51 protein-coding genes (2 of these 51 only partly in view) are annotated in these 57,671 nt (G+C 57.9%); 26 read left to right on the top strand and 25 right to left on the bottom strand.

Features of this window, described 5'->3' with window-relative positions; all coding sequences use genetic code 11:
* Both DW58_RS04960 and DW58_RS04955 read left to right on the top strand, forming a co-directional pair.
* Positions 1 to 5,406, top strand: partial view of a DUF3320 domain-containing protein gene (locus tag DW58_RS04960; RefSeq protein ID WP_024550354.1) — the 3' portion only. It extends 486 nt beyond the left edge of the window; only the last 5,406 of its 5,892 coding nucleotides appear in the window; its start codon lies off the left edge, out of view; its stop codon occupies positions 5,404 to 5,406.
* A 754-nt stretch (positions 5,407 to 6,160) separates the two neighbouring features.
* Entirely contained in the window at positions 6,161 to 6,634 is a 474-nt protein-coding gene (locus DW58_RS04955; RefSeq protein WP_024549681.1) for a hypothetical protein, read from the top strand.
* A gap of 125 nt (positions 6,635 to 6,759) precedes the next feature.
* Here DW58_RS04955 and DW58_RS04950 read toward each other — a convergent pair whose 3' ends face one another.
* Positions 6,760 to 7,668 carry a LysR substrate-binding domain-containing protein gene (locus DW58_RS04950; protein ID WP_024549680.1) on the bottom strand — a complete coding sequence of 303 codons (909 nt, stop codon included), beginning with the start codon at positions 7,666 to 7,668 and terminating at the stop codon, positions 6,760 to 6,762.
* 165 nt (positions 7,669 to 7,833) lie between these two features.
* Here DW58_RS04950 and DW58_RS19945 point away from each other — a divergent pair, with 165 nt between their 5' ends.
* The 3 genes from DW58_RS19945 to DW58_RS04940 are packed head-to-tail and all read left to right on the top strand — an operon-like array spanning position 7,834 to position 9,551.
* Entirely contained in the window at positions 7,834 to 8,367 is a 534-nt protein-coding gene (locus DW58_RS19945; RefSeq protein WP_071789280.1) for a sugar ABC transporter, read from the top strand.
* Positions 8,368 to 8,371: 4 nt separating this feature from the next.
* Positions 8,372 to 8,698 carry a hypothetical protein gene (locus DW58_RS19940; protein ID WP_071789279.1) on the top strand — a complete coding sequence of 109 codons (327 nt, stop codon included), beginning with the start codon at positions 8,372 to 8,374 and terminating at the stop codon, positions 8,696 to 8,698.
* Between the two features lie 13 nt (positions 8,699 to 8,711).
* Entirely contained in the window at positions 8,712 to 9,551 is an 840-nt protein-coding gene (locus DW58_RS04940; RefSeq protein ID WP_024549678.1) for an MBL fold metallo-hydrolase, read from the top strand.
* Positions 9,552 to 9,780: 229 nt separating this feature from the next.
* Here the strand turns inward: DW58_RS04940 and DW58_RS04935 are convergent, their stop codons facing one another.
* The 4 genes from DW58_RS04935 to DW58_RS04920 all read right to left on the bottom strand — a co-directional run bounded on the left by DW58_RS04935 (position 9,781) and on the right by DW58_RS04920 (position 13,097).
* The gene (locus DW58_RS04935; RefSeq protein WP_024549677.1) at positions 9,781 to 10,623 is read right to left on the bottom strand and encodes a hypothetical protein; all 843 of its coding nucleotides are present in this window, start codon (positions 10,621 to 10,623) and stop codon (positions 9,781 to 9,783) included.
* Positions 10,624 to 10,997: 374 nt separating this feature from the next.
* Positions 10,998 to 11,288, bottom strand: a complete 291-nt coding sequence (locus tag DW58_RS04930) for a DUF1330 domain-containing protein (protein ID WP_024549676.1) — start codon at positions 11,286 to 11,288, stop codon at positions 10,998 to 11,000.
* Between the two features lie 104 nt (positions 11,289 to 11,392).
* Complete coding sequence (locus tag DW58_RS04925; RefSeq protein WP_024549675.1) at positions 11,393 to 12,442, bottom strand: aldo/keto reductase; 1,050 nt, start codon at positions 12,440 to 12,442, stop codon at positions 11,393 to 11,395.
* A 73-nt stretch (positions 12,443 to 12,515) separates the two neighbouring features.
* Positions 12,516 to 13,097 carry a flavodoxin family protein gene (locus DW58_RS04920; protein WP_024549674.1) on the bottom strand — a complete coding sequence of 194 codons (582 nt, stop codon included), beginning with the start codon at positions 13,095 to 13,097 and terminating at the stop codon, positions 12,516 to 12,518.
* 119 nt (positions 13,098 to 13,216) lie between these two features.
* On the opposite strand from DW58_RS04920, the gene DW58_RS04915 reads away from it, so the two are divergent.
* On the top strand, positions 13,217 to 14,122 hold the full coding sequence (locus tag DW58_RS04915) for a LysR family transcriptional regulator (protein ID WP_024549673.1): 906 nt from the start codon (positions 13,217 to 13,219) through the stop codon (positions 14,120 to 14,122).
* Positions 14,123 to 14,555: 433 nt separating this feature from the next.
* On the opposite strand, the gene DW58_RS04905 is transcribed toward DW58_RS04915, so the two are convergent.
* Positions 14,556 to 14,765 (bottom strand): hypothetical protein, encoded by a 210-nt coding sequence (locus DW58_RS04905; protein ID WP_024549671.1) that lies wholly within the window; start codon positions 14,763 to 14,765, stop codon positions 14,556 to 14,558.
* A gap of 330 nt (positions 14,766 to 15,095) precedes the next feature.
* Positions 15,096 to 15,479 carry a SecDF P1 head subdomain-containing protein gene (locus DW58_RS04900; RefSeq protein ID WP_024549670.1) on the bottom strand — a complete coding sequence of 128 codons (384 nt, stop codon included), beginning with the start codon at positions 15,477 to 15,479 and terminating at the stop codon, positions 15,096 to 15,098.
* Positions 15,480 to 15,911: 432 nt separating this feature from the next.
* Between DW58_RS04900 and tssD the strand changes: the two genes are divergently transcribed.
* The 3 genes from tssD to DW58_RS04885 are packed head-to-tail and all read left to right on the top strand — an operon-like array spanning position 15,912 to position 17,204.
* A complete protein-coding gene (tssD, locus tag DW58_RS04895; RefSeq protein WP_024549669.1) occupies positions 15,912 to 16,403 on the top strand; it encodes a type VI secretion system tube protein TssD in 492 nt (163 codons plus the stop codon).
* Between the two features lie 10 nt (positions 16,404 to 16,413).
* On the top strand, positions 16,414 to 16,782 hold the full coding sequence (locus DW58_RS04890; protein WP_024549668.1) for a tlde1 domain-containing protein: 369 nt from the start codon (positions 16,414 to 16,416) through the stop codon (positions 16,780 to 16,782).
* Positions 16,779 to 17,204 (top strand): hypothetical protein, encoded by a 426-nt coding sequence (locus DW58_RS04885; RefSeq protein WP_024549667.1) that lies wholly within the window; start codon positions 16,779 to 16,781, stop codon positions 17,202 to 17,204. Before DW58_RS04890 ends, DW58_RS04885 begins: the two co-directional genes overlap by 4 nt.
* Positions 17,205 to 17,454: 250 nt before the next feature.
* On the opposite strand, the gene DW58_RS04880 is transcribed toward DW58_RS04885, so the two are convergent.
* A complete protein-coding gene (locus DW58_RS04880) occupies positions 17,455 to 18,204 on the bottom strand; it encodes an SDR family NAD(P)-dependent oxidoreductase (RefSeq protein ID WP_024549666.1) in 750 nt (249 codons plus the stop codon).
* A gap of 92 nt (positions 18,205 to 18,296) precedes the next feature.
* Here DW58_RS04880 and DW58_RS04875 point away from each other — a divergent pair, with 92 nt between their 5' ends.
* The 5 genes from DW58_RS04875 to glgX all read left to right on the top strand — a co-directional run bounded on the left by DW58_RS04875 (position 18,297) and on the right by glgX (position 26,367).
* Positions 18,297 to 18,620, top strand: coding sequence for a winged helix-turn-helix transcriptional regulator (locus tag DW58_RS04875; RefSeq protein WP_029696640.1), 324 nt, complete (start codon positions 18,297 to 18,299; stop codon positions 18,618 to 18,620).
* Positions 18,621 to 18,703: 83 nt separating this feature from the next.
* Positions 18,704 to 19,600, top strand: a complete 897-nt coding sequence (locus tag DW58_RS04870) for a dihydrodipicolinate synthase family protein (RefSeq protein WP_024549664.1) — start codon at positions 18,704 to 18,706, stop codon at positions 19,598 to 19,600.
* A gap of 307 nt (positions 19,601 to 19,907) precedes the next feature.
* Positions 19,908 to 21,695: a malto-oligosyltrehalose trehalohydrolase gene (gene treZ, locus DW58_RS04865; protein ID WP_024551032.1), complete on the top strand. Its 1,788-nt coding sequence runs from the start codon at positions 19,908 to 19,910 to the stop codon at positions 21,693 to 21,695.
* A 41-nt stretch (positions 21,696 to 21,736) separates the two neighbouring features.
* Positions 21,737 to 24,226, top strand: coding sequence for a malto-oligosyltrehalose synthase (gene treY, locus DW58_RS04860; RefSeq protein ID WP_051195566.1), 2,490 nt, complete (start codon positions 21,737 to 21,739; stop codon positions 24,224 to 24,226).
* Between the two features lie 65 nt (positions 24,227 to 24,291).
* Positions 24,292 to 26,367, top strand: coding sequence for a glycogen debranching protein GlgX (gene glgX / locus DW58_RS04855; protein ID WP_024551030.1), 2,076 nt, complete (start codon positions 24,292 to 24,294; stop codon positions 26,365 to 26,367).
* A 52-nt stretch (positions 26,368 to 26,419) separates the two neighbouring features.
* On the opposite strand, the gene DW58_RS04850 is transcribed toward glgX, so the two are convergent.
* Positions 26,420 to 27,661 carry an MFS transporter gene (locus DW58_RS04850; RefSeq protein WP_412778447.1) on the bottom strand — a complete coding sequence of 414 codons (1,242 nt, stop codon included), beginning with the start codon at positions 27,659 to 27,661 and terminating at the stop codon, positions 26,420 to 26,422.
* A gap of 119 nt (positions 27,662 to 27,780) precedes the next feature.
* On the opposite strand from DW58_RS04850, the gene DW58_RS04845 reads away from it, so the two are divergent.
* The 3 genes from DW58_RS04845 (at position 27,781) to bioD (ending at position 30,829) form a co-directional block, all read left to right on the top strand.
* A complete protein-coding gene (locus tag DW58_RS04845; protein WP_081713013.1) occupies positions 27,781 to 28,731 on the top strand; it encodes a LysR family transcriptional regulator in 951 nt (316 codons plus the stop codon).
* A gap of 76 nt (positions 28,732 to 28,807) precedes the next feature.
* The gene (mlc, locus tag DW58_RS04840; protein ID WP_029592572.1) at positions 28,808 to 30,025 is read left to right on the top strand and encodes a sugar metabolism global transcriptional regulator Mlc; all 1,218 of its coding nucleotides are present in this window, start codon (positions 28,808 to 28,810) and stop codon (positions 30,023 to 30,025) included.
* A 126-nt stretch (positions 30,026 to 30,151) separates the two neighbouring features.
* Positions 30,152 to 30,829, top strand: coding sequence for a dethiobiotin synthase (gene bioD, locus DW58_RS04835; RefSeq protein WP_024562537.1), 678 nt, complete (start codon positions 30,152 to 30,154; stop codon positions 30,827 to 30,829).
* Positions 30,830 to 30,967: 138 nt separating this feature from the next.
* On the opposite strand, the gene osmV is transcribed toward bioD, so the two are convergent.
* The 4 genes from osmV to DW58_RS04815 are packed head-to-tail and all read right to left on the bottom strand — an operon-like array spanning position 30,968 to position 34,400.
* Complete coding sequence (gene osmV, locus DW58_RS04830; protein ID WP_024548774.1) at positions 30,968 to 32,116, bottom strand: osmoprotectant ABC transporter ATP-binding protein OsmV; 1,149 nt, start codon at positions 32,114 to 32,116, stop codon at positions 30,968 to 30,970.
* Positions 32,116 to 32,763 carry an osmoprotectant ABC transporter permease OsmW gene (osmW, locus tag DW58_RS04825; RefSeq protein ID WP_024548773.1) on the bottom strand — a complete coding sequence of 216 codons (648 nt, stop codon included), beginning with the start codon at positions 32,761 to 32,763 and terminating at the stop codon, positions 32,116 to 32,118. The genes osmV and osmW overlap by 1 nt, the downstream gene beginning before the upstream one ends.
* Before the next feature lie 9 nt (positions 32,764 to 32,772).
* Positions 32,773 to 33,675, bottom strand: a complete 903-nt coding sequence (locus DW58_RS04820) for a glycine betaine ABC transporter substrate-binding protein (protein WP_024548772.1) — start codon at positions 33,673 to 33,675, stop codon at positions 32,773 to 32,775.
* Between the two features lie 14 nt (positions 33,676 to 33,689).
* Positions 33,690 to 34,400 (bottom strand): ABC transporter permease, encoded by a 711-nt coding sequence (locus DW58_RS04815; protein WP_024548771.1) that lies wholly within the window; start codon positions 34,398 to 34,400, stop codon positions 33,690 to 33,692.
* A gap of 322 nt (positions 34,401 to 34,722) precedes the next feature.
* Between DW58_RS04815 and DW58_RS04810 the strand changes: the two genes are divergently transcribed.
* On the top strand, positions 34,723 to 35,058 hold the full coding sequence (locus DW58_RS04810) for a GlpM family protein (protein ID WP_024548770.1): 336 nt from the start codon (positions 34,723 to 34,725) through the stop codon (positions 35,056 to 35,058).
* A gap of 29 nt (positions 35,059 to 35,087) precedes the next feature.
* Here DW58_RS04810 and dmsD read toward each other — a convergent pair whose 3' ends face one another.
* From dmsD to DW58_RS04780, 6 genes are all read right to left on the bottom strand, one after another.
* On the bottom strand, positions 35,088 to 35,726 hold the full coding sequence (gene dmsD, locus DW58_RS04805) for a Tat proofreading chaperone DmsD (protein ID WP_051195565.1): 639 nt from the start codon (positions 35,724 to 35,726) through the stop codon (positions 35,088 to 35,090).
* A gap of 4 nt (positions 35,727 to 35,730) precedes the next feature.
* The gene (locus DW58_RS04800; protein ID WP_024548768.1) at positions 35,731 to 36,588 is read right to left on the bottom strand and encodes a dimethyl sulfoxide reductase anchor subunit family protein; all 858 of its coding nucleotides are present in this window, start codon (positions 36,586 to 36,588) and stop codon (positions 35,731 to 35,733) included.
* Position 36,589: 1 nt separating this feature from the next.
* Positions 36,590 to 37,207, bottom strand: coding sequence for a DMSO/selenate family reductase complex B subunit (locus DW58_RS04795; protein WP_024548767.1), 618 nt, complete (start codon positions 37,205 to 37,207; stop codon positions 36,590 to 36,592).
* 10 nt (positions 37,208 to 37,217) lie between these two features.
* Positions 37,218 to 39,653 carry a dimethylsulfoxide reductase subunit A gene (gene dmsA / locus DW58_RS04790; RefSeq protein ID WP_024548766.1) on the bottom strand — a complete coding sequence of 812 codons (2,436 nt, stop codon included), beginning with the start codon at positions 39,651 to 39,653 and terminating at the stop codon, positions 37,218 to 37,220.
* Positions 39,654 to 39,819: 166 nt separating this feature from the next.
* The gene (gene ynfE / locus DW58_RS04785; RefSeq protein WP_024548765.1) at positions 39,820 to 42,252 is read right to left on the bottom strand and encodes a selenate/tellurate reductase subunit YnfE; all 2,433 of its coding nucleotides are present in this window, start codon (positions 42,250 to 42,252) and stop codon (positions 39,820 to 39,822) included.
* 196 nt (positions 42,253 to 42,448) lie between these two features.
* Positions 42,449 to 42,751, bottom strand: coding sequence for a DUF1161 domain-containing protein (locus tag DW58_RS04780; RefSeq protein WP_024548764.1), 303 nt, complete (start codon positions 42,749 to 42,751; stop codon positions 42,449 to 42,451).
* A gap of 107 nt (positions 42,752 to 42,858) precedes the next feature.
* Here DW58_RS04780 and DW58_RS04775 point away from each other — a divergent pair, with 107 nt between their 5' ends.
* Entirely contained in the window at positions 42,859 to 43,569 is a 711-nt protein-coding gene (locus DW58_RS04775; protein WP_024548763.1) for a YnfC family lipoprotein, read from the top strand.
* 16 nt (positions 43,570 to 43,585) lie between these two features.
* Here DW58_RS04775 and speG read toward each other — a convergent pair whose 3' ends face one another.
* Together speG and DW58_RS04765 are read right to left on the bottom strand one after the other, a co-directional pair.
* The gene (speG, locus tag DW58_RS04770) at positions 43,586 to 44,143 is read right to left on the bottom strand and encodes a spermidine N1-acetyltransferase (RefSeq protein WP_024548762.1); all 558 of its coding nucleotides are present in this window, start codon (positions 44,141 to 44,143) and stop codon (positions 43,586 to 43,588) included.
* A 46-nt stretch (positions 44,144 to 44,189) separates the two neighbouring features.
* Positions 44,190 to 44,540, bottom strand: coding sequence for a DUF1283 family protein (locus DW58_RS04765; protein ID WP_024548761.1), 351 nt, complete (start codon positions 44,538 to 44,540; stop codon positions 44,190 to 44,192).
* Positions 44,541 to 44,659: 119 nt separating this feature from the next.
* On the opposite strand from DW58_RS04765, the gene DW58_RS04760 reads away from it, so the two are divergent.
* The 6 genes from DW58_RS04760 (at position 44,660) to DW58_RS04735 (ending at position 51,988) form a co-directional block, all read left to right on the top strand.
* Positions 44,660 to 44,986 carry a YnfA family protein gene (locus DW58_RS04760; protein ID WP_024548760.1) on the top strand — a complete coding sequence of 109 codons (327 nt, stop codon included), beginning with the start codon at positions 44,660 to 44,662 and terminating at the stop codon, positions 44,984 to 44,986.
* 110 nt (positions 44,987 to 45,096) lie between these two features.
* The gene (manD, locus tag DW58_RS04755) at positions 45,097 to 46,311 is read left to right on the top strand and encodes a D-mannonate dehydratase ManD (RefSeq protein WP_024548759.1); all 1,215 of its coding nucleotides are present in this window, start codon (positions 45,097 to 45,099) and stop codon (positions 46,309 to 46,311) included.
* 123 nt (positions 46,312 to 46,434) lie between these two features.
* A complete protein-coding gene (locus DW58_RS04750) occupies positions 46,435 to 47,718 on the top strand; it encodes an MFS transporter (RefSeq protein WP_024548758.1) in 1,284 nt (427 codons plus the stop codon).
* A 102-nt stretch (positions 47,719 to 47,820) separates the two neighbouring features.
* Positions 47,821 to 48,840, top strand: a complete 1,020-nt coding sequence (locus DW58_RS04745; protein WP_024548757.1) for a Zn-dependent oxidoreductase — start codon at positions 47,821 to 47,823, stop codon at positions 48,838 to 48,840.
* A 129-nt stretch (positions 48,841 to 48,969) separates the two neighbouring features.
* The gene (locus DW58_RS04740) at positions 48,970 to 50,343 is read left to right on the top strand and encodes an MFS transporter (protein ID WP_024548756.1); all 1,374 of its coding nucleotides are present in this window, start codon (positions 48,970 to 48,972) and stop codon (positions 50,341 to 50,343) included.
* 175 nt (positions 50,344 to 50,518) lie between these two features.
* Positions 50,519 to 51,988, top strand: coding sequence for a mannitol dehydrogenase family protein (locus DW58_RS04735; protein WP_024548755.1), 1,470 nt, complete (start codon positions 50,519 to 50,521; stop codon positions 51,986 to 51,988).
* A gap of 36 nt (positions 51,989 to 52,024) precedes the next feature.
* Here the strand turns inward: DW58_RS04735 and ydfZ are convergent, their stop codons facing one another.
* The 3 genes from ydfZ to ydfG form a co-directional block, all read right to left on the bottom strand.
* Positions 52,025 to 52,228, bottom strand: coding sequence for a putative selenium delivery protein YdfZ (gene ydfZ, locus DW58_RS04730; RefSeq protein WP_024548754.1), 204 nt, complete (start codon positions 52,226 to 52,228; stop codon positions 52,025 to 52,027).
* Positions 52,229 to 52,355: 127 nt separating this feature from the next.
* Complete coding sequence (locus DW58_RS04725; RefSeq protein ID WP_024548753.1) at positions 52,356 to 53,042, bottom strand: GntR family transcriptional regulator; 687 nt, start codon at positions 53,040 to 53,042, stop codon at positions 52,356 to 52,358.
* An 87-nt stretch (positions 53,043 to 53,129) separates the two neighbouring features.
* Positions 53,130 to 53,879 carry a bifunctional NADP-dependent 3-hydroxy acid dehydrogenase/3-hydroxypropionate dehydrogenase YdfG gene (gene ydfG, locus DW58_RS04720; protein WP_024548752.1) on the bottom strand — a complete coding sequence of 250 codons (750 nt, stop codon included), beginning with the start codon at positions 53,877 to 53,879 and terminating at the stop codon, positions 53,130 to 53,132.
* 163 nt (positions 53,880 to 54,042) lie between these two features.
* Here ydfG and dcp point away from each other — a divergent pair, with 163 nt between their 5' ends.
* Entirely contained in the window at positions 54,043 to 56,088 is a 2,046-nt protein-coding gene (dcp, locus tag DW58_RS04715) for a peptidyl-dipeptidase Dcp (RefSeq protein WP_024548751.1), read from the top strand.
* Positions 56,089 to 56,498: 410 nt separating this feature from the next.
* Here dcp and DW58_RS04710 read toward each other — a convergent pair whose 3' ends face one another.
* Positions 56,499 to 57,671: the 3' portion of an EAL domain-containing protein gene (locus DW58_RS04710; protein ID WP_024548750.1), read on the bottom strand. Its footprint extends 615 nt past the window's final position; the window shows 1,173 of its 1,788 coding nt (coding positions 616-1,788); the start codon falls outside the window, past its right edge; its stop codon occupies positions 56,499 to 56,501.

Raw genomic sequence — 57,671 nt, 5'->3', positions numbered from 1 at the left:
GAAAATAAGTCGAGAACTCGTGTCTGGGAAGTTACCTCAGCTCTCTGGACTGCGGTCTGCAACCTTAATATCAGTTATGCCCTTCCCCCAGCCAGTTTTGAACGCAATGGACAGAAAATTCGCACGCCAGGTGCCATCCTGGAAGGAAGAGTCGCAACCTGTCTGGATACAACCTTATTGTTTGCTTCTGCACTGGAACAACTTGGTTTGAATTCACTGCTAATGCTTAGCGAAGGTCATGCATTTGCCGGTGTCTGGTTACAACCTCAGGAATTTTCGCAGCTAGTGACAGAAGACGTCACAGCTGTGCGCAAACGTGTTGACCTGAAAGAAATGGTTGTATTTGAGACAACACTCGCGACCAGAGCTCACCCGCCTTCATTTACACAGGCATCTGATGAGGCGTTAAAGCATCTTAACGAGGATGTTTTTCACGCAGCCATTGATTCCCGTCGCGCGCGGATGCAGAGAATCCGGCCACTGGCTCTGGGTGTTACCCGCCTGGAAGACCAACCGGATTCCGGTGAGGTTACTTTGCATGGGTTTGAGGACGCTCCTTCTCTCCCTGATTTTGACATCGATATAGAGACTACTGGCGAAAAAGAAGCCGGGGGGCGGCTGGTACAGTGGCAACGAAAACTTCTGGATTTAACAACCCGTAACCGCCTATTGCATTTGCCTGAAAGCGCTAAGGGTATTCGTTTGATTTGTGCGAATCCGGGCTATCTTGAAGATAAACTGGCTGAAGGGAAACGCATTCGCATTGTCCCGCTCCCTGATCTCGAAAGTGGCGGTCGCGATGCCGAGCTTTATCAGCAGCTTACAAACGAGAACTTGCGCGAAGAATATGCACAGGTTGCGCTGGAACGTGGAGAAGTGGTCTCCTCAATGGAAAAATACCGCCTGGAGTCATCCCTTATAGATCTCTATCGAAAATCGAAAAGTGATCTTGAGGAAGGTGGGGCCAATACCCTTTTCCTCGCTATTGGCTTCCTAAAATGGAAAAAATCCTCTGATGACTCCAAAAGTTACTCCGCCCCACTAATACTGCTACCGATTCAGCTTGACCGAAAAAGTGCGCTTTCGGGCGTTACTATGCGTTTACTTGAAGAAGAGCCTCGCTTCAACCTTACACTGCTTGAGCTGCTACATAATGACTTTGCTCTGACAATCAATGGCCTTGATGGCGATCTGCCGACGGATGAAAGTGGTGTTGATGTGGATGGCATCTGGAATATAGTACGGCGCGCTGTGCGCGATATTCCCGGTTTCGAAGTCACCCGTGAAGTCGTGATTGGTACCTTCTCATTTGCCAAATATCTGATGTGGAAAGATCTCATCGATCGTGCGCCGCAGCTTATGCAAAGTGCGCTGGTAAAGTATCTGATCGAACGCGGCCAAGAAAATGCCGTTCTGGATCAGAGCGGCGAAGTCATCAACGTTGAGCAACTCGATGATAACGTTAATACCCAAGACCTTTTCCTGCCGTTGCCAGCCGATTCCTCTCAAGTTGCTGCCGTTGTTGCATCTGCAAAAGGCAGGGATTTTGTTCTGGATGGACCACCCGGAACTGGTAAGTCGCAAACCATAGCCAACATGATTGCACATAACCTTGCCCTAGGCAGGCGCGTACTTTTTGTAGCCGAGAAGAAAGCGGCACTTGAAGTGGTCTACCGCAGGCTTGAGGCCCAGGGCCTCGGTGAATTTTGTCTGGAACTGCACTCGAGCAAAACGTCCAAGATGGATTTTCTCAAACAGCTTGAGCGGGCATGGGATGCGCGTGATCTATTGACCACCACAGAGTGGGAGGAAGAAGCGGCCAAGGTGCAGCACCTGCGTGACAAACTCAATGAGGTTGTCCGTTTGCTACATCTGCGCTGGCCAAATGGCTTAACGCTACATCAGGCAATGGGCAGGGTTATCAGGGATGCCAGTAGCGCCACACCGCACTTTACTTGGCCTGCATCGACTTTGCATTCTTCTGCAGAGATGACGCAGTTCAGAGAGATAGTAAAACGGCTTGAACTGAACCGTGATGCCTGGAAACAGTACGGCGACCATTTTGACCTCATCACTCAGTCTGATTGGACCAATGGATGGCAATCCTCTCTAATTGTTGAAGCAAACGCATTGCCAATAGCCATTGATCGTCTTGAAAACGCTACCGAGGAATTAGTTAAGGCGACGGGAGTCACTGTGGACTCTACCGAACCTGAGAGGCTGTCGCAATTAACCTCATTTTGTGAGTTATTGTCAAAAGCTTATGGCATTGATCTAAGCTTCATGTTCGCACCGGATGCCACGAACCGTATAGAATCAGCGTATAAAGCCGTTCACCTCTTGATGGAGATCGAAACGACTAAGGCTCATCTGTCCGTTACTTATCCCGGTAACAGCTGGCAGCACATCAATGTCCCACACATCAGAAATGCACTTGAAGTCGCCGACAAAAAATTCTGGTTCTTTGCTACCAGTGCCCGCAAGAGAATAATTAGTGAAGTTATCCGGCAACAATCGCTGACGTCTGCCCCCGATTTATCCGTTGATCTCCCCATCGCAGAAACTTTGCAGACATTGCTGCAACGCCTGACTGAGCTTAATTCTGTCACTACATCCCTGCCGGGATGGATTGGATTGGATACCAACGCTGCGCAGTTGCAGGCCACTCTGCAACTCGCCGAATCTATCCGCACTGCGCTGGGTGGTTTTGCTTCTTCGCCACAGCAACTGGCTGGGATCCGCACTGCGGTAAAAACCCTTATTATTGATGCCAACGATCTTCTCGGTCCTCAGGGTGTCATCTCCACCCTGACCCGGAGATTGCACATAGCAGTTGCCGATTTCAATGAATCGCAGGTTCGTTTCTGCAATCTGATAAAACCATCTGATGACAAACCATCGCTCACGGCTCTGCGTGACTGCGCACTCAATATCCTGAAACATCAGTCCGCTCTTAAAGCCTGGAGTGACTGGAGTCGTGTGCGTGAAGAAGCAATTTCTCATGGCCTGCAGCCCGTGATAAACGCGCTGGTCCATCTTGACTCAGGAGACGTAAGCGCTGCAGAGATTTTTGAAACTGCCTATTGCCGCTGGTTTGCATCTTGGATGATCGATTCAGAACCGCTGCTGCACAATTTTGTGCCGGCTGAGCATATGAGTGATATTCAGGCATACCGTACTCAAACCGATCGTTTGGCCAAATTGACGGTGCGTTACATCCGTGCCCGCTTATGTGGCGCCATTCCTGCAAAAAATGAGGTCAGTAAGCAGGGAGGGTTTGCCCTACTCAAACATGAATTACAGAAGTCCCGTCGTCATAAGCCGGTACGCCTGATGGCAGCGGAAATGGGGGATGCCATGGCCAAACTTGCTCCCTGCATGCTGATGAGTCCGCTTTCAGTTGCCCAGTTCCTGCCCTCGGATCAAGCTTTGTTTGACTTGGTAATTTTCGATGAAGCATCGCAAATTACCCCGTGGGATGCTATCGGCACTATGGCGCGTGGCAAACAGGTGGTAATCGCCGGCGATCCCCGCCAGATGCCGCCTACCAGCTTCTTTAATCGTGCAGCTAATGACACAGACGATGATACAGAAGAAGATATGGAAAGCATTCTGGATGAGTGTCTTGCTGCCGGCCTTTATAACCACAGCCTGAGCTGGCATTACCGGAGCCGTCATGAAAGCCTAATTACCTTCTCTAACCATCGTTACTATGACAGTAATCTGATTACTTTCCCTGCTTCGGAAACAAAGCAAAGCGCGGTTCAGTGGTGCAAGGTCGCAGGCGTCTACTCTAAAGGCAAAGGACGTCATAATCAGGCCGAGGCAGAAGCAATAGTTGCTGAAACGGTGAAGAGATTGACTGATAAAGACTTCATTGCGTCAGGCAAATCGATAGGCATTATCACGCTGAATACCGAACAGCAGAAACTGGTCAGCGACCTTCTTGACCGTGCCAGACAACAATATCCGGAAATTGAGCCCTTCTTCCAGTCTGAAATGGAAGAACCTGTTGTGGTTAAAAACCTCGAAACGGTTCAGGGAGATGAGCGCGATTTGATCATGCTCTGTATTGGGTACGGACCGACTGAGCCAGGCGCAAATACGATGTCGATGAATTTTGGGCCTCTTAATCGTGAGGGAGGCTGGCGCCGGCTGAATGTTGCCGTCACGCGCGCACGACAGGAAATGATGGTCTTCAGCTCGTTCGACCCTTCCTTTATCGATCTTAATCGTACCAGCGCACGCGCGGTTGCTGACCTCAAACATTTCATTGAATTCGCACAGCGCGGTCCAGTGGCTCTTGCGCAGGCAGTACGGGGATCTGTAGGCGGGTATGATTCACCATTTGAAGAAGCGGTGGCAAATGGCCTAAGAAGAAAGGGGTGGCATGTTGTCCCACAAATTGGAGTATCTCGTTTCCGTATTGATTTGGGGATCGTTCATCCGGATAAGCCTGGAGACTATCTTGTCGGTGTTGAATGTGACGGTGCAACTTACCATAGTGCAGCAACAGCACGCGATCGCGATAAAGTCCGCAGCGCTATCCTGCAGGGCTTGGGCTGGAAATTACTGCGCCTTTGGTCAACAGAATGGTGGATTGATAAAGAAGGTGCACTTGACCGGCTGGATATAGCAATACGTCGCCTGCATGAAGAATCAAGAATAACGGAAGCTACACTGCTTGCTGAAGCAGAAAAACAAAAGCAGATTGTGCCAGTCATCGCAACCTCAACTAATGATGCCAATGAAGACATACTGGTTTCTGACAATACATCTGTCGCTAATGATGAGGAAATATCTGCGTCAGTAACCACTATCAGCCCGCTTCATGCCAAAGTAAGTGAAGATGATGATGTCACTGAGCTCAAGTATGCATCTTCAGCTTCACAGGACAACGGCAAGCCTGCACACGCTGGTAAGTATATCGTCAACGATCTTCAGGAATGGCACGGCAGGGCAGATGCAGGACAATTCTATATAGCTGAATATGATGCGACACTTAAAACGCTCATTGAAGCGGTGGTGACAAATGAATCACCCATTCTGGAAACTACGCTTGTGCAACGCATAGCACGTATACATGGCTTCACTCGCGCCGGCAGATTGATACGTGAACGCGTAATGGAAATTGTTGATCAACACTATCACCTTGCAACAGATCTCTCGGGTGAGGACTTCGTCTGGCTGTCTGCAGCGCAACGTGCTGACTGGAATACGTTTCGTTTGCCTGCCACTGATAACGATATCCGCCAGGTTGACGCGATCCCCTGCGAGGAGCTACGCGCACTGGCCCTGAGTATTGATAGTGATAACAAGATACAAGAAATGACCCGTTCGCTTTGCATTAGACGCCTGTCCAGTCAAGCAAAACTAAGGCTTGAATCAATCCTTGATGTTGTTTGATGGTCAACCGTGCGGAAATCATTTTTGGTTGTTAACTATCTGAAATATATTATTATTATACTGTTTCGGGGAAAAAGTAGTTTATAATAATGTTTTTGGCATTTTGCGGCCGGATAGTATTTAAGTCGATTTCTGATACCTCCAGATGTGGTTTTCTGTATCACCAACATCGACCATTAGAACGTCCTCAAGGAGGACGCTTGGAAAACGGAAAATATCTACACTAAACGTGTTTCTTAGGCAGCATAGTAGGCAGTTCTGAGTGAGAAAGGGGAGGCGCGCGGGTGGCCTGGCGTTACATCGTGTGGTGTTGACGGTGTGGGGGGGCGCCTGGAGTGAGGGCGGACGTTCGGCATGCGTGCTGTCTGATGAAGCGTCATGCCAGTCAAGGGCGTAAGCCTGTAGCCGCTCGTCCTGATGATTATCGCTGCGGTGTGGCGCGGCAATGAAGTACGGTCCCGCTTTATAGTGCTTCCCACTTCCCTCATTTCTGCTGTCTCAACCCGTTCATCTATACTGACTGCTGCAGTGGTCATTTGCATACGACGCCACGCGACGTTACCCGGCGCCGGTGTGCCGCATGACTGTCAGGAAATAGCGTGCAAAAGCGTAAGGCCCGAAATCGGCGGTAGCCGCTATGTACGTTTAACGGACCAGCCCGTGTAGATGCGTTAGTTAATCAGAGTATTAGTGGTCTACACCCGGATAAACCGTTAACTGATTGAAAAATGGTTATTTACAAAAGAGATAGCGAATGAACAAAAACAACTTTTTCTATTCTGCCCTGATTGGTCTTGTCGCCAGCTGCCGCTCCATGACGCCGATGGCGGCCCTCGCTATAGCACGCATTAAAAGGCGCGACACAACGGGCCGTCTTTTACTGCTGGACCGTCCGCTATTCAAATACGGCGCGTTAGCGATGGGTGCAGGTGAACTATTTGGCGACAAGATGAAGTCAGCGCCAGACCGCACCGTGTTTTTGGGCATGTCAGCACGCGTGGCCAGTGCAGGCATTGCGGGCGCCGCGCTGGCACCCCGTGGAAAAGAAAAAGCCGGGGCCGCGATCGCTATCTCTACCGCGGTCCCACTTGCCTATGTAACGCTTGCGGCACGTAAAAAGGCCGTGGCAAAAATGGGGCAGACCCGGAGTGGCCTGATTGAAGATTCGCTCATCGTCGCCGTCGGTGCAGCAGTGGTCTTCTTCGCAACGCGCTCACATCGCCGTTAAACGCACTCCGCCGTCAAAGAACGATCTCAGCACGCCATCATGAAGGCGTCAGTGACGGCTTCTGGCGCGAAGCGAACGAGTTAACAGAGCTGAAGGTCCGCTTTGAGTGAGGAGCAGACGTAATGTCATCGTTCGGCATTAAAGCTGGTGGGCATATTCATTTCAGCAAGCAACCAGCGTTCAAAACTTTCCAGCGCAGCCTCATTGATTCCCGTTTCCGTCGGTTTTACTAAACAGAATTTTTTACTCAGGCAGTCTGAGGCGGGCCATGGCGAAACAAGCATGCCGCAACTTAATTCGTTCTCGACATACATGCGCGGAACCAATGCTACACCGTGTCCTGCGATGACGGCAGCGATAGCCATTTCATGAAGATCATACCGCACACCCTGAGCCGGATTATCGAGGTGTATTCCACTTTCCCGGGCATAGTGATGCCATGCGTCAGGATTCTGTCGACGGTGAATGCGCGGAAGTTCGTTTAACTGTCTATTGACATCAATATTTGTTAACAGTGCGGGATTGCAAACAGGAAGCAGACTTTCCTGAAACAGAAACTGCATACGCATGCCTGCCCATGCGGAATGTTCAAAATGAATGACTGCGTCAAAGCCACTTCCTGGCAATATGAACGGATCCGTTCTCGCCGCAATATTTAACGTTATGTCCGGGAACAAAGAGTTAAGCCCGCTCAGGCGGGGAATGAGCCAACGGCAGGAAAAAGTGGGCAGGACGGCAATATCCAGACTTTTACTGCCCTCAGACATTCCCATTATGTACCGCGTATCTCTTTCGAGCCGATCGAGCGTTTCACGCACGTGATGTGCATAACGCGCGCCGACAGGGTTAAGCTTTACCCGGCTTCCCATACGGTCAAACAGTTTACAGTTCAGCAACGTTTCAAGACGCGCAATCTGGCGGCTAATCGCCCCTTCCGTTAAGGATAACTCCTCTGCGGCACGGGCAAAATTGCCGTGCCTTGCGGCGGCATCAAAAGCCTGCAGGGATGCACTACTGGGTATTTTTCTGCGCATAAAACCTGTTCCTTGCTCAGTGCCTGCAATGTGCATTCATTGATTTAATGTCACTAACCAGTGACATATTATCGTTTTTAAGCGGCACATACAGTCTGTAGCATGACGTAAAATCATTGAGCAAATCTGTTTGCTTGCGTTTATGACTCATATAGAGATGGGCTTATGTTCTATACCGTGGAATGCTCGTATAACGATCCTGAAAGCGAGGCAGAATGGAATGCCTTTTACAGTCAGCAAAAACTGCCCGCATTGATATCTGTTGCTGGTTTCACGACTTCTCAACGCTTTCGCGCCTTAACATCCGGCTGCCCTGTTTACCTGGCCATTCATACGATTAATGATGCGGAGATTCTCAGCAGTGAGGATTACCGTTTAAAAGGGGGCGGTAATTTCTCTCGTTGGCAGGGCTGCATTACGGACTGGCATCGTAACCTCTATGAAGGCCAGAGCCTTGCTACAGCCATCTCTTCCGATAAAATTCTGCTATTAAGCGCAAAGCCAATAGACTTTTTAGAGACAGAACTGGGATACCGGGGTCTGGAAATGCATGCAGTGGGGCTGGATAAATTCCCTGACTATCGCGTTACATATGTCTTGCCTGTTGAGACGGTCTCGCTGTTTACAGAGATGTCTGGAGTGTATCTCTACGAACCTCTGACACCTCAGTTGCAGAGTCCTGATAAAGGGAATCCATAACATCATGCCTAATCTGACTTTTTATATTTCTGAAAATCACTCTGACAAGTTTAAAAATCCTGGTGATTTTACCCATAAATGCAGCGCTATCTGCTGTGACATCCTTGATGCAGAGCCCAGAAACGTTCATATCGTTTTTGTCGATGTTAAGCCGGGATGCGGGCACCCGGTCTATGCCGAGCTCTTTTATCGTCTGACAACATTGCGAACCCATGAAGTCATGGAAAACTTTATGCGTGAACTGGATTTTGTCACTCATCAGGCCTCTGGTCTGATGATCCGTATTCGCTGTTTTGGCTCCCCAGCAGAACACCTGTTCGCCCGCAACTAACCTCGAGGAAATGATGAGCCATCCCTTTCCGTTCTGCCAGATTGGCGATTTTCAAATAATTGCGCTGAGTGACGGCAATATGACAGCGAGTCTGGATTTGCTGTCAGGCATTGAAAAAGCTGATGCGGACGTTATTCAATGCCGTGCCGGAGTCGATGAGCCCGGCGATATCCATATCAACTGTTACCTTATCCGCGGTCTGGGTCGGATCATTTTGGTTGACGCTGGCACAGGCCCGTTGAACAACATGGCAGGACAACTCAACGCAAACCTTGCTGCTGCGGGTGTAAGCCCTGACGACGTCGATACTGTTGTATTGACGCACTGCCATCCGGATCATATTGGAGGCCTGCTGGATTCTGAGAAACAGCCGGTTTTCAAACACGCTGAAATTTTTCTTCACCCTCTCGAAGCGAGACACTGGCAGGATGATGAAAAACTTAAAATCGCGAATGAGCGCGGGCAACGTAATTTTTGGCTGGTCCGCCAAACCTTAGACGCTTATGCCCGTAAGGTGCGTTTTTTTAACGGCGACAAAATAGCAGAAGGTATTATGCCAGTATGGCTACCGGGTCATACGCCTGGGCATACCGGTTTTCGCATCGATGCGGATGATAAATGCTTATTAATATGGGGAGACATTGTCCATTATCCGCATATTCAGTCAGCGCAACCGGCTGTTTCTATTTTATTCGACACTGATGCCGCTCAGGCTGAAGAAACACGAAAGAAAATTATGGGAAAAGCCGCCAGCGAAAAAATGATCATTGCCGGTATGCATTTAAGTAAGGCTGGGTTTGCCAGTGTTCTCAGGGAAGGCAGTGGCTACCGCATTTCCTACTCTGAAAAATGATTGGGTAGGCCCGGCCGGGTTGTTATTCATTTGCACTGTTCAAAGTCAATAGTGTCCGCTTCTGGCACGCAGCGGACAAGCTAACCGGGTTGAGGGAAGGCGAGCGTTATTATTTCCAGAGAGTTAAGTGGTTTTATCTGCTTAAGCTTGCCTCGTTCCTTTCCTGGTAAATTATTTCATCACATCGTTCAACATGTCCCGGAAGCCGTGGTCAGTTTTACCTGACCACTCAAGACCAGCTAAAGTAGCGTAAGGAACTGCTGCCGTTAAGCATGTGATGTTGCATATAGTCCATGTCGTCCTTACTGAAATCGTTCTCTGTATCTTGCCCGAGCCTGATTTCCTGTGTAGCGGCATCTACCGACAGTGATGAATGGGATGTGGAGACGTGTATGTTTTCGTCATCAAGATCAAGAAAGTCATACTGGGATTTGAGACTATTTTGAAGTTTTTCCAGCCTGAGCTGCTGGTCAGTCGCGACGCCTTTATCTTGATCAAGCGTAGTGGCAAGCGTGAGTTTCATTTCAGATTCAAAGTGGTCATCAAATGCATGCCGCACATTAGCGACAAAATCGTTGATGTCTGCCTCGGGCTGAAGATGGGCGAGCAATCCACTGACTTCTCCGGTGTTTGAACGGTAGGTAATGCCCACGCCAATACAGGGCCCACATCCTCCGGTTTCCATCTTCATATTGTTGCCTTTCAGAAGAGCAACCTGGCCCATCCCCAGTAATCCTTTTTTGAGGTTTTCAGGGGCTTCAAAACCTTGCACCGCTGAAGCGCCACGGTCAAAACCGTTTAAAGGCCCTTTCAGGGACGCAGCCTCTGAAGATGACGGCTGGCCGGCTTCGGTGAGCGCGTGGTGCGTTAATGCACCTGAGCGATTGACTTGCATTATGTCCTCCTTTTTTCCTGGAACCGCATTAACTGCCCCTGTGTGGTTTTTCCCCAGGAAAAGTTCCGCAACAAGTTGATGCGGGCGCGGCTTCAACGCGGCCCTGCTCGCGGTGGAATAACACAGGCTGATATTTTCCATGTCCGCGGCTGGCATCTGGCAGACGTCCATACCCATCATTGCGCCTGCTTTACTGGCGGAAGCAATTTTTTCGCCTGGAGAATAAGGTATTCAATCTCTTTCAGCGCGATGCTCTCTTCGAAGCATGAAAATAAGAACGCGTGTGTTACATCGGAACAGAAGACCTCAGCTATTTGCCGGAGTGGGGATGTGTCAGCCTAAGTCAGGTAATATTCAGTCTTAGCGATAATGTTAATTCTCCTTTTATTATATTAACGATGCTTCCGTTCAAACGCCGTTAACGCACACCTATCCCAGAAAGTAGTTTGCTCAAACCCGTAAGCATCAAGGCGCGGTTATAGTGAACCCGGTAAACGAAATAGCACTAAGGACAATCCCTTAGTGCTGTTGCGATTAGCTATTCTTTAGCATTACGCTGCGCCTTCGACCAGCACAAAGGTTCCGGTCGCAGCGCCTGCACGAATTGCTCTGGCTGCCTGATATTGAGGGCTTTCATAAAAACGTTTGGCCTCGGCAAAAGAAGCAAACTCAAAAACGACGTGCCGCTCATGGGACTCTCCCTCAAGATTTTCATACTGCCCAGACCAGGCAATTACCTTAGGACTAAACGCCTGCATAGCTTCTCCGGCAGCCCTGGCGTATTCGGCGTAGGCAACAGCGTCCGATACAGTGACATGTGCGATCAAATAACCTTTATTCATTTCATTATCTCTTTTGTTAGACGTCGTGTATTCCAGTGCAATGCCGTTCAGCAGGTAAACATGCAAGCAGCCGGGAAGGGGGTTTTTAGAATGTGTAATCTCGTTCAATGATTAAAGCTGGCGAATCCCTTGCGGCGAGCGGCGTCCTGCTGCTCAATCATCCAGCCTGGATAAGAGGGGGGCAGAGCGCTTACCTTATCCAGCCGCTCCTGTTCCTCCGCTGTCAGCGTGATATCTGCTGCGCCGAGGTTATCGTCGAGCTGCTTGATACCCTTAACGCCGATAATCACGCTGGTGACATAAGGTCTGGCCAGTAGCCACGCAAGCGCTATCTGACTGACCGATACGCCATGTTCCGCTGCAATAGCGCGCATTTCGGCAACGCATTGCCATGCGCGATCGCGATCGACGGGTGGGAAATCGAATTTACTGCGGCGTGTATCAGCCTGTGCTGATGAACCGGGGCCGAATTTTCCGGAAAGTAAGCCTCCGGCAAGCGGCGACCAGACAAGCAGGCCCATGTTTTCCTCCTGGATAAGGGGCACCAGCTCCCGCTCCACATCACGCCCGGCAATAGAGTAATAAGCCTGTAGTGTCTCAAAACGTGTTGTATTAAGCGCCTTGCTCAGGCCAAGCGATTTACCGAGCTTACCTGCGGCCCAGTTCGACACGCCAACATACCGAACAAGTCCCTGCCGTATGAGATCGTCAAGCGCGCGTAGCGTTTCTTCAACGGGCGTGACAGGGTCGCTCGCATGAATCTGGTACAAATCAATATGATCGACCTGAAGTCTTTCCAGGCTCCTCTGCACCGAATCCATAATATGCCCACGTGATGCACCCTGCGCGTTGGGTCCGGAACCCATAACCCCACCGGTTTTTGTGGCAAGAATGATGTCGTCGCGTGCAACCCCGAGCGCTTTTAGCGCGATCCCGGTAATACGTTCAGACTGGCCGAAGGAATAAATGTCAGCGGTATCAATAAAGTTAACCCCGCCAGCGATGGCTCGCGCGAAAAGCTGAATGGCGTCGTCCTGTTCTACCGCGCCTATGGACGACCACATACCCGCATCCTTGTTGCCGCCCAACGTCATTGTGCCGAGGCACAACTCTGAAACAAACAGCCCTGTATGCCCAAGTTGCTTATATTTCATTTGGTTTACCTTTCATCTTCGACCATGACACCCTGCGCTAATGCGGGGCCGCACATGAGGGAGTTGAGTGACGCTATGGATTCATTGGGCAAAACTGTGCGGCAATACTGGCAACACGTGCGCCATAAAGCCGTGCCGTTTCAAGATCGCCAGACGACATTTCCTCAGGTGAAGCATCGGCAGGAGTTTGTGCCATAGGGCCGATATTTGAACCCATGCGATTCAGGTCATCACGCAATGAGGCTTTGGTGTTTGAAGACTTAATATCCATATTGACCCAGATACCGCCGTGCTGACCGGCCAGCAAAAAGAAATAAGCCAGCGTATTCAGCTTGTCACCGTTGATGCTCGCGCTATTCGTAAAGCCACCAAAAATTTTGTTAACCCATTTGCCCTCAAACCAGGGCTTGGACGACGCGTCTGCAAACTTTTTGAATTGCCAGCTCGGGCCACCCATGTAGGTTGGTGAACCGAACAGAATCACGTCTGCCGCGTTGAGCTTTGCCCATGCGTCTTCAGTAATGTTTCCGTCTGAGTCGATAGCCACGAGCGTGGCGTTGGCGCCTCCTGCGACGGCTGCCGCCATCCGTTCTGTATGCCCATAACCGGAGTGATAGACGACGACAGACTTAATCGTTGAAAGGGGTTGATTCATGATGATGACCTTCAGCAAGTGTGTTGCGCTGTATAACGCGGTGTGAAGGCAGTCTATTAAGTATTACAGTAGGCATAAATAAGCTGAAAATTAACGCACTGTTACCTTAAAGAGGAACAATGAAAAACCTTGAGCCACTGATCGTTTTCGCACGCGTTGCAGAAATGAAGAGCTTTACCCAGGCAGCTGAAAGTCTCGGTATTCAGAAAGGACGCGCCTCGATAGTAGTGCGGGAACTCGAACATGAGGTAGGCGCAACGCTTCTGCATCGCACCACGCGGACTGTCCAGTTGACCGAAGATGGCCGCATGTTCTATTCGCGTGCACGCGATTTGCTGGCGGAGGCAGACGAGCTGAAGTTGATGTTTTCATCAGGCGGAATGTCACTGCGAGGGCGTTTACGCGTTGATATGCCGGCGGTTCTGGCACAAAGCGTGGTTATTCCGGCGCTACCACAGCTACTCAATGCTCATCCGGAATTCGAACTTGAACTGTCAAGTACTGACCGCCGTGTTGATCTGGTTCAGGAGGGATTTGACTGCGTCGTTCGTCTGGGACCCATTGTTGATGAAACTCTGATTGCCCGGCCGCTGGGACAATTACGAATGATCAACGCGGCAAGTTCAGACTACCTGAAACGCTTTGGTGTGCCCCGGACGATTGATGATCTTCTGCATCAAGGGCACAGGATGGTTCATTACATACGAAATTTTGGCGCGAAACCTGACGGATGGGAATATCCCTCAGGGGATGGCTACCGTTCGCTGATATTGCCCGGCACGATGACTGTCAACAGTGTCCCGGCCTACCACGAAGCGGGACTGGCGGGTTTGGGGTTAATTCAGGGAGGTTATTTAACACTTCTTCCCCATATCAAACGTGGCACGCTGGTTGAAGTCCTTCCCGATCTGCGGCCCAGGCCGCTGGATGCCTCTTTCGTCGTCGCGCACCGGCGCAATCTGTCGCAACGAGTGAGGTCATTCATGACCTGGACTGAAGGCGTGTTGAAACCTTATTTTGACTGACGTGTACGTGCATCCGAAGGATGGAAGCCTGACCAGGTGTTTGCTCCCTGATGATTAACACAATGTAGTCGTGCCAATGTTTGCTCTGCCACGAAGGGGATCAACGCCCTGCAACAACACCGACCACTGACTTATATTAATCAGCAGGGATCAGGTTAGAGATACTGGGGAATAAATTGTAGGTTTCCACATCTTGAGCAGTCCCGGAAAACCCGGGGCTGTTAATTATTCATCAGGCTAATGCTACTTAGAGTATTTAATGAAGAAAAAATAGACAATTATTGCTAAGGCCGCTGTAAGTTGTAGCGCATAATCAGGAACAACAAATGCGAACAGAGCAGCAAATGGAAGGATGATACATACTGGACCAAAATAGAAAAACAGATCCCCAACTATTTGCTTACATAATTTAGTAATCCAGGAACTCATTTTCTCACCAGTTCATTGACGAGAAATATAATTCCTTTGCATCCCCTGGAACAAGACAAGATACATACCACGCGGCCTTATCCGCGCCAGCCATGGCGTCGGTCGTCATATCGTACTGGCCTTGGCCTGGCGACTTAACTGAACGCGTAAGCAGAGTATTTAATTTTTTATCGGAAGCGAATTTGAATTTGAGATAAGCGCTATAATTGGTCATTCGTCGTCCTGACAAGATGAGTGCTGATCGATTATAACCTCAAAACGGTGACAATCAATCAACCCGTAGTCGTCGCTATCAATTATAAGACGCATACCGTCTGTACGTTGTGTGCCATCGCCCTGATAACTGCTGTCTGCGCGAAAGGGCTTTGTGTATGAGTAAAATAAGGGCCTGGATGATCACCAGGCACATTATAAGGTTTTATGTTGCCGACTTTGATTCCTGAGACGGGAGGGTATAGTGGTCAGGAAAGGACAGGAATGCACATTAGCGTAATGAGAAACGATTTACTTTGCCGCACTAATCTGCATTATTTTCCACTATATTTCATTCATCCTGTGCAGTATCGTAATCGGTAAGTATTTGCATCAACACTACCTTTGGTATGTCCTGGGCAGGTATCCTGAAATTGGAACCGAGCCGAGATGTAATCATAGCTGAAATAAGTTGGTGACCCTTGTAAGCCATGGTCATCTTTTTCCCAAGGTTCTGACGGGTGAAAACCGAAAATCGCTTCCCACATTCATCGGTCAATATGAAGTCAATATGGCCCTCGTTATACTCATCTACGGCATATTTGATGGACTTTATACACCCAGGCTCGAAGGAAGCATTTACATCAGCAGCTGAGAAATGGAAATCGCTTTTTTCTGCAACGGATGATAATGGCATGAGTAATGTGAGTAATAATGTCCAAGATTTGATATGCACTTTTGTCTCCTTTTTTAAGGCGAGGATTATACCTTAATTTTCGTTAGTGAAGAGCTTCCGTTTAGCGCGCCAACGTTCAACGCTTTGCCCCGTGGGGCTTAATTCCGTCGCGGAGAACCCCGAGGTGAGGCGGAGAACCCCAAGGCGAGGCGGAGTGCCTGGAGATAACGAATAAGCGCAAGCTGGATGCCGGGAAGCAGGCAACGCGGGTCAAGCCGTATCACGCGACGTCAATGGACAGCGCTCGTCTCCGGGTAGTGTTCAAAAGCGGCGTATTCTGATCATCCTATGAGGTTCCATACCGAACAAAACCTCATCCGTGACGATAGCCTGATATTCTCACTTTGTGGCCCTGTTCACTGATGAAACATCGTTGAGTAATTAGCCTGCTCACTCACGTTAATTTGTCCTGAGGGAAAAGGAGTGAAGGCAATGGCTATAGCCGTTTATTTGTGGCTGTATGAGGAAGAAGGAAAGTTATTAAAGGGTTCTGTTGAGATTACTGGCCACGAAGGAAGTATCGAATGCGTGGGGATGCAGCATGATCTCTTTATCCCGACAGACGACACGATGGGCGTAGTAAAGGGTACTCGTAAGCATGAAGCCTGGACCTTCGAAAAGCTGATCGATAGCTCGTCACCGTTGCTGTACAAGGCGCTTACAACCGGACAAACGTTGATTAAGGCAGAGTTTAAATTCTATCGCATCAACTACAACGGTCAGGAAGAAAACTATTTCACCACGACACTGGAAAACGTGAAGGTTTGCCATGTCGTGCCTGTCATGTACGACACAAAAGATCCTGATTATGAGTGGCAGGCTCACATCGAGCATGTCGGCCTTCGCTATGAAAAAATCGAATGGCACTATCTGGATGGCAATATCAAACACGCTGACAGCTGGAACGCGCGAAAAACAGCATAAGGAGATCAATATGGCTTCATGGACATACAAGCAAAGCACCGGGGAACTCTTCCGCGATGGCAAACTGATTGAGAGGGGATATTCCGGGGTACTCACCAACAAAAATAATCCTGATCGTGAGCAGGTTCGTGGGATGGGGCCCATTCCTCGTGGCAGGTGGAAGATCGGGAGCACGGGAACCAGCAAAGGTCCGTTAACGATTACCCTCGACCATATCGACGGTAATGCTTACTCCCGGGATATGGGAACGTTCAGAATGCACGGTGACAAGCGCCTCGGTATCAAAGGCTTCGCGTCCGAAGGGTGCATTATCATGGGGCCAGCGACGCGGTTATTAGTTAGCAAAGATCACGGTGCGATCCTGGAGGTGATTCGATGATTCGCCACTATGCACTCGCTCTGGCATTCCTGCCGTTCGCTGGCTACGCCGCTGATGCTCCCGGAAGCGAGTGTGCCAGGCCGGGTCACTACAACGAAGAGATGCTTTTATCTGCCCTGAGCAGAGACGGCGTAAAAGATATTGATCGCGCTAAAACCAGGGTGGAGATAGTGAGCATAGCGCCCGTTTCCGACGTCTTTGCACACCAGCTTGCGGAAGCTGATGCAAAAGCGGGGAGTGGCCTTTCGGTCAACGAGTACTACAAAATATACCGGGATGACGATGTGCTCAATCTGACTGCAAAATACAGTTACACCAATAGCGAAGGTAGGCACGGCGTTTTTATAGCGTCCAGCCTGCTAAATAATGATGAATGCTCAGTCAGGTTCAACGGTTATTTAATCTTGTCTCGTGAATTCTAAAAAAGAATAAGCCCGCGTAAAAAACGGGCTTGCTGATTAATCGCTTACCGGGAACGGGTGACTATTTTCTTTCCGCTGTGAGCATATCCTTCACCACTGTTTGATACCCGTATTTCTGCCCTGATGGGATATTTGCATCCAGTCGTAGTGATTTATATCCAGTTGTCAGAAGATCGGGCATCATCATATCCCTGCATAAACGCACCTGAACAGCCCCGAATCCCCGACCCAGGGCTTTTTAACTACACGCTTAAATCTGCGCCGCGCCACCATCAACGAACAGTTCGCTGCCGTTCACGTAGCTGCTGTCATCCGATGCCAGGAACAACGCCGCGGCGGCGACCTCGTCGGGGTCGGCCAGTCGGCCGAGCGGGGTGGTGGCTTCCACCGCGCGGATCATCTCCTGATTGAACTCCTTATCTGAGGAAAGGCCATGCCAGCCGGGCGTAGAGGTTGCACCGGGCACCAGCACGTTGACCCTGATTTTTCGCGGGGTCAGTTCCAGGATCCAGCCGCGGGCAAAATTGCGCACGGCGGCCTTGCTGGCGCTGTAAACGCTAAAGTCGGGGATGCCGGTGGTGGCGCTGGTCGAGCCGGTCAGAATGATCGATGCGCCATCCTTTAACAGCGGCAGCGCCTTTTGCACGGTAAACAGCGTGCCTTTGACGTTGGTGTCAAAAATACGGTCGTAATGCGCCTCGGTGATATCCGCTAACGCGGCGAAATCACCGCCGCCCGCATTGGCGAACAGCACGTCGATCTGCCCCGCGTCGCGCTGAACCTGTGAGAACACGGCATCCAGATCCTCCATGCGGGAGATATCGCCGGGAATGCCCACGGCGCCATGTCCCACCGCGTTTACCGCGTCTTCAAGTTCACGCGCCCGGCGTCCGGTCATAAATACCTTCGCCCCTTCGGCGGCGAAGCGTTTTGCCGATGCCAGACCAATGCCACTGTTGGCGCCGGTTATTACCACGACTTTACCTGCTAACTTACCCATGATGTTTACCCTGGTTGTGAAGCGGAAAATCAGTGTAATGGGCTACTTTCCTGTATACTAGTACCTACCAAAAGGTATGTATGGAGAAAATCATGGAACCCGTTTGCGGGCTGGACGTGGCCCTGCGTTACATTGGTGGAAAATGGAAATCCATCCTGCTGTTTCATTTACAGTTTGGTCCGCGTCGTTTCGGAGAACTCAAACGGCTGGCGGAAGGGATCAGCGAGAAGGTATTGATCCAGCAGCTCAAAGACCTGACGGAAGACGGCATTGTGGTCAGGCACGATTTTAAAGAGGTGCCGCCCCGGGTGGAGTACACCATTACGGATTTCGGCCGCACGCTCGCGCACGCCCTGCAGCCGCTATGCGAGTGGGGAAACGCCAACCGGGCGCGCGATAGCGTGAAAGAGGCCTGACGCGCGCCGGGTTTTTGTGTGGTAACAGCAGGCGCCACCCTTGATCGGCCAGCGGTAAGCAGGTCGCAACGCAGGAGAATCTTATGTTTAACGGACTCAGTGCCTTTCCGCTCACGCCGCTGGTCAACGGCACCGTGGATGAAAAGGCGTTTACGGCCCTGATTGAACGACTGGCTGCCAGCCAGGTGGACGCCATCGGAGCGCTGGGATCGACCGGGAGCTACGCGTATCTGTCCGTCGTCGAGCGGGCGCGGGTGGCGCGTCTGGCGACCCGCGCGGCGGGCGAGGTGCCGGTGGTGGTCAGCATCGGGGCGGTCAATATCGACGAGGTGCTACGCCTGGCCGACGATGCCCAGCAGGCGGGCGTGAGCGGGCTGCTGATGGCGCCAGTATCCTATCAGCCCCTGAGCCGGGACGAGGTGTATCGCCTCTATGAGCGCGTGAGTCAGGCCGTAACGGTACCGCTGTGCGTGTATGACAATCCGGCCACCACGCGCTTTGCCTTCGATGATGAGCTGCTGATCGCGGTGTGTCAGCTGCCGCATATCGGTTCCCTGAAGCTCGGCCCGCTCTCCGGGACGCGCGCGGAAGCCTCGGCGCGGCTCACCGCGCTGCGACAGGCGATCCCGGCGCACATCACGCTGGGTATCAGCGGCGATGCCGCCGCCGCCGCCGGGCTGCTCGCCGGATGCGACGTCTGGTATTCGGTGTTGGCCGGGCTATTTCCCCATACGGCGCGCGCGCTGGCCGACGCGGCGCTGCAGGGCAGGGAAGAGGAGGTGAACCGCCTCAACGCGGCGCTGGCCCCGCTGTGGGCGCTGTTCCAGCGTTACGGCAGCCTGCGCCCCATCGCCACGCTGGCGGAACTGTCGGGCGCGGTGCAGCCGCCCTGTCTGCCGTTTCCGCTGCGTACCCTGCAGGGTGAGGATCGCGCGCAGCTCGCGGCGCTGCTGGCTGGCCCGGCGTTAGCGCCTCACTAAAACCTTCCACTCCTGGCTGACGCCGCCTGAACCACGCCTGCCTCGCGCAGGCGCTTTCACCCCCGCCACACCGCAGTTCTTCCGCAATGGTCTATGATTGATTCTCATGTGCTGCCCTGGCGAAACGCGTGGACGACGTTTGCCATGCACCCTCCACGACGCCGTCTTATCAGGCACACCGTGAAGTGCCACTCCGCAAGGGCATTCAACGCACGATTACACGTTTACGTTAACTGAGCTCGCCTTGTCGGGGGATAGCCCGTGCGAGTGCGTGCCTTGCTCACTACCGGAAAAACGAGGGAACAGAATGGGGTCAACATCATTTCCTGCAGGTTGGGGTGCCGAATTCGTCGCCGAAGACGTGGTCCGTTTCCGTCTGTGGGCCACCGGCCAACAGACCGTTACGCTGCGGGTGTCCGGCGAGGATCTGGCGATGAACCCGATCGGCGAGGGCTGGTTCGAGCGTGAGGTCACCGGCGTCTGCGCCGGGGACGAATACAGTTTTGTGCTGGCCGACGGCATGACGGTGCCGGACCCGGCGTCCCGGGCGCAGAAAGAGGACGTGAACGGTCCGTCGCGGGTGGTGGATCACCGCGGCTACCGTTGGCAGCACAGCGACTGGAAGGGCCGCCCCTGGGAAGAGAGCGTGGTCTATGAGATGCATATCGGCACCTTCACGCCGGAAGGCACCTTCCGGGCGGCTATCGAAAAGCTGCCGTACCTGGCGGAGCTGGGCGTGACCATGCTGGAAGTGCTGCCGGTCTCCCAGTTCGGCGGCAACCGCGGCTGGGGCTACGACGGCGTGCTGCTCTATGCGCCGCACGCCGCCTACGGCACACCGGATGATTTTAAAGCCTTTGTTGACGCCGCTCACGGGCATGGCCTGTCGGTGGTGCTGGATATCGTGCTCAACCACTTCGGGCCGGAGGGTAACTACCTGCCGCTGCTGGCCCCGGACTTCTTCCACAAGGAGCGGCACACCCCCTGGGGTGCGGGCATCGCCTATGACGTGGACGCCGCGCGCCGCTACATTGCCGATGCGCCGCTCTACTGGCTGAAAGAGTACCATCTCGACGGGCTGCGCTTTGACGCCATCGATCAGATTGAAGACACCTCTGACAAACACGTCCTGATTGAGATTGCTGAGCGTATCCGGGCGGAGATCGTCGACCGGCCCGCGCATCTCACCACCGAAGACAGCCGCAACGTCATCTTCCTGCATCCGCGCAACGAGGATGGCTCAGCCCCGCTGTTTACCGGCGAGTGGAACGATGATTTCCATAACGCCGTTCACGTGTTCGCCACCGGCGAAACCCAGGCCTACTATCAGGACTTCGCCCAGCAGCCGGAAAAAATGGTGGCCCGCACCCTGGCGGAGGGCTTCGCTTACCAGGGCGAAACCTCGGTGCAGAGCGGCGAAGCGCGCGGCGTGAAGAGCACCGGCCAGCCGCCGACCGCGTTTGTCGATTTTATTCAGAACCATGACCAGGTGGGCAACCGTGCCCAGGGTGAGCGACTGATCTCCCTCGCGGGGGCCGAACGTACCCGGGTGCTGCTTGCCGCGCTGCTGCTCTCTCCGCACATCCCGCTGCTGTTTATGGGCGAGGAGTATGGCGAAACCAACCCGTTCCTGTTCTTCACCGACTTCCACGGCGATCTGGCGAAAGCGGTGCGTGAGGGGCGGGCGAAGGAGTTTGAAGGGCATGGCGATTTTGAAGGCGAAAGCGTCCCCGATCCCAACGATGTACAGACCTTTACCCGCTCGAAGCTCAACTGGCACACGCCGGAGAGCGACGAGGGGGCAGAATGGCTGGCGTTTACCCGTCATCTGCTGACCCAGCGCGCCCGGCACATTGTGCCGCTGCTGGCCACGGCGGGCGGAAACAGCGGGCGCATCGTCGCCACCGCGCCGGGCTTTGTGGCCGTCAGCTGGCGCTTCCCGCGGGGCACGCTGTCGATGGCGTTTAATATCGGCGCTGAGTCACACCCGCTGCCCGCGCTGCCGGGTGAGACCCTCTTCGCCTCGTCCGATATCGACGATACGCTGCCGCAGAACGCCATTATTGTCCGCCTCGCACAGGGAGATGCCGCGTGAGTATTCCAACCGCTACCTACCGCATACAGTTTCGCAACGGCATGACCTTTGACCGCGCCGCCGGGCTGGTGCCGTACATGAAAAAACTGGGGATCAGCCACCTCTACGCCTCGCCGGTCTTCACCGCGACGGCGGACTCCACCCACGGTTACGACGTAACCGACGCCAATGAGATCGACCCGTCCATCGGCGGGCGCGCCGGGTTTGACCGTATGGTCGCCGCGCTGAAGCAGGCCGGGCTGGGGCTGATTCTGGATATTGTTCCCAACCACATGGCCGCCTCGCTGGAGAATGCCTGGTGGCGCGATGTGATTGAGCACGGCGAGCAGAGCCGCTACGCCCGGCACTTTGACATCGACTGGTCGCGTCCGCTGACCCTGCCGTTCCTCGGGGACACCTTCGAGGCGGTGCTGGAGAGCGGCGAAATCAGCGTGAAGCGCGATCCTGCCAGCGGGAAACCGGCCTTTGCCTATTACGACAACTACTACCCGTTGACCCCGGCGAGCTGGCAGGGGCGTGAAGCCGAGGTGCTGGCGCTGAGCGATAACGCCGCGCTTGCCGAGCTGCACCAGCGTCAGCCGTACCGTCTGATGTCGTGGCGTGACGCGCCGCGCGATCTCTCCTATCGACGCTTCTTCGAGATTACCGGGCTGGCCGGGATGCGCGTCGAGGACGAGGCGGTATTCGATGATACCCACCGCCTGATCCTTGAGCTGGTGCGCAGCGGGGCGGTCGACGGCCTGCGGGTCGATCACGTAGACGGCCTGGCCGATCCGAAAGGCTATCTGGAGCGGCTGCGCCAGCAGGCGGGGCCGGACTGCTACATCACCGTGGAGAAGATCCTCGGTAAGGGTGAGCATATTCCCGACGACTGGCCCATCTCCGGCACCACCGGCTACGAGTTCATTGCCGCGCTTTCGGATGTGCTGGTGGATGACGACAATATCGATCGCCTGCGTCACGCCTATGAAGAGGTAGTGGGAGAGGCGGTGGACATGCGCGCCGAGCTGCGCAAAGCCAAGCTGCTGATGGTGGATCGCAACTTTGAAGGGGAGTTCACCACGCTGCTGCGGCTCGCCGGTGAGATTGCCCGCGCCGATGGCGTCGCGCCGGAGGAGGACACCCTGCGTGCGGCGCTGCGCGAACTGCTGGTGGCCTTCCCGGTGTACCGCACCTACGGCACCGCCGAGGGGCTGACGCAGGCGGATGCCACTCTGTTGCAGAAGGTGGTATTGAAGCTGAACGCCAGCGATCACGCCCCGGACGCACAGGCGCTCGACGTGGTGACGCGTATTCTGTCCGGCGAGGTCGCCGAGGCGGCGCGCCATGACGCGGCCACCTTCCGCACCCGCTTCCAGCAGCTTACCGGCCCGCTGATGGCGAAATCGGTAGAGGACACGCTGTTCTTCCGCCAGCACATGGAGCTGGCGCTTAACGAGGTGGGTGCCGAGCCGATGCGGCGCACCTTCTCCCTTACACGCTTCCATGACGAGATGAAAACCCGCCGCGAGCGCCAGCCGGACGCGCTCTCCGGCACCTCGACCCACGACACCAAGCGTGGCGAGGATGCCAGGGCGCGGCTCTATACCCTGACCGAAGCCCCTGAGCGGTGGGCCGAGTGCGTGGCGCGCTGGCGGCAGATGAACCAGACCAAAGTGGTGTTCCTGAACGACGGCACGGCGCCGAAGGGGGTTGATACCTGGATGCTCTATCAGGCGCTGGCGGGCGTATGGCCCACCACCCTGGCCCCGGACGATACCGCGGGCCTGGCGGAGCTGGAAACGCGCTTCCTCGATTTTGTCGAAAAAGCGCTGCGCGAAGCGAAGCTGCGCACCGACTGGGTGGATACCAACGACGCCTATGAAAAGGCGGTGCTGGATTACGCCCGTCATCTGCTCTCCCCGGACAATCAGGACTTTTTGCAGGATTTCGTCGCCTCTCTGGCGCCCTTTATGCGCGCCGGACTGGTCAACAGCCTGACCCAGACGGTGATCAAACTCACCGCGCCGGGGGTGCCGGACATCTATCAGGGCAGCGAGGCGCTGAACTTCAGCCTGGTGGACCCGGACAACCGTCGGGACCCCGATTTCCCGGCGCTGGAGCAGATGCTGGATCACGAGAACCCCGGCGGGCTGTACGCGGTGGAGAGCTGGCTGAGCGGTGAACTGAAGCAGCACGTCATCCATAACGTGCTTACGCTGCGCCAGCAGAACCCGGAACTGTTCCGGCACGGTGACTATCTGCCGCTCGCCGCCCAGGGGGAGCACGCCGACAACGTGATCGCCTATGCCCGCACCGACAGTCGCGACGCGCTGATCGTTATCGCCCCGCGGCTGGTGTTCAGCGCCTTAGACGGGAGCGTCGCCGGGCCGCATGCCGAGCGCTGGGCGGGAACCGCAATTGCCCTGCCGCCTGCGCTGGCCAACCGCCGCTACCGCGACCTGCTTACCGGTGAGGCGCTGGAGCCCGGCGACCATATCGACCCCGGCAGCGTGGCGCGCAACGGTGCTGTAATACTAATAAGTGTATGATTTACAACAAAACATCATCAATTGCTGTGGTACGTTAAAACTGTACTTTCGATGGAGAGGAATGCATGTCAAACGGTAAGGCTTATGAAATTACGGCAGGGTATAGCCATCAGTTGGGGGCCAACTTTGATGGCGAAGGGGTTAACTTCGCCATCTTCTCGGCCCACGCCGAACGCGTAGAGCTTTGCCTCTACGATCCGACCGGCAAAAACGAAATCGCTCGCCTCGATCTGCCGGAGTACACCCATGAGATCTGGCACGGGTATGTGCCCGGCCTGCAACCCGGTGCGCTTTACGGGTTTCGGGTTCACGGCCCCTACGACCCGGAAAACGGTCATCGCTTTAACCCCAACAAACTGCTGATCGACCCCTATGCCCGCGAGCTGGTGGGGGATATCGAGTGGAACGAGGCGCACTTTGCCTACGAACTGCTGCACGAAGATAAAGACCTGACCTTTGATAGCCGCGACAGCGCGCCCTTCACGCCGAAGTGCCGGGTCATTGACCCGAACGCCTTCGCCCTGGAGAGCAGCCATCGTCCGGTCGTGCCCTGGCCGCACACCGTGGTGTATGAAACCCACGTCAAAGGGTTCACTCAGCTCAACTCCGCTATCCCGCCAGAGCTGCGCGGCACCTTTGAGGGGATGGGGCACAAGGCCTCGGTGGACTATATCAAGAGCCTGGGCATTACCTCGGTGGAGCTGCTGCCGATCCACTGGTTCCCGGACGACCAGCACCTGCTGGATAAGGGACTGAAGAACTTCTGGGGCTACAACACCCTCGGCTTCTTTGCCCCGGCCTCACGCTACTACGGGCCTAACGGCCTGCAGGGGATGCGTGACATGGTGCGCGCCTACCATGATGCGGGCATCGAGGTGATCCTCGACGTGGTGTACAACCACACCGCGGAGGGGAATGAACTCGGCCCGACGCTGTCGTTTAAGGGCATCGATAACTTCTCGTACTACCGCACCATGCCGGGCCAGCACCGCTATTACATCAACGATACCGGCACCGGCAACACGGTCAACACCTCCCACCCGCGCGTGTTGCAGATGGTGATGGATTCCCTGCGCTACTGGGCCGAAACGATGCATATCGACGGTTTTCGCTTCGATCTGGGTACCATTCTCGGGCGCGAACCGGAGGGCTTTGACCAGCGCGGCGGCTTCTTCGATGCCGTGACTCAGGACCCGGTGCTGTCGAAGCTCAAGCTTATCGGCGAGCCCTGGGATATCGGTCCCGGCGGCTATCAGGTGGGCGGTTTCCCGCCGGGCTGGGCCGAGTGGAACGATAAGTACCGCGATACGGTGCGCGAATACTGGAAGGGGGATAACGTCTCCACCGACTTCGCCGCGCGCCTGCTTGGTTCCGGGGATCTCTACGACCAGCGCGGTCGTCGCCCGTGGGCCAGCGTTAACTTCATCACCGCCCACGACGGCTTCACGCTCAACGACCTGGTGTCGTACAACGAGAAGCACAACGAGGATAACGGGGAAGACAACAACGACGGCCACAACGATAACCGCTCGTACAACTATGGCGCGGAAGGCCCGACCGACGACGAGGGCATCAACGCGGTGCGCGAGCGGCAGAAGCGTAACTTCCTCGCCACGCTGCTGTTCTCCCACGGCACGCCGATGATCCTCGCCGGGGATGAGTTTGGCCGCAGCCAGATGGGTAACAACAACGGCTACTGTCAGGACAGCGAAATCTCCTGGGTGCACTGGGACGGCCTGCCGGAGAGCGCCAACGCGCTGCGCGAGTTTACCCGGCACGTGATCGCCCTGCGTGCCGCCCAGCCGCTGCTGCGCCGTGAAAACTGGCGTGACGGAATGGATATCAAGTGGTTCAACGCCGGCGGCGGGCTACAGACGCCGGAGCAGTGGGATGAAGGCTCCACCCTCGGGGTCTACATCGGTCGCCCGGACCTGCAACCCGAAGAGGGGATCTGGCATGACGTGCTGATGCTGTTCAACCCGTTTGAAGGCAACGTGCCGTTCCAGATCCCGCAGTTTGGTGAAGGGGGCTGGGTGCTGGAGCTCACCACCTCCGACACCGCGAAGCACGGGCTGGTGATCACCAAAGAGAAGGATTTCGAACTGGAAGGGCGCAGCATTGCGCTGTTCAGAAGGCCGTAAGCGTCATCGGTAAATCCCGCCCGCCGTCAGACGCTGACCGGCGGGCGTTTTTTTAGGCCGCCCGGTGTTGCAGGCGGCGACCCACCAGCAGGGCAAGCACCAGCAACACGCCGATAAAACCTGCCACCCCGTGCCAGCCGTAGTCGTGCCAGAAGAACCCGCCGGTGGTGCCCGCGAGGCTCGATCCCAGATAGTAGCTGAACAGATAGAGCGACGACGCCTGCCCCCTGGCGCGCCGCGCCCGTACCCCAATCCAGCTGCTCGCCACCGAGTGCGCCCCGAAGAAGCCCGCCGAGAACAGCAGCATCCCGGCAAAGATCGGCCCCAGCGACGAGAACAGCGTGAGCAGCATGCCGCCGAGCATCATGCCGATGAACCCCAGCAGCACCGGGCCACGCCCGTAGCGCACCGTCATCGCCCCGGCTTTTGGCGAGCTCCAGGTGCCGGTGAGGTAGGCCACGGACAGCAGGCCCACCACCGCCTGGCTGAGATGCCACGGCGAGAGCATCAGGCGATAGCCGATGTAGTTGAACAGCGTGACGAACGCCCCCATCAGCAGGAAGCCTTCGGCAAACAGCAGCGGCAGACCGGCATCGCGCCAGTGCAGGCGGAAGTTGATCGCCAGGTTTTTCGGCCGCAGCGAAAGTGGCCGGAAGTGGCGCGAGGCTGGCAGGATTTTCCAGAACATCAGCGCCGAGGCGAGGGCGAAGCAGCCGATGGCCGCCACCGCGACGCGCCAGCTGAACAGATCGGTAATCACCCCGCTCAGCAGACGGCCGCTCATGCCGCCGATGGAGTTACCGCTGATGTAGAGCCCCATGGAGAAGGCCACCACGCTGGGGTGCATCTCTTCGCTTAACCAGGTCATGCCCACCGCGGCAACGCCGCTGAGCGACAGGCCGATCAGGGCGCGCATTGCCAGAATGCCGTGCCAGCTGGTCATCATGGTGGAGAGCAGGGTGCAGACCGAGGCCAGCAGCAGGGCGGTCACCATTACCGATTTACGCCCGACGGCATCGGACAGCGGCCCGGTGATGAGCAGGCCGAGCGCCAGCATCAGGGTGGAGATTGACAGCGACAGACTGCTGGCCGGTGCCGAAATACCGAACTCCTGGGAGAGCACCGGCAGGATCGGCTGCACGCAGTAGAGCAGGGCGAAGGTGGCAAGCCCGGCGGAAAACATCGCCAGCGTGACGCGCATAAACGTCGGGGTACCGCGTTTGATAAAGAGGACCGAAGGGGGGGAAAGCGGTGCGTCAGCCTCGCGGGTCGGAGCGGGGGTGACGTCAGACAGACGACTCACGGTTACATCCTGTGCTGTAGGCCCGCGCGGCGGGCAAGATGATGAATAGCGTAGAAAAACCGGTGTTATCTGTCTAATATATTAATAATCTCAAATAATATGTTTAACATATGAATATCGAACTGCGTCATTTACGCTATTTCGTGGCGGTGGCCGAGGAGCTGCATTTTGGCCGCGCCGCCGCCCGGCTGAACATCTCCCAGCCGCCGCTGAGCCAGCAGATCCAGCAGCTTGAGCAGGAGATTGGCGCCTGCCTGCTGGCGCGCACCCGTCGCAGCGTCAGCCTGACCCCGGCCGGAACGCAGTTTCTTGCCGACAGCCGTCAGGTTCTCAGCCAGGTTGAGGCCGCCGCCACCCGCGCAGCGCGGCTGCACCAGGGCGAGACCGGGGAGCTGCGCATCGGTTTTACCTCTTCTGCGCCGTTTATCAAGCCCGTTTCCGACAGCCTGTCGGCCTACCGCCAGCGCTACCCCGACGTGCATATCCAGACGCTGGAGATCAATACCCGGGCGCAGATTGGCCCGCTGAACGACGGCGCGCTGGACCTCGGGCTGATGCGCAATACCGCGCTGCCGGCATCCCTGGCGTGGCAGCTGATTCTGCGCGAGCCGCTGCTGGCGATGGTCCCGCGCGACCACCCGCTGGCGGCGCAGCCGACCGTCTCTCTGCGCCAGCTCGCCAGCGAACCCTTCGTGTTCTTTGACCCCCACGTGGGCACCGGGCTGTACGATGATATTCTCGGGCTGCTGCGCCGCTATGGGCTGTCGCCCTACATCACCCAGGAGGTGGGCGAAGCGATGACCATCATCGGCCTGGTGGCGGCCGGGCTCGGGGTATCGATTCTGCCCGCGTCGTTTCAGCGGGTGCAGCTGGAGGAGATGCGCTGGGTGCCCATCGAGGAGCCGGACGCGGTATCGGAGATGTGGCTGGTGTGGCCCGCGCACCGCGAGCGCAGCCAGGCGGCGGAGCGGTTTGCCGCCCTGGTCACCGAGGCGGCCTTTTCGCTCAATCCCGCAGCAGCCGCCGCACAAAAATGTGCGTTAAATCACAAGCCTGGGTAAAAAGTTGACGGCGGCTGGTCAAGTGTTTCACCATAGCTAAAAATTTATTTCGAAGCGTGAAAATAAGGGAGTTACCGTGGGTGCTGATAGCCAGCCTGGGCACATCGATCAGATCAAGCAGACGAACGCTGGGGCGGTTTACCGTCTGATCGATCAGACGGGCCCGGTGTCACGTATCGACCTTTCCCGGCTCGCACAGCTGGCACCGGCGAGCATCACCAAAATCGTACGCGAGATGCTTGAAGCGCACCTGGTCCAGGAGACCGAAATCCAGGAGCCGGGCAGCCGCGGGCGTCCGGCGGTGGGGCTGATGGTGGAAACCCAGGCCTGGCATTTTCTGTCGGTGCGCATTAACCGCGGCGAGATAAACCTCGCGCTGCGCGATCTCAGCAGCCAATTGGTGGTGGAGGAGCAGCTCGACCTGCCGCTGGAGGATGACACGCCGTTTCTGGATCGCATCGTCAACCACGTCGACCACTTCTTCATTCGTCACCAGCAAAAGCTGGAACGCCTGACCGCCATCGCCATTACGCTGCCCGGCGTGATTGATACCGAGCGCGGCATCATCCACAGCATGCCGTTCTATTCGGTGCAGAGCGTGCCGCTCGGCGAGGCGCTGGAGGCGCATACCGGCGTGCCGGTCTTTATCCAGCACGATATCAGCGCCTGGACCATGGCCGAAGGGCTGTTCGGCGCCTCACGCGGCGCGCGCGACGTGATTCAGGTGGTGATTGACCACAACGTCGGCGCCGGGGTGATCACCGACGGACGCCTGCTGCACGGTGGGAGCAGCAGCCTGGTCGAGATCGGCCACACGCAGGTCGATCCCTACGGCAAACGCTGCTACTGCGGCAACCACGGTTGCCTGGAAACCATTGCCAGCATCGATAGCGTGCTGGAGCTGGCGCAGCAGCGCATGAGCCAGTCCATGAGCTCCATGCTGCACGGCACGCCGCTGACCGTCGAATCCCTGTGTGAGGCGGCCCGCCAGGGCGATCTGCTGGCGCGCGACATCATCGTCGGGGTCGGCACTAACGTTGGACGTATCCTGGCGATCATGGTCAACCTCTTTAATCCGCAGAAAATCCTTATCGGCTCGCCGCTCAATCTGGCGTCGGACGTGCTGTTCCCGGCGATTAGCGCCTGCATCAATCAGCAGGCCTTACCCGCCTACAGCCGCAACACCTTCGTCGAAGCCACTCACTTCTCCAACCGCGGCACCATGGCCGGTGCGGCGCTGGTCAAAGAAGCGCTTTATAACGGAACCCTGCTGATCCGGCTGTTACAGGGATAATGAATTTTCCGGCGATCCCGGAAAAATTGCGCTAACGCAAGCCCGGCCTGTGGGTCCTGTCGTAGACTTTCGCCACTGAATTATTCTCATTATGTATATTTCAAGAGCATAACCGTGGAGTGAGTGATGCTTAAGCGTTTCTTTATTACTGGAACCGATACCTCGGTAGGGAAGACGGTCGTGTCGCGCGCGTTGCTGCAGGCACTGGGGTCCAGCGGCAGCCGCGTGGTGGGCTACAAGCCCGTCGCCAAAGGCAGCACGGAGACGCCGGACGGGCTGCGCAACAAAGACGCGCTGGTGTTGCAGAGCGTGTCCTCCATCGATTTATCCTATAGCGCCATCAATCCCATCGCCTTCAGCGAGGAGGAGAGCAGCGTCGCGCACAGCTGCCCGATTAACTACTCTCTGCTTTCGGACGGGCTGGCGACGCTGAGCGGCCTGGCGGACTACGTGGTGGTGGAAGGGACCGGCGGCTGGCGTAGCCTGATGAACGACCTGCGGCCGCTTTCAGAGTGGGTGGTGCAGGAGCAACTGCCGGTGGTGATGGTGGTGGGGATACAGGAGGGCTGTCTGAACCACGCCCTGCTGACCGCGCAGGCGATCACCAGCGACGGCCTGCCGCTGATGGGCTGGGTGGCGAATCGCATCAATCCGGGCCTGGCGCACTATGCCGAAGTGATTGACGTGCTCAGCAAAAAGCTCTCGGCACCGCTTATCGGCGAGCTTCCCTATCTGCCGCGCGCCGAGCAGCGCGAGCTGGGGCAGTACATCAATCTGCCGCTGCTGGAGCGCTGTTGGGGGTAGGGCGTAAGCCCGATGTTACGGGAATAATGGCGGGAACAGGGGTTAGCGTGCGTTGAACGCGTGACTCCTGTCGGATAACGTTATTTCGGTGCAGTCGTTGACCCTCTCCCGGCGGGAGAGGGTTAGCATGAAGGGTAGTCAGACGTCGCTCTGAATATTCAGCGCCCGGCGCGTACGGCCAGAGCTGAGGTAGTCGGCGATATAATCCTGAGAAATCTCCCCGCTGTAGCGCCCCTCGTCATCGACGATGGGCATCCACACCGTATTACTCTCATACAGACGCGACAGCACCACGCGCAGGTTGTCCTCCGCCCGGCCGGTCACGCGGAACGGGTGCAGAATATCACCGCAGCTCCCGGCGGCACCGCGCGCTTCGCGACGCTTCACAAACCCGAGCGGTTTTCCGTCCTCATCCACCACGGTAATTGAGCGCATATCGTTGTCGTCCATGACGGCAAACGCCTCGGCCAGCGGGGTGGCGGTGCGCACGGTCAGGGTCGGCTGCGCCTCGGTCACGTCCCCAGCCTGTACCAGCAGCAGGCGTTTCAGGGTGCGGTCCTGGCCCACAAAGGTGCCGACAAACTCGTTCGCCGGTTTCGCCAGCAGCTCATCCGGGCTGGCGCACTGCACGATTTTACCCTGACGGAACACCGCGATGCGGTCGCCCAGCTTCAGCGCTTCGTCGATATCGTGGCTCACCAGCAGCACGGTTTTCTTCAGCTTGCGCTGCATCTCCAGAAACTCGTTCTGAATCGCTTCGCGGTTGATCGGGTCTACCGCGCCAAAAGGTTCATCCATTAGCAGCACCGGCGGATCCGCCGCCAGGGCGCGGATCACCCCGATACGCTGCTGCTGCCCGCCGGAAAGCTCTTTCGGGTAGCGGTGCAGATAGTGTTTCGGGTCGAGCGCCACCATCTCCATCAGCTCGGTGGCGCGGGCCTTGCAGCGCGCTTTATCCCAGCCCAGCATGCGCGGCACCACGGTGATGTTCTCTTCAATGGTCATGTTCGGGAACAGGCCAATCTGCTGGATCACGTAGCCGATATTGCGGCGCAGCGTCACGGTATCCATGTCGCTGGTGTCCTCGCCGTTAATCAGGATTTTACCGCTGGAGGCGGGGATCAGGCGGTTAATCATTTTCAGGGTGGTGGTTTTTCCGCAGCCGGAGGGGCCAAGCAGCACGCAGATCTCCCCCTGCGGCACCGTCAGGCTGACGTTATCCACCGCGTTGACCTTCTGGCCATTCTTCTGGACAAACTGCTTCGTTAAATTCTCGAGTGTAATCATTATCGAATCCCCTTCGGTGTCAGCAGAACCTGCAGACGGTGGAGTAACCAGTCCAGCACAATCGCCAGTAAACAAATCATCACCGCACCGGCGATAAGCATACGAATGTCGCTCCCGCCGATGCCGTTAAGCAGCAGCAGGCCAAGCCCGCCCGCGCCAATCACCGCCGCAATCGCCATGACGCCGATGTTCATCACCACCGCGGTACGGATGCCGCCGAAAATCACCGGCAGGGCCATGGGTATTTCCACCCAGCGCAGGCGCTGCCAGAAGGTCATGCCGATGCCGCGCCCGGCTTCGCGCAGCCCGCCTGGCAGGCTGTCGAGGGCGATAAAGGTGTTGCGCATAATCGGCAGCAGTGAATAGAGGAAGACCGCGGTGATAGCTGGCAGGGCGCCAATACCGTGACCGATCAGCGAAAACAGCGGAATCATCAGGCCGAACAGGGCGATGGACGGGATGGTCAACAGAATCGTTGCCAGGCCCAGCACCGGTGACGCCAGCCATTTGTGGCGGGTGATCAGAATACCGAGCGGCACGCCGGTGACGATCGCCATGCCCACCGCCAGCAGCACCAGCCACAGGTGCTGGAAGGTCAGGCTCGCCAGATAAGGCGCGTTGTCCATCATGTAGTGAATGGTATCCATAATGCCTCCTTACAAGAGCCCGTTTTCACGCAGAAAGTCGCGGGCGACCTGTTGCGGCGTCTGGTGATCGATATCGACTTTGGCGTTCAGGGTGGTGATCGCCTCGTTGGTAAGCTTGCCTGACAGGGTGTTAAGCGCCTCGGCAAGGCCGGGGTTGGCATCCAGCGTGTCCTTGCGCACCACCGGTGTGACCGCATAGCTCGGGAAAAAGCCTTTATCATCTTCCAGCACTTTCAGGTCGAAGCCTTTCACGCGCCCGTCGGTGGCGTAGACCAGGCCTGCCTCAACGAAACCGTCGCGGATGGCGTTGTACACCAGCCCCGGGTCCATCTGGCGGATCTGCGGGCGGTCGAGCGGCATGTTGTAGGCCTTCTGCAGCGGCTTCATGCCGTCGCTGCGCCCGGAAAACTCCAGGTCAAGGCCCAGCATCCAGTTGTTGTCCGGGTCGGTTTTGCGGATGTGCTCAATTTTTTCCACCAGCTGGGACATGGTGGTGATGTTCTCCGCCTCGGCGCGTTTGCGCTGCATGGCGAAGGCGTAGGTGTTGTTCATGTCTGCCGGGTTGAGCCACACCAGACCCAGGCGGGCATCCAGCCGCTTAACGGTCTGGTAGCTCTCTTCCGGGGTCATGCGTTCGTTGATGTGGTTGAAGATAATCAGCGAGGTGCCGGTGTACTCCCAGGTCATGTCCACCTGTTTGTTGATCATGGCGTTACGTGAGATCACCGTGGCGATATTGGTTTTGGGCTGCACCTCGAAGCCTTTTTTCCTCAGGTACTGCACCGTCATGGCCGAGAGAATATGCTGCTCGGTAAAGCTTTTGGTGGCGAGCACCAGCGGCGCCGCCTGCGTCTGACCGGCCAGCAGGGCGAGGGCAGCGACGAGGCCGCACAGGGTCGTTTTAAATGTCATCGCAACGCTCCTTATCAGGCGGTGTGAGGGCTAAGCAGGCGACCAAGCCCGGCCAGCGCCATATCGAGGATCAGGGCGAACAGCGCGGTGGCTGCGGCACCGAGGATCAGCGTCGGGAAATCGTTCAGGTAGATGCCGGGGAAGATCAACTCCCCGTAGCTGCTGGCACCAATCAGGAACGCCAGCGGGGCGGTACCCACGTTAATGGCAGTAGCAATGCGCACGCCGGAGAGGATCACCGGCAGGGCGGCGGGAATTTCTACCTGACGCAGACGCTGGGTGCGCGTCATGCCGATCCCTTTTGCCGCTTCAATAAGCGACGCCGGTACCGCGCACAGGCCGGAGTAGGTGTTGCGCACGATGGGCAGCAGCGAGGCGAGGAACAGCGCCACGATGGCTGGCTTATCGCCAATCCCCACCACCACCATTGCCAGCGCCAGTACGGCCAGCGGCGGCAGCGTGTTACCGACGTTAAAAATCTGCATCACCGGTTCGGCAAAGCGGCGGGCGGCGGGACGGCTCAGCAGGATACCGCTTGGGATCCCCACGGCTAACGCCAGCGCCATAGAGGCAAATACCAGCTTGAGGTGCTGTTGCCCGAGATAAAGCAGGTCTACTTTTCGTGCGCTGATGGTGTCGAGGCCGATACCCCACGCCAGCGCGGCCAGAACGGCGCCGACGAGCAGTACCGCACCGACAGTGCGTTGTAGTAATGAGAGGTGCATTGCTGTTGTCTCCCTGTGCACGGTTTATCGCAACACAGCGTTGCTTTGTTATGCCTTGTGTTGGCAGGGTGCATAGAGCTATAGCAACGTCCCCGGGAGGATTCCAGTTAACGAAGGGCAACAGAGTCAGGGAGGTAGCGCAAATCGGCGGTGCAGCCCTTTAACCATAACGGATTGTTACTATTGTAAAGATTATTCTTAAAAGCGAAGCGCGAGAGTGACGTTGTCACAACAGCTATTTTTTGTACAGTCCAGTTCCGGCGCGGCTTGCCAGCGAATCGGGGTTGTGTCAGGTTGTAAAAACACACCGGAGGAGGAGCGGATGGGACTGGTTATTAAAGCGGCGCTGGGCGCGGCAATCGTGTTGCTGATCGGCGTGCTGTCAAAGAGCAAAAACTACTATATCGCCGGGCTTATCCCGCTGTTTCCCACCTTCGCGCTGATTGCCCACTACATCGTCGCCACCGAACGTAACGTCGAGGCGCTGCGCACCACGGTGATTTTTGGCATGTGGTCGATTATTCCCTATTTCATCTATCTGGCGTCGCTGTGGTACTTCAGCGCGATGATGCGCGTTCCGCTGGCGCTGCTCAGCGCGGTGGCAATGTGGAGCCTTTCGGCCTGGCTGCTGATCGCGCTCTGGACGCGCTTTCACTGAAAAGCCCGCCGGGCGGCGGGCTGGGAAGGTTAGCGGTAGAGCGTTTTTTGCGCCACCGGGAGGAGCATTCCCTGCTGCCAGTCGGCCAGCGTCAGGCGGGTCAGCTCGCCGAGCGCCGCGTAGTACGGGTGCCGGGCGTCGGCGATAAACACCTCAAGAAAACGACCGGACCAGGGCAGCAGGTGCCAGGCGAGCAGCTCATCGAGCGTTGTCTCCCGGCCCTGCTCCGCCAGCCAGGCGGCCAGCAGCAACAGAGTACCGATATGGTCGCAGGGCTCGCTGTCGTCAGCGGCACAGGCGATACCGTTTTCGGCCATCCAGTGGCGCAGCGCCAGCATCGACTCGCCAAACAGCACGCTTTCCCGATCGAGCCATACCGATCCCCACGGCGGTGCCGGTAGCGCCCAGGGGCCGATAAACAGCCGCTGCCAGGCCTCCTTCAGCGGCTCGTCTGTGGAGCGCAGCCCAGCCTGCATTTGCGCTACCGTCGGGTTGAGCGTCGGGTGGACAACCGGCCACTGGCTGGCGAAGTCTGCATCCGCCATCAGCTCCAGCACCGGTGCCGCTGACAAGCTGTCCGGGGCGTGGGTAAACAGCGCCCCGAGCAGGCGGCCGGTCAGCGAAATGCTCACCAGACGCGGCGTTTCTACAGGGTGAGTGGCATTCATCATCTTATCCCGCCACCGCCATACCGACGGTCATATGCAGACCGTAAAACACCCCACGGCCAATCATTTCCGCGACCACCACCAGCACAAAGCCGGTAGCCAGCACTGCGGTCTGCGGCTGGCTGCGGCGCACCAGCGGGACGATCCAGCAGGCGAGGCCCAACACCAACAGCGCCATACGCCAGATCTGCAACATGCCATAGTCCGGCACCAGTGTGCTGGCCTGCTGCACCGAGGAGGCAATCGCGGCAAGCGACACGCCCTGCATCAGGGCCGCCCCGATGCTGACCAGCAGCGCCAGCACGCTCACCAGCGCCAGGCGGCTGGTTTTACCGCGATAGCGCGCGGCGCTGAGCAGCGTGGCACCCAGCAGCGGCCCGCCGAGCAGCACCGTCATAAAGAAGCCGAGGGTGGTGTAGCCGGTGTACCAGGTCGGCACGGTGTCAATTTGATACACCAGGGTCATCGCCTGGACGAACACCAGCCCGGCGAGCATGGTGACCACAAGCCACAGCTTGCCGAGGGCCGCCGGCATCTTCCCGAGCACCGTCAGCAGCCACCAGAAGCCGCCCAGGGCGAAGAACAGCGAGCCGCTGGCGATCTCGTTGCTGAGCGCCGACTCCCCGATGCGGTTCAGCGAGTTAAAGGCGCGCAGCGGCGAGCCGAGGTGCATCATCGAGGCGATAAAGCCTGCGCCCATCAGCACCCAGAGGAAAAACATCGCCCGCACGATACGCTGCTGCTGCTCGCTGTTTCTGCCGCACGCCAGCCAGGCACCGCCGGTGACGATGGTGCCGCCCACCACGCACTGGCCCAGAACCGTAAACAGCACCAGCGGCCATTCATGCCATCCGTTACCCATCTCACACCTCCTTCGGATTTGCCAGATAGCCGGTGGTATCCCCGGTCGGGCGGCTGTTGGCGTTGGGTTTAATTACGATGTTTGGTCGGGTGAAGCGCGCGGCTGGCAGCGGCGCGACCTGCGCCAGATCGCCATACTTTTTGCGCAGCTCGTCGATCGGCGCCATGTCCAGCGCGCGCAGTGGGCAGGACTCCACGCAGATCGGCTTTTTGCCGTCGGCCACGCGGCTGTAGCAGCCGTCGCACTTGGTCATATGGCCTTTGGCGGCGTTGTACTGCGGCGCACCGTAGGGGCAGGCCATGTTGCAGTAGCGGCAGCCGATGCACACGTCCTCGTTCACCACCACAAAGCCGTCCTCGCGCTTATGCATCGCCCCGCTCGGGCAGACTTTAGTGCAGGCCGGGTCTTCGCAGTGATTGCAGGCAATGGAGAGGTAGTAGGCGAACACGTTCTGATGCCAGACCCCATTATCCTCCTGCCAGTCGCCGCCCGCATACTCATAGATGCGGCGGAAGCTCACATCCGGGGTGAGATCCTTATAATCCTTACACGCCAGTTCGCAGGTTTTGCACCCGGTGCAGCGGCTGGAATCGATATAGAAGCCATATTGGGTTGTCATCGGTTACTCCTTAGACCTTCGCGACCTGAACCAGGTTGCTGTGAGAGGGGTTGCCCTTGGCCAGCGGCGAGGGTCGCTGGGTGGTCAGCACGTTGATGGAACCGGCACGATCGATACCGTCGCGGTCCGGGTCATACCAGGCGCCTTCGCCGAGCGCCACCACCCCAGGCAGAATGCGCGGCGTCACTTTGGCGGCGATGCGGGCTTCACCGCGATCGTTCCAGATACGCACCCGATCGCCGTTGGCGATACCGCGCTTGCGCGCATCAAGGGGGTTAATCCACATCTCCTGCGGGCAGGCGGCTTTGATCACGTCGACGTTGCCGTAGGTGGAGTGGGTACGCGCCTTGTAGTGGAAGCCGGTGAGCTGCAGCGGATAGTGGGCGCGCAGTGGGTCGTCATAGTGCTCGAACCCGGAGCTGTGGATCGGCAGAGGATGGATGACGTCGCCTGCCGGAAGCTGCCAGCTGGCGGCAATCTCTGCCAGCTGCGCCGAGTAAATTTCGATTTTGCCCGACGGCGTGGTCAACGGGTTGGCGGCCGGATCGGCGCGGAACGCGCGATAGGCGACGTGATGCCCATCGGGATCGCGCTGTTTGAAGATGCCCTGTTTGCGGAAGGTGTCGAAGTCGGGCAGGGCGGGCAGCGCGGCGCGGGACTGTTCATAGAGATGGCGCAGCCAGCCCTCCTGGGTGCGGCCTTCGGTGAAGGCCTGCTCCACGCCCATGCGTTTTGCCAGCTCGCTGGTCATCTCATAGATGGTTTTGCACTCGAAACGCGGGGCGATCGCCTGGTCGGCAAAGATCACGTAGCCCATGTTGCCGCACGAGGCATCAAGCGCGAAGTCCATCTGCTCGGAGGCGGTGCAGTCGGGCAGCAGGATATCGGCGTATTTCGCCGAGGAGGTCATGTGGCAGTCGATCACCACAATCAGCTCGCATTTCTTGTCATCCTGCAAAATATCGTGGGTACGATTGATCTGCGAATGCTGGTTAATCAGACAGTTGCTGGCGTAGTTCCAGACCATTTTGATGGGGACGTCGAGCTTCTCTTTGCCGCGCACGCCGTCGGCCGTGGCGGTCATCGACGGTCCGCGCACGATGGCGTCGGTCCAGGTAAACATCGAAATGCTGGTTTTTACCGGGTTGTCGAGCGTCGGCATCCGTTCAAACGGCAGCTCGTAAGAGCCTTCCCGTGCGCCGCTGTTACCGCCGCTGATCCCGACGTTGCCGGTGAGGATCGGCAGCATGGCGATGGCGCGGGAGACCAGCTCGCCGTTGGAGTGGCGCTGCGGCCCCCAGCCCTGAGCGATAAACGCCGGTTTAGCGCCGGCAATCTCCCGGGCAAGCTTCACAATGCGTGAGGCGGGAATACCGGTGATGCTGGCAGCCCACTCCGGGGTTTTGGCGATGCCGTCCGCGCCCTGGCCGAGGATATATGCCTTGTAGTGGCCGTTGGCCGGTGCCCCCGCGGGCAGGGTTTTCTCGTCGTAGCCGACGCAGTAGTTATCAAGAAATGCCTGATCGACCAGATCCTCGGTAATCATCACCCAGGCCAGGGCTGAGACCAGCGCCGCATCGGTGCCGGGGCGGATCGGGATCCACTCATCTTCGCGACCGGCCCCGGTATCGGTGTAGCGCGGGTCGATAATAATCAGCCGGGCATTGGATTTCTCTCGTGCCTGCTCAAGGTAATACGTTACGCCGCCGCCGCTCATGCGGGTTTCACCGGGGTTATTGCCGAACAGCACTACCAGCTTACTGTTTTCGATATCGGACGGGCTGTTGCCGTCGGCCCAGCCGCCGTAGGTATAGTTGAGCCCCGCAGCGATCTGCGCCGTGGAGTAGTCACCGTAGTGGTTGAGATAGCCGCCGCAGCAGTTCATCAGGCGGGCAATCAGGGTTTTTCCCGGTGGCCATGAGCGAGTCATGGTGCCGCCCAACGTGCCGGTGCCGTAGTTCAGGTAGATGGCTTCGTTGCCGTACTCGCCAATGATGCGTTTCATCTCCCGGGCGAGGGTATCGTAGGCCTCCTCCCAGGTGATGCGTTCAAATTTGCCTTCCCCGCGCGCGCCAACCCGCTTCATCGGGTACTTGAGACGGTCCGGGTTGTAGACGCGACGGCGCATTGAGCGGCCGCGCAGGCAGGCGCGCACCTGGTGCAGGCCGTCATACGCATCGTCGCCGGTGTTGTCGGTTTCCACGTAGCGGATGACGCCGTCTGCAACGTGCATACGCAGCGGGCAGCGGCTGCCGCAGTTGACGGTACAGGCGCTCCACACCGTTTTCTCCTGCGCGGCATTCAGCGCGCTGCCTACCGCGGCCGCGGCGGGGCGCAGACCGAAGGGCAGCGAAACGCCGCCGGCTGCCAGCGCCAGCGCGCCGAGGGCAGTGGATTTCATCAGCGTGCGGCGGCTAATTCCTGCCTGATGGCTCTCTTTCGACATAACTCACTCCATTTACCCCCAAAGGTGGGGGTTAAGTATGATTCTGGCGGGGTAATCATTTTTATATGCCGCTTCGTACGAAGGTGGCCTGTGCATAGTACTCATTAAGAGTTAAGGGTTTTTATGCCATATCAAGTTTGCGGCGGTTAGCCAGACCGCCATGAGTTCAGATCTTCTCGATTTGCACCAGATTGGTGTGCTGCGGGTTGCCTTTGGCGAGGGGCGACGGGCGCTGAGTGGTCAGCACGTTGACGCATCCGCCGCGATCGATGCGGTCGCCGGCCATGTCGGCGTTGTGCCAGGCCCCCTGGCCCATGGCGCTGACGCCGGGCATGATGCGCGGCGTCACTTTGGCCTCAAGCCGCACTTCACCCCGGGCGTTGAACACCCGCACCGGGTCGCCGTTCTCGATGCCGCGCGCGGCCGCGTCGAGCGGGTTGAGCCACACCTCCTGGCGGCAGGCAGCCTGCAGGACATCTAGGTTGCCGTAGGTGGAGTGGGTGCGGGCCTTATAGTGGAAGCCGAACAGCTGTAACGGGTAGTCGGTACGCGCCGGGGAGTCCCAGCCTTCGAAGGTGGAGGCGTAGACCGGCAGCGGACTGATAACCTCATCGGCCTGTAGCTCCCAGCTGGCCGCGATGGTCGCCAGCCGCGCGGAGTAGATTTCGATTTTGCCCGACGGCGTGGCAAGCGGGTTGGCCAGCGGGTCCTCGCGAAACGCTTTATAGGCCACGTAATGCCCGTCCGGATCCTGACGCTTGTAAATCCCCATCGCTTTCAGCGCATCGTAATCCGGCAGGTCCGCGTCCCGGGCGCGCATTTTCGCGTACAGGTGTTGCAGCCACTGGCTCTGGGTGCGTCCCTCGGTAAAGCGCTGGTGGACCTCCGGCCCGAGGCGTTTCGCCACCTCGCTCATCATCCAGTAGATGGGTTTACGCTCGAATTTGGCACTGGTGGCGGGCTGGGTGAAGATCAGATACCCCATGTTGCCGGCGTAATCGTTGGGGATGATGTCCTCCTGCTCGACGGTCATCAGGTCGGGCAGCAGGATGTCGGCGTACTTCGCCGACGAGGTCATAAAGTTCTCGATCACCACAATCATTTCGCACTGTTTGTCGTCCTGGAGGATGTCGTGGGTGCGGTTGATGTCCGAGTGCTGATTAATGATGGTGTTGCCCGCGTAGTTCCAGATGAACTTGATGGGCACATCCAGCTTCGCTTTGCCGCGCACCCCGTCGCGGGTGGCGGTCATCTCCGGGCCGCGGGCGATGGCATCGGTCCAGCTAAAGCAGGAGATCTGGGTTTTCACCGGGTTTTCCAGCACCGGCATCCGCTCAATGGTGATGGTGTAAGTCGACTCCCGCGCACCGCTGTTCCCGCCGTGAATACCGACGTTGCCGGTGAGGATCGCCAGCATGGCGATGGCGCGCGAGGTCAGTTCGCCGTTCGCCTGGCGCTGCGGCCCCCAGCCCTGACAGATGTACGCCGGTTTCGCACCGGCAATTTCGCGCGCGAGGGTGACGATACGCGCCCGTGGAATGCCGGTTATGCGCGATCCCCAGGCGGGGGTTTTGGCGATGCCGTCCTCGCCCTGGCCCAGAATGTATGCCTTGTAGTGGCCGTTGGCCGGTGCGCCGTCCGGCAGGGTTTTCTCATCGTAGCCAACGCAGTAGCGGTCAAGAAACGCCTGGTCCACCAGGTTCTCATCAATCATGACCCACGCCAGGGCGGCCACCAGCGCCGCGTCGGTGCCGGGGCGAATCGGGATCCACTCATCTTCCCGGCCCGCCGCCGTGTCGGTATAGCGCGGGTCGATAACGATCATGCGCGCCTGCGAGCGTTCCCTTGCCTGTTCAAGATGATAAGTAATTCCACCGCCGCTCATACGCGTTTCGGCCGGGTTATTGCCGAACATCACCACCAGTTGGCTGTTGACGATATCAGAAGTGCTGTTGCCTTCGTTGGTGCCGTAGGTATAGGGCATGGCGCAGGCGATCTGCGCGGTGCTGTAGGTGCCATAGTGGCTGAGAAACCCGCCGTAGCAGTTCATCAGGCGCGCCACCAGCGAGGCATACGGCGAGGAGCGGGTGATATTGCCGCCCACCACCCCGGAGGTGTAGTTGATATACACCGCCTCGTTGCCGTACTGCGCCACCACGTTTTTCAGGCTGTCGGTGACAAGGTTCAACGCCTCATCCCAGGAGATGCGCACGAATTTACCTTCCCCACGCGCGCCGACGCGTTTCATCGGGTAGTTAAGGCGGTCGGGATGGTTGATACGACGGCGAATCGAGCGCCCGCGCAGGCACGCACGCACCTGGTGATCCCCATAGCGATCGAGCCCGGTATTGTCGGTTTCGACCTGCACCACGGTGTCGTTGCGCACGTGCAGCCGCAGCGCGCAGCGGCTGCCGCAGTTAACCGAGCAGGCGCCCCAGACCACCTTGTCCTGGTCAGGGGATAACGACGCGTCCACGGCGGCAGCAAGCGGGCTGAAGCCGAAGGGTAACGCCACGCCGCCTGCGGCCAGCGCCAGGCCACCGAGAGTAGTGGTGGTGAGGAATGTGCGACGGCTGATACCGTCCTGAGAATATGACATGGCTCGCTCCCTGACCGGGTCGCCTGCTGCGCAGGGCAACGCTATGGTGAGAAAAATGAAAACATTAGCGTGCTAATGATCGATGCTGAGCGAGTGTTACCCACAATGGAGTACAAAACCTTAATGTCGGTCAATTTAGGGGGAGAGAGCAAACGGGCGGGGGAAATAAATCGGGCGCCGAAGCGCCCGTAAAAAATTACTGTGGTTCGCTGGACGTGGCGTCCTGGGTACCAGCACCGCTCACCGGATAGTTACCGCTGCTGGTGCGGGTATAAAGAATCTTTTGCGTGTCGTTGGCGCAGTGCCCAACGACCTGCGCATCAGGCTGGTCGGCCTGATCGTTAGGGACGATGGAGAGCGTGAAGCCGGTTTCCGGCACGCCATTATTGATAATACGCGATGAGATATCCGCCTTTACTCGTTCGCAGGAACTGGTCGCGGCAAAAGCCGGGCCAGAGGCCATTAAAACCAGTGCGCTTACCCAGAGTGCTGATTTCATTATCCGCTCCTTACGCATGTTGTCGTCGATTAAGCATAGCATTCATAGTGTAAATAGTTGTATTTGCTTATATCATTCCGCCTACTTTCGGAAAACTGGACAGTATTGTGAAAAAGTTAATCGTTCTGGCAATGGTTTCCGCCGTGCTGGCGGGCTGCGACGATGCGCCTGCCCCTGACGCCTTTACCCCGGAAATGGCGAGCTTTTCGAATGAATTTGATTTCGATCCGCTGCGCGGGCCGGTAAAGGATTTCAGTCAGACGCTGATGAATGAAGAGGATAAGGTCGCGCTGCGCGTTACCGGAACGCTCTCTAAAGAGGGGTGCTTCGAGACCCTGGATTTCCACGACGTGGAGAGCAATACCGGCGCGTCGCTGGTGCTGAATGCCAACTTCTATCTGGACTCCATGACTCAGGAGAAGCGGGTGAAGCTGCAGGGCAAATGCCAGCTTGCCGAGCTGTCGGGCACCGGTCTGGTGTATGAAACCGACGACAAGGGATTTGTGGTCGCCGCGCGCAACAGCGATGCGGAGATCCGCTATCGCTATGACAGCGAAGGCTATCCGCTGGGCCGCACGGCGAAAAGCAAAGACAAAGAGCTGTCGGTGGAAGCCACCGTGTCGTCAGACGCGCATAAAAAGCATGACTACACGGCGGAAACCACGCTGAACGGCGAGGTGGTGGGGCGCGCGAATCAGAGCTGCCGCTACGACAGCCACTTCAACCCGGTGAGCTGCGAGCTGGTGATGACGGATGTCTCTGTCACCCCCAACAAAGTGCAGAAGTTCACCATCAAAAACATCATTAACTACTACTAAGCGCGACGCCGCGCAGCTACTGCGCGGTGGGCTTTAGCAGGCTGCCGGCGGTTTTATGCTCCGCCAGATACTGATGCTGGAAAATACACATCCGGATGGTGTTGCGGTATTCGCCGTTGATAAAGAATTCGTGGATCAGCTCGCCCTCTACCATAAAGCCCAGCTTGCGGTAGATGTGGATCGCTTTCTCGTTCTCTTTATCGACGATGAGATAGAGCTTATAGAGGTTGAGCACGGTAAAGCCGTAGTCCATCGCCAGCTTCGCGGCGCGTGAGGCAAGGCCTTTGCCCTGGTGCTCCGGCGAAATGATGATCTGAAATTCGGCCCGGCGATGCACGTGGTTGATCTCCACCAGTTCGACCAGACCGGCTTTGTCGCCGTCGCACTCCACCACGAAGCGGCGCTCGCTCTGGTCATGGATGTGCTTATCGTAGAGATCGGAAAGCTCGACAAACGCCTCGTAAGGCTCTTCAAACCAGTAGCGCATCACGCTGGCATTGTTATCGAGCTGGTGGACGAAGCGCAGGTCTTCGCGCTCCAGCGGACGGAGTTTTACGTTGAGTTGCGGGGACATGATTCATCCTGAAAAGCAGGCTCCGGGTGGAGCCTGAACGCTAATGTTACGGGGTGATGGTACGACCGGTGCGGCGGTCAAGACAGCGCAGGGTGTTGTTTTCCCAGTACGCGTTGACGTTGGCGCTCTGCTGGCACTTGTCGCGCAGATCGAAAGCCACATCGTCTTTATCCCACTCTTTCTCCACGCGGGTATTGACCTTTTTGCGCAGCGAGCGGGTGTCATTCCATTGCTCTTTTTCCATCGCGGCGTGTTGGCGGCTCTGCGCGCTGTCGCCGGACTCAATCACCAGACGGTCGGTATCGGCTTTTACGACCGGGCTAAAAACCAGCGAACCGGCGGCAAAGGCAAGCGGAGCCAGCGCCAGCCAGAGGGATTTGCGAAGGATTGTTTTCATTGCTGATTCCTTTTAGGGTGTTGCGATGCTGTCGGTCGCTTAACCCGGTAATTATATCACCGCCCACCGCAGGCCGACAGCGCCAGCCGGTTACAAATTATTCACCCTGAAGGTTCACCATGATCAAAACCACGCTGCTGTTTTTTGCCACCGCGCTTGCCGAAATCGTCGGCTGCTATCTGCCCTGGCTATGGCTCAAGCGCGGCCACACGCCGCTGCTGCTGATCCCCGCCGTGCTGTCATTAATGCTGTTCGTCTGGCTGCTGACGCTGCATCCGGCGGCGAGCGGGCGCGTCTACGCCGCCTATGGCGGGGTCTACGTCTGCGCCGCGCTGGCCTGGCTGCGGGTGGTGGACGGCGAAAAACTCACCGTCTGGGACTGGACCGGTGCCGGCGTGGCGCTGTGCGGCATGCTGATTGTGGTGGCCGGGTGGGGGCGCAGCTAAGCGGGTAAAGTGTGACCGCGCACGATTTTCTGTGATCTTATACTTGTATGGTAGTAGCGCAGTTGCGTAAATTTAGCGCTATTGATGCCATTGCACGGGGAAGATCGAATATGAAAATTGTTGCGGCTGAGGTGTTCGTCACCTGTCCGGGGCGTAATTTCGTTACGCTGAAAATCACCACCGATAGCGGCCTGACCGGCCTCGGGGATGCCACCCTCAACGGACGTGAGCTGTCGGTGGCCTCGTACCTGCGAGATCACCTCTGCCCGCAGCTTGTCGGTCGCGACGCCCATCGCATCGAAGATATCTGGCAGTTCTTCTACAAAGGCGCGTACTGGCGCCGCGGCCCGGTTACCATGTCGGCAATCTCGGCCATTGATATGGCGCTGTGGGACATCAAAGCCAAAGCGGCCGACATGCCGCTCTACCAGCTGCTGGGTGGCGCGTCGCGTGAAGGCGTGATGGTGTACTGCCACACCACCGGGCACAGCATCGATGAGGTGCTGGAGGACTACGCCCGGCACAAAGAGATGGGCTTCAAGGCAATTCGCGTGCAGTGCGGCGTGCCCGGCATGAAAACCACCTACGGCATGGCGAAGGGCAAAGGCCTGGCCTACGAACCGGCTACCAAAGGCCAGTGGCCGGAGGAGCAGCTCTGGTCAACCGAGAAGTATCTCGACTTCACGCCGAAACTGTTCGACGCGGTACGCAGCGAATTCGGCTTTGATGAACACCTGCTGCACGACATGCACCACCGCCTGACCCCCATCGAAGCGGCGCGCTTTGGCAAGAGCGTTGAGGATTATCGTCTGTTCTGGATGGAAGATCCGACCCCTGCCGAAAACCAGGCCTGCTTCCGCCTGATCCGCCAGCATACCGTCACCCCTATCGCCGTGGGTGAGGTGTTCAACAGCATCTGGGACTGCAAGCAGCTTATCGAAGAGCAGCTTATCGACTATATCCGCACCACCATTACCCACGCGGGTGGCATCACCGGGATGCGCCGCATCGCCGACTTTGCCTCGCTCTACCAGGTGCGCACCGGCTCCCACGGCCCGTCCGATCTCTCACCCATCTGCCACGCCGCCGCGCTCCACTTCGACCTGTGGGTGCCGAACTTTGGCGTGCAGGAGTACATGGGCTATTCCGAGCAGATGCTGGAGGTGTTCCCGCACAGCTGGACCTTCGACAACGGCTATATGCATCCGGGCGACAAGCCGGGGCTTGGCATCGAGTTTGATGAGAAGCTGGCGGCGAAATACCCCTACGACGCGGCCTATCTGCCGGTGGCCCGGCTTGAAGACGGTACGCTGTGGAACTGGTGATCGTCGCGGCAGGGCAGGAACGCTTTCAAAGGATGAACGTAGACCATAAATGACCGGTCGCCGTGGGCGACGCAGACTGCCGGTCGGGTGCCCGGCCGGTAACGAGTGCAACAGGAGCCTTGTATGGATACCAGGGTCACAGAGATTGGCGCGATGGCAAAACCGTCGCGAATCGAGAAAATCGAGGCGGTAACGCTGATTTTACTGTTTCTCGCCGGGATCGTTAACTTTCTGGACCGCTCATCGCTGAGCGTTGCCAGCGAAGCGATACGGGGAGAGCTGGGGCTGTCGGCGACGGAGTTCGGCGTGCTGCTGTCGGCGTTTTCACTCTCCTACGGGCTGGCGCAGCTGCCCTCCGGGATGCTGCTCGATCGCATAGGGCCGCGCATTGTGCTCGGCGCCGGGCTGATTTTCTGGTCGCTGATGCAGGCCCTGACCGGGCTGGTGAATTCATTCAGCCACTTTATCCTGTTGCGCATTGGACTGGGCATTGGTGAAGCGCCGTTTATGCCCGCGGGCGTCAAGGCCATTACCGACTGGTACATCCAGAAAGAGCGGGGCACGGCGCTGGGGATCTTTAACTCCTCGACGGTGCTGGGCCAGGCGATCGCCCCGCCAGTGCTGGTGTGTATGCAGCTTGCCTGGGGATGGCGAACCATGTTTGTCACCGTCGGGCTGGCAGGGGTGATCGTCGGCGTGTGCTGGTACGCGTGGTACCGCAACCGCGGCAGCTTTGCCCTGACCGCGGAGGAGAGCCGCTTTATGTCAGCCCCGGCGAGTCCGCCGCCGCGTCTGAAGTTTGCCCAGTGGCGGGCGCTGTTTAAGCGCCGTACCACCTGGGGCATGATCCTCGGTTTTTCCGGGGTGAACTATACCGGCTGGCTCTACATCGCGTGGCTGCCCGGTTATCTGCAAGCCCAGCAGGGATTTAGCCTGGCAAAAACCGGCTGGGTAGCCGCCATCCCGTTTCTTGCCGCGGCGGTCGGAATGTGGGTGAACGGCTTGCTGGTGGATAAGTTTGCCAGCGCCGGCTACAGCCTGACGACGGTGCGTAAAACCGCCATTGTTGCCGGGCTGGTACTTTCGGCCCTGGGAACGCTGCTGGTGGTGGAGTCGTCCACGCCGGTGCAGGCGGTTGCCTTTATCTCGATGGCGCTGTTCTGCGTCCACTTCGCCGGCACCTCGGCGTGGGGACTGGTTCAGGTGATGGTGTCAGAGGAGAAGGTGGCGTCGGTGGCGGCGATTCAAAACTTCGGCAGTTTTGTCTTCGCCTCCTTTGCGCCAGTGATAACCGGGTGGGTGGTCGACACCACGCACTCCTTTAACCTGGCGCTGGTGATCGCCGCCTGCGTCACCTTTGCCGGGGCGATGTGTTACCTGTTTATCGTCAAGGACCCTATTACATAATAACGCCTGCTCGCCGGTGGCGAAGCGGCAGGGCGCAGTGCCCACCTCTGTTCGGTTGTGCACTGAACGGACCTGCTGTCGAACTGACAATTGGAGCGCAAGATGAAAAGTATCGTTATAAAACAGCCCAACCAGCTTGAGATTGAGACGCGCGCCCTGCCGCAGCCGGGCGCCGGTGAGGTTCGGGTCAAGGTGAAGCTGGCAGGCATCTGCGGTTCAGACAGCCACATCTACCGCGGGCATAACCCGTTTGCCCGATACCCGCGGGTCATCGGCCACGAGTTTTTCGGCATCATCGACGCCACCGGTGAGGGCGTTGCGCCCTCACGGCTCGGGGAGCGCGTGGCGGTGGACCCGGTAATCAGCTGCGGCCACTGTTACCCCTGTTCGGTGGGGAAACCCAACGTCTGCACCTCGCTGGTGGTACTGGGCGTGCATCGCGACGGCGGATTCAGCGAGTACGCCGTGGTGCCCGCCCGCAATGCCTGGGTCGTCCCCGACGCCATCCCCGATGAGCACGCGGTGATGATTGAGCCGTTTACCATCGCCGCCAATGTTACCGGCCAGGTCAATCCCGGCGCGCAGGACATCGCCCTGGTGTACGGCGCCGGGCCGATGGGCCTCACCACCATTCAGGTGCTGAAGCACGTCTATCAGGTGAAGCAGGTGATTGTGGTGGACCGCATCGAGGAGCGGCTGGAGATGGCGCAGCGCAGCGGGGCGGATCTGGTGATCAATAACCTCCAGCAGCCGCTGGCGGCCGTGCTTGAAGAGAAGGGCATCCAGCCCACGCTTATCGTGGACGCCGCCTGCCATCCGTCCATTTTGCAGGAAGCGGCGCTGCTGGCTTCCCCCGCGGCGCGCATTGTGCTGATGGGCTTTTCAAGCGAACCGAGCAGCCTCACTCAGCAGAGCATCACCGGCAAGGAGATCAGCATTTTCACCTCCCGGCTTAACGCCATGAAGTTCCCGGTCGTCATCGACTGGCTGAGTCGCGGGCTTATCGACCCGACAAAGCTCATTACCCATACCTTCGGGTATCAACATATTACGGACGCCCTCGAGCTGTTTGAGAAGAACCAGCGGCAGTGCTGCAAGGTGCTTCTCACGTTCAACCCATAATAAGGAAAACCCGGCGCAGGCTGGCAGAGACAATGGCTCACGGACGGGCCAGGGGCGCTGCTGCCTGAAAAATGCCGGAACGTCATGCGAGTTTGTGGTCCGCATCTTACCTATTCAGAGATAGCAACTATGACGCACGTAAAAGCTGAACGATCGACTTCAGACCTGGTTAAAGCCGCGGTATCCGGCTGGCTGGGCACCGCACTTGAATTTATGGATTTCCAGCTCTATTCGCTGGGCGCCGCGCTGGTGTTCCATGAGATCTTCTTCCCGGAACAGTCGGCCGCGATGGCGCTGATCCTGGCGATGGGCACCTACGGCGCAGGCTACATCGCCCGCATCGTCGGGGCGTTTATTTTCGGCCGGATGGGCGACCGCATCGGCCGTAAGCGGGTGCTGTTTATCACCATCACCATGATGGGCATCTGCACCACGCTGATTGGCGTGCTGCCGACCTACGCACAGATCGGCATTTTTGCGCCGGTGTTGCTGGTGACGCTGCGCGTTGTCCAGGGGCTGGGCGCAGGGGCGGAGATCTCCGGCGCGGGCACTATGCTTGCCGAGTACGCCCCGAAAGGGCGGCGCGGTATCATCTCCTCGCTGGTGGCGATGGGCACCAACTGCGGTACCCTGAGCGCCACCGCCATCTGGGCGCTGATGTTCTTCCTCCTCGACCGTGAAGAGCTGGTCGCGTGGGGCTGGCGCATACCCTTCCTCGCCAGCGTCGTGGTAATGATCTTCGCCATCTGGCTGAGGATGAACCTGAAAGAGAGCCCGGTATTTGAAGCCGTGAGCGAAGGTGACCAGGCACCTGCCCAGGCGAATCCGCAGGACGCCTCGCTGGGCGCGATGTTCAAAAGCAAATCGTTCTGGCTGGCGACCGGCCTGCGCTTTGGCCAGGCGGGTAATTCGGGGCTGATTCAGACCTTCCTTGCCGGTTATCTGGTGCAGACCCTGCTGTTTGACAAGGCGATCCCGACCGACGCCCTGATGATCAGCTCCGCCATCGGGTTTATCACCATTCCGCTGCTCGGCTGGCTGTCGGATAAGTTTGGACGACGCATTCCCTATATTCTGCTCAACGTCTCGGCGATTATTCTCGCCTGGCCGATGCTGGCGATTATCGTCGATAAAAGCTACGCCCCGGGCACCATCATGTTGTCGATCATCGTGATCCATAACTTTGCGGTGCTGGGACTGTTCGCGCTCGAAAATATCACCATGGCGGAGATGTTTGGTTCCCGCAACCGCTTCACCCGCATGGCGATCTCCAAAGAGGCGGGTGGGCTGGTGGCGGTGGGCTTCGGACCCTTGATTGCCGGCGTGCTGTGCAACATGACCGGCAGCTGGCTACCCATTGTGGCGATGATCGTTATCTACTCGCTGATAGGTCTAACCTGCGCCTGGCTGATGCCGGAGGTGTGCGACCGCGATCTAAACCAGCTGGAAGACGCCGCCGAACCCGCAGCCGCCCATACTCTGCGGGCAGGGCACTACGTCTGAGGTCGTCCCGACTTCTTTCTTTCCGTGCGCTCACCTCCCGGTGGGCGCACCACAGAAACATCCTGTTACCATTCTAGTCAAGGTAGTCGGCAGAGCCTGTTCAGGATCAACGTCCTGCGCGACGCGCCACGTAATCTGTTGAACCACTGTTTCATTTACAAAACGAGCCACCGCTATGACCACACCACTCCTTACTGCACATGCTTTGCTTCCAGCTTACGATCGCACCGCGCTGGTGCCGCGCATTGTTCATCTCGGCTTCGGCGCCTTCCATCGCGCTCACCAGGCGGTCTACGCCGATATCCTCGCGGCTGAGCACGGCAGCGACTGGGGCTACTGCGAAATCAACCTTATCGGCGGCGAGCAGCAGATTGCCGACTTACGCGCCCAGGACAATCTTTACACCGTGGCCGAAATGTCGGCTGAGGCCTGGAATGCCCGCATCGTGGGGGTGGTGAGAAACGCACTGCACGCCCAGGTGGACGGTCTGGAAACGGTGTTCGACGCGCTGTGCCAGCCGCAGGTCGCCATTGTGTCGCTCACCATTACCGAAAAAGGCTACTGCCACTCTCCGGCCACCGGGCAGCTGGTGATGACGCATCCGGCGATCGTGGCGGACCTTGCACAGCCGCAGCGCCCCGGTTCTGCAGTGGGTGTGGTGGTGGAAGCGCTGGCACGCCGTCGCGCCGCCGGGCTGGCGGCGTTCAGCGTGATGTCCTGCGACAACATGCCGGAGAACGGGCACGTTATGAAGAACGTGGTGCTGGCCTATGCCGGCGCGCGGGACGCCGATCTGGCGGCGTGGATCGCCGATAACGTGACCTTCCCCTCGACGATGGTGGACCGCATCGTGCCCGCCGTTACGCCGGATACGCTGGAGAAAATCGCCCGGCTCACCGGAGTGCGCGATCCGGCCGCAGTAGCCTGTGAACCCTTCCGCCAGTGGGTCATCGAGGATAATTTCGTGGCCGGTCGCCCCACCTGGGAGAAAGCCGGCGCGGAGCTGGTCGCCGATGTGATCCCGTTTGAAGAGATGAAGCTGCGGATGCTCAACGGCAGCCACTCCTTCCTCGCTTATACCGGCTATCTGGCGGGCTATCAGCACATTAACGACTGCATGGACGATGTGAACTTCCGGCACGCCGCGCGTGCGCTGATGCTCGACGAGCAGGCCCCGACGCTGCGGGTGAAAGGCGTGGATCTGACCAACTACGCTGACCGACTGATCGCGCGCTACAGCAACCCGGCGCTGCGTCACCGCACCTGGCAGATTGCCATGGACGGTAGCCAGAAGCTGCCGCAGCGTATGCTCGACTCGGTGCGCTGGCATCTGGTGCACGGTGGGTCGTTCGATCTGCTGGCGCTCGGGATTGCCGCGTGGATGCGCTACGTGGGTGGCGTGGACGAGCAGGGGGCAACGATTGAGGTCAGCGATCCGCTGCTGCCACAGATTCAGGCCGCGGTATGCGCCAGCGAAGAGGGCGACGCGCGAGTGCAGGCCCTGCTGGGCATCGAGGCAATTTTTGGCAATGAGTTGCCGCACGAGAAAGCGTTTACCGGAAAGGTGATGCAGGCGTATCGGATGCTGTGCGAGCGGGGGGCAAAAGCGACGGTGGCGGCATTCGCTAACGGCGCAGGGGCATAACTCACCGGTGCCGCCGCGGGGCGGCACCGCTATCCATCAATGAAAGCCCAGACGGATCAGATCAACCGGGGCGTACTGCCTTTCGCATCCTTCCACTTCAACGGTTTTTTCACGACGCACGCGCTCAGCGCTGAGGCCGTCTGCGTGAATGGCAGTGATGACGCCGGTTTGGCCGGTGCCGCTGATCATGACGCGGCTGCCGGTAGAGATCGCGTTACGGTTGCGGTCGTAAGTTCTCATGGGGGAATCTCCTGTGAATGACGGTGAAAGCTCAGACGGGAGATAGTGTAAAAATGCGACCGCTAAAAACCTTAATCTCGATCAAAATTTGGCAAATTTGTGTGACGAATATCACGCCGCCGCTGCGCTACTCTTCGCTGAACCAGTCGCGGTTTTCCTGACGAATCAGCTGTACCGACTCGCTTATCTCCTGCAGGTGCACCGTCATGGCGTGCTCCACCGCATCGCCGTCGCGTTTCTCCAGCGCCAGATAGATATCGTGGTGCTGGCGCAGCAGCATTTCCGGCGGTGACACGTGATCGAGGCTCATGTAGCGCACCCGATCGATGGTCGCTTTAATGTTCTCGATGGTGTCCCAGGCGAGCTGGCAATCGGCAATCAGCGCCAGCCTCTGGTGGAACTCATCGTCGAGCTGGAAAAAATCGTTGAGCTGCTTGCGCTCGATGGCGGTGCGCTGCTGGTTGAGGTTTTGCTCCAGCTGATAGCACTGCGCATCGTCAATAAGGGAGGCGGCCCGCCGCACCACCGCGCACTCGATGGCCTGGCGCACGAAGCAGCCGTTGCGCACCTGAGAGAGCGAGATTTTATTCACGTAGCTGCCGCGCTGGGGACGGATCTGAATCAGCCCGTTTTCGGCCAGCTTGATAAACGCCTCGCGCACCGGCTGGCGTGAGACGCTGAAGCGCACCGAAACGTCTTTTTCCGACAGCGGCGTGCCCGGCGGAATCAGGCAGTGCACGATATCACGCCGTAAAATGCGATAGATTTGCTGATTTACCGGTTGGGTGGGATTAAGTTGCGTTTCAGCGGCCATTATTTCTTACTTTTTAAGCGGGTATGTCACCAATCTATCATCTTTTACCAGAGCAGCCCATACCCGGCCCGCAGGCCGGGGCAGGGATCACGCGTCGCGGTGGACGCTCAGACCGGCAAAGGACTGGCTGACCGGCATCATCTCCAGGGTGTTGATGTTGACGTGCGGCGGCAGAGTCGCCACCCACCAGACCGCCTCGGTAACGTCTTCCGGCGTCAGGGCGTTGGTGTTTTCGTAGGTTTTCCCCACTTTGGCGTCATCGCCTTTGAAACGCACGTTTGAGAACTCGGTGCCGCCGACCAGACCCGGCTCAATGTCGGTCACGCGTACCGCGGTGCCGTGCAGGTCGGTGCGCAGGTTGAGGCTGAACTGGCGCACAAAGGCTTTGGTCGCGCCGTAGACGTTGCCGCCGGAGTAAGGCCAGCTGCCCGCGGTAGAGCCGATATTAATGATGTGGCCGCGGTTGCGCTCCACCATGCCCGGCAGCACCGCGCGGGTCATGTACACCAGCCCTTTGTTGTTGGTGTCGATCATGTTTTCCCAGTCTTCCAGGTTCGCCTTGTGCGCCGGCTCCAGGCCCAGCGCCAGCCCGGCGTTGTTGACCAGAATATCGATCGCCTGCCAGTCGGTCGGCAGGGCGCTTAACATCTCCTCAATCGCCGCGCGGTTGCGCACGTCAAGCTGCGCGGTGTAGAGCGCATCGCCCAACTCGTCCTTCAGTTCCTGCAGGCGCGACTGACGGCGGCCCGTGGCGATAACGCGGTGGCCCTGTTTAATGAAGCGACGGGTGATATGTTCGCCGAATCCGGAGGTGGCTCCAGTCACTAATATAATCATCTCACTGTTCCTCAACGCTTTTTGTGTTGTATTACCTTAGCACGTCCGTCGGTTTACGGTGAAGGCGCAGCGGTATCATCCTGTTTCCGGACCTGCCCATTGCCGGGGGCGGCATCGTTGCATAAGCTAGAGGTTTGTCACGACGACTACCCCGGAGCCGATTATGTCCGCGCAAAACCCGTTTTTTGAAATCAGCCTGCTGCCCTACGAGGCCCCGCGCTTTGATGTGATAACCGATCAACATTACCGCCCGGCGTTTGACGAGGCGGTGCGCCAGAAGCGCGACGAGATCGCTGCTATCATCGCGAACCCCGCGGCCCCCGACTTCGCAAACACCGTGCTGGCGCTGGAGCAGAGCGGCACCATGCTGAGCCGCGTGACGGCGGTATTCTTTGCCATGACCTCGGCAGATACCAACGACTATCTGCAGACCCTCGACGAGGCGTTCAGCGCCGAGCTGGCAGAGCTGGCCGACGATATCTGGCTCAACGCCGCGCTGTTTGCGCGCGTCGACGCGGTCTACCAGACGCGCCACAGCAGCGGGCTTGACGCGGAGTCGCTACGGCTGGTGGAGACGCTGTGGCAGCAGTTCATGCTGGCCGGGGCGCGGCTGGGGGACGAGCAAAAGGCGCAGCTTAAAGCGCTTAATCAGGAAGCCGCCCGGCTGACCAGCCAGTTTAACAACCGTCTGCTCGCCGCCAACAAAGCGGGCGCGCTGGTGATTGACGACGTCGCCCAGCTGAACGGGCTGAGCGAGGAGGAGATTGCCGCCGCCGCGGCGGCCGCCACTGCCCGCGGGCTGGACGGTCGCTGGGTGCTGCCGCTGCTGAACACCACCCAGCAACCGGCGCTGGCAACGCTTGACAACCGCGCCACCCGTGAAAAACTGTTTAACGCCGCCTGGGAACGGGCGCAGCGCGGAGACGACAACGACACCCGCGCGCTGGTGCTGCGTCTGGCGGAACTGCGGGCGCAGCAGGCCGCGCTGCTCGGCTTTAACGACTTCGCCAGCTGGAAAATCGCCGATCAGATGGCCAAAACCCCCCAGGCGGCGCAGCGCTTTATGCGCAATATCGCCCCGGCCGCCAAAGCACGCGCCGAACGGGAACGGGCGGACATCCAGCAGGTGGTCGATAAGCAGCACGGGGATTTCAGCGTGCAGGCGTGGGACTGGAACTACTATGCAGGCGAGGTGCGTCGCGAAAAATACGCCCTCAACGAGAACGACATCAAACCCTACTTTGAACTGGACAGCGTGCTGACCCGCGGTGTGTTTTACACGGCGAATCGCCTGTTTGGCATCCGTATGGTGGAGCGTTTCGATATTCCGCGCTATCACGAGGATGTCCGCACCTGGGAAATTTTCGACAAGGACGGGCGCGGCATGGCGCTGTTCTACGGCGACTTCTTTGCCCGGGAGAGTAAAAGCGGCGGCGCCTGGATGGGGAATTTCATCGAGCAGTCAACGCTGGCCGCGACCGCGCCGGTTATCTACAACGTCTGCAACTACCAGAAACCCGCCGCGGGCAAACCGGCGCTGATCTCCTGGGATGACGTTATCACGCTATTCCACGAGTTTGGCCACACGCTGCATGGCCTGTTCGCCAATACCCGCTATGCCAGCCTGTCGGGCACCAACACGCCGCGCGATTTCGTGGAGTTCCCGTCCCAGATTAACGAGCACTGGGCAAGCCATCCTGAGGTGTTCACGCACTACGCGCGCCACTACCAGACCGATGCGCCAATGCCCGACGAGCTTCGCGAGAAGCTGTTCCAGTCCGCACGCTTCAACAAAGGCTACGACATGACCGAACTGCTGTCGGCGGCGCTGCTGGATCTGAACTGGCACAGCATCGGCGCGGGGCAGAAGATTAAGGATGTCACCTGGTTTGAAACGGCGTCGCTGGCGCGGGAGAACCTGCTGCTGGAGGCGGTGCCGCCGCGCTATCGCTCCAGCTACTTCGCCCATATTTTCGGCGGGGGCTATGCCGCGGGCTACTACGCCTATCTCTGGACGCAAATGCTGGCCGATGACGGCTATCAGTGGTTTGTGGAGCAGGGCGGGCTGAACGAGGCCAACGGCCAGCGTTTCCGTGAGGCGGTACTGTCGCGAGGCAACACCTCGGATCTCGAGGCGCTCTATCGCGACTGGCGCGGTCACGATCCGCAGATCGAACCGATGCTTAAAAACCGTGGGTTACAGGACTGAGTCACCGGCCGGTGACCGCCTGAAAGCGGGGGTGTGTGGCAGATAAAAAAACAGAGGCGTTATGCCTCTGTTTATAGAATGGCTCGCGTCGCGTACCGCTTTTTGGGGATACAGGACTGCGCGGTGATGCGGGTTCCGCACGCTGCGCATGCCGCGCCGTGGGAATGATTTTTGTCTGTGCTGGCACGGGTAAAATGAAAACAGGTGCCGCTACAGACTGGACAGACAAACTTTAAATTAGGGATAACCCCTCCAGCAATCCATTAAATGGAATACTCACAGTAGCACGTTCTGTATACATTAAAATCACTAATCGTTGCCGCCCAAAATCATGTAACCGCTATCAAATGAGTAGCGGCGCTGTCTGGCGCAGGAAAAAGAATTTTTTATTACCGCTCATGTGGTTACGCTTACAGATCGGTAAAAGGGTCATGCTGCAAAAGCCATGCCGGAATATCATCCGGGCTGATGGGTTTTGAGAAAAAGTAGCCCTGAATCTCATCACAGCCAAACGCTTTCAGCATCTGCGCGGTGTCACGATCTTCCACTCCCTCGGCCAGCACCAGATAGTCCAGCTCCTTCAGCATGATGATCACGTTGCGGGCAATCACCCGACTGCCGGTGTCACGGGTGATCTGGCTGATGAGGGTACGGTCGAGCTTGATAATATCGATGGGGATGCGGCGCAGATAGTTGATGTTGCTGTAGCCGGCACCGAAGTCGTCGAGCAGAATTTTAAAGCCGCGCAGCCTCAGCATATCCAGCTCCTGCAGCGCGGTGTCGCTCTCCAGCACCTTTTCGGTTTCGAGGCACTCGATGCGAATGTCCGCCGTGGTGAGGCCCGCGGCCAGCATTTTTGACTCCAGCGCGTCGGCAAAGCCCGGTACGGAAAAGTCGCTCACCGTGACGTTAACCGACACCGGCAGCAGCAGACCGGCCTTGCGCCACTGCACCAGCTGACGCACCACCTCGTCAATCACCCAGTTGGTGATATCTGCCATCAGGCTGGTGCGCTCGGCAAGCGTGACGATACGCGCCGGGGAGATGCTGCCCATCTGGGGATGATCCCAGCGCAGCAGCGCTTCCAGCCCAACCGTGCGGCCATCGTGCAGCGAGACTTTTGGCTGATACACCAGGTAGAGCTGGTCCCCGGCTTTCACCGCTTCGCCGAGATCGTACAGCAGCCGGAAATCGTTATTGCGCATGCCGTCGCGCACCGGGTCAAACAGCTGAACCGGGATCTCATCGCGAATCGCCTCATGCAGCGCGCTCACCGCCTGACGAAACGCCTCCTGCCCGCTGTCATTGCAGGGGGTAAACGGCGTAACCCCGGCGTGGGTGCGCAGCGGAATATCAATATCGCCAGTGATGCTGGCCTGGGTCGGGGGCAGGGCGCGGGTGCGCCTGATGATGATTTCCGCGACCTCTTCGGTCACCAGAACGGCGTAGCGCCCGGGGGCAAAGGCGTAGAGCTGCAGATTGGGCGGCAACCGGAGCCGCAGGCGCAGCAGCGGACCAAAATTGCGCAGCATCGTCTCCACCGCTTTCAGCCCGAGATAGCGCGACAGCTCGTAGGCGCGGGT

It is taken from the genome of Siccibacter turicensis LMG 23730 (assembly GCF_000463155.2).
GTDB lineage: Bacteria > Pseudomonadota > Gammaproteobacteria > Enterobacterales > Enterobacteriaceae > Siccibacter > Siccibacter turicensis.
The sequence above is the reverse complement of the archived record's forward strand: the minus strand, read 5'-3'. Positions and strand labels throughout refer to the sequence as shown.

Coding starts and splice junctions, on each gene's coding strand:
- DW58_RS04940 (WP_024549678.1), top strand. CDS start 8,712: ATGAGCCATCCCTTTCCGTTCTGCCAGATTGGCGATTTTCAAATAATT.
- DW58_RS19940 (WP_071789279.1), top strand. CDS start 8,372: ATGCCTAATCTGACTTTTTATATTTCTGAAAATCACTCTGACAAGTTT.
- DW58_RS04935 (WP_024549677.1), bottom strand. CDS start 10,623: ATGGGTATGGACGTCTGCCAGATGCCAGCCGCGGACATGGAAAATATC.
- DW58_RS04820 (WP_024548772.1), bottom strand. CDS start 33,675: ATGACATTTAAAACGACCCTGTGCGGCCTCGTCGCTGCCCTCGCCCTG.
- DW58_RS04930 (WP_024549676.1), bottom strand. CDS start 11,288: ATGAATAAAGGTTATTTGATCGCACATGTCACTGTATCGGACGCTGTT.
- DW58_RS04760 (WP_024548760.1), top strand. CDS start 44,660: ATGATCAAAACCACGCTGCTGTTTTTTGCCACCGCGCTTGCCGAAATC.
- DW58_RS04870 (WP_024549664.1), top strand. CDS start 18,704: ATGTTTAACGGACTCAGTGCCTTTCCGCTCACGCCGCTGGTCAACGGC.
- DW58_RS04750 (WP_024548758.1), top strand. CDS start 46,435: ATGGATACCAGGGTCACAGAGATTGGCGCGATGGCAAAACCGTCGCGA.
- DW58_RS04845 (WP_081713013.1), top strand. CDS start 27,781: ATGAATATCGAACTGCGTCATTTACGCTATTTCGTGGCGGTGGCCGAG.
- dmsA (WP_024548766.1), bottom strand. CDS start 39,653: ATGTCGAAAGAGAGCCATCAGGCAGGAATTAGCCGCCGCACGCTGATG.
- glgX (WP_024551030.1), top strand. CDS start 24,292: ATGTCAAACGGTAAGGCTTATGAAATTACGGCAGGGTATAGCCATCAG.
- ydfZ (WP_024548754.1), bottom strand. CDS start 52,228: ATGAGAACTTACGACCGCAACCGTAACGCGATCTCTACCGGCAGCCGC.
- DW58_RS04795 (WP_024548767.1), bottom strand. CDS start 37,207: ATGACAACCCAATATGGCTTCTATATCGATTCCAGCCGCTGCACCGGG.
- dmsD (WP_051195565.1), bottom strand. CDS start 35,726: ATGAATGCCACTCACCCTGTAGAAACGCCGCGTCTGGTGAGCATTTCG.
- DW58_RS04925 (WP_024549675.1), bottom strand. CDS start 12,442: ATGAAATATAAGCAACTTGGGCATACAGGGCTGTTTGTTTCAGAGTTG.
- treZ (WP_024551032.1), top strand. CDS start 19,908: ATGGGGTCAACATCATTTCCTGCAGGTTGGGGTGCCGAATTCGTCGCC.
- DW58_RS04740 (WP_024548756.1), top strand. CDS start 48,970: ATGACGCACGTAAAAGCTGAACGATCGACTTCAGACCTGGTTAAAGCC.
- DW58_RS04725 (WP_024548753.1), bottom strand. CDS start 53,042: ATGGCCGCTGAAACGCAACTTAATCCCACCCAACCGGTAAATCAGCAA.
- dcp (WP_024548751.1), top strand. CDS start 54,043: ATGTCCGCGCAAAACCCGTTTTTTGAAATCAGCCTGCTGCCCTACGAG.
- DW58_RS04810 (WP_024548770.1), top strand. CDS start 34,723: ATGGGACTGGTTATTAAAGCGGCGCTGGGCGCGGCAATCGTGTTGCTG.
- osmW (WP_024548773.1), bottom strand. CDS start 32,763: ATGGATACCATTCACTACATGATGGACAACGCGCCTTATCTGGCGAGC.
- DW58_RS04880 (WP_024549666.1), bottom strand. CDS start 18,204: ATGGGTAAGTTAGCAGGTAAAGTCGTGGTAATAACCGGCGCCAACAGT.
- DW58_RS19945 (WP_071789280.1), top strand. CDS start 7,834: ATGTTCTATACCGTGGAATGCTCGTATAACGATCCTGAAAGCGAGGCA.
- bioD (WP_024562537.1), top strand. CDS start 30,152: ATGCTTAAGCGTTTCTTTATTACTGGAACCGATACCTCGGTAGGGAAG.
- ynfE (WP_024548765.1), bottom strand. CDS start 42,252: ATGTCATATTCTCAGGACGGTATCAGCCGTCGCACATTCCTCACCACC.
- DW58_RS04905 (WP_024549671.1), bottom strand. CDS start 14,765: ATGACCAATTATAGCGCTTATCTCAAATTCAAATTCGCTTCCGATAAA.
- DW58_RS04735 (WP_024548755.1), top strand. CDS start 50,519: ATGACCACACCACTCCTTACTGCACATGCTTTGCTTCCAGCTTACGAT.
- speG (WP_024548762.1), bottom strand. CDS start 44,143: ATGTCCCCGCAACTCAACGTAAAACTCCGTCCGCTGGAGCGCGAAGAC.
- DW58_RS04890 (WP_024549668.1), top strand. CDS start 16,414: ATGGCTTCATGGACATACAAGCAAAGCACCGGGGAACTCTTCCGCGAT.
- treY (WP_051195566.1), top strand. CDS start 21,737: ATGACCTTTGACCGCGCCGCCGGGCTGGTGCCGTACATGAAAAAACTG.
- DW58_RS04955 (WP_024549681.1), top strand. CDS start 6,161: ATGAACAAAAACAACTTTTTCTATTCTGCCCTGATTGGTCTTGTCGCC.
- DW58_RS04920 (WP_024549674.1), bottom strand. CDS start 13,097: ATGAATCAACCCCTTTCAACGATTAAGTCTGTCGTCGTCTATCACTCC.
- DW58_RS04950 (WP_024549680.1), bottom strand. CDS start 7,668: ATGCGCAGAAAAATACCCAGTAGTGCATCCCTGCAGGCTTTTGATGCC.
- DW58_RS04780 (WP_024548764.1), bottom strand. CDS start 42,751: ATGAAATCAGCACTCTGGGTAAGCGCACTGGTTTTAATGGCCTCTGGC.
- tssD (WP_024549669.1), top strand. CDS start 15,912: ATGGCTATAGCCGTTTATTTGTGGCTGTATGAGGAAGAAGGAAAGTTA.
- ydfG (WP_024548752.1), bottom strand. CDS start 53,879: ATGATTATATTAGTGACTGGAGCCACCTCCGGATTCGGCGAACATATC.
- DW58_RS04815 (WP_024548771.1), bottom strand. CDS start 34,400: ATGCACCTCTCATTACTACAACGCACTGTCGGTGCGGTACTGCTCGTC.
- osmV (WP_024548774.1), bottom strand. CDS start 32,116: ATGATTACACTCGAGAATTTAACGAAGCAGTTTGTCCAGAAGAATGGC.
- DW58_RS04745 (WP_024548757.1), top strand. CDS start 47,821: ATGAAAAGTATCGTTATAAAACAGCCCAACCAGCTTGAGATTGAGACG.
- DW58_RS04800 (WP_024548768.1), bottom strand. CDS start 36,588: ATGGGTAACGGATGGCATGAATGGCCGCTGGTGCTGTTTACGGTTCTG.
- DW58_RS04765 (WP_024548761.1), bottom strand. CDS start 44,540: ATGAAAACAATCCTTCGCAAATCCCTCTGGCTGGCGCTGGCTCCGCTT.
- DW58_RS04875 (WP_029696640.1), top strand. CDS start 18,297: ATGGAACCCGTTTGCGGGCTGGACGTGGCCCTGCGTTACATTGGTGGA.
- DW58_RS04885 (WP_024549667.1), top strand. CDS start 16,779: ATGATTCGCCACTATGCACTCGCTCTGGCATTCCTGCCGTTCGCTGGC.
- manD (WP_024548759.1), top strand. CDS start 45,097: ATGAAAATTGTTGCGGCTGAGGTGTTCGTCACCTGTCCGGGGCGTAAT.
- DW58_RS04915 (WP_024549673.1), top strand. CDS start 13,217: ATGAAAAACCTTGAGCCACTGATCGTTTTCGCACGCGTTGCAGAAATG.